This is a genomic window from Streptomyces mutabilis, assembly GCF_014649815.1.
Taxonomy (GTDB): Bacteria; Actinomycetota; Actinomycetes; order Streptomycetales; family Streptomycetaceae; genus Streptomyces; species Streptomyces mutabilis.
This window is the reverse complement of record NZ_BMTT01000006.1, coordinates 1-55,530: the sequence shown is the minus strand read 5'-3', so window position 1 is coordinate 55,530 and position 55,530 is coordinate 1. Positions and strand designations below refer to the sequence as shown.

Sequence of the window (55,530 nt, the reverse complement as noted above, 5' to 3'; positions counted from 1 at the left end):
GGCTCCACGTCCAACGTCGCGCGGACCCGTCAGGCGCTGCTGGAACTTGCGGTGCGCCGCCTGGCCGACCGGGAGGCACGGGTGCTGGCGCTGCACGAGATGCCGGACCCGCGGGCCGGGCTCGACGCCCTGGTGGACGCGCTGGCGCTGGCCACGCACCGGGCGCTGACCCGGAACCGCGAGCTGACCCTGGCGCGCTACGAACTGGCACTGGAGGCCACACGCCGCCCGGAGCTGCGGGCCCACTTCGACGCGGCGGGCGCCCGCTTCCGGGAACAACTGGGCACCCTGGTCACCGGCATGGGCTCGGCCCACCCCGCCCGGCACGTGCTGTCGCTGGTCGCCTGGGCGGACGGACTGATGTTCAGCTGTGTGGCCGGGTCCTTCCACGCCGAGGTTCCGGATCTGACGGAGGTGCGGGCCGGGCTGCGCGAGGTGCTGGACGGGCTGCTGGGCGGATGAAACCCGCTGGAGGGCGCGGCACCGGGTGAGCGAGGATGCCGCCATGACGACCGATCGCCGCGAACCCGCCCCCGAATCCGACGAACGCACCATGCTGGAGGGTTGGCTTGAGTACCACCGGCAGACCCTCGCGTGGAAGTGCGAGGGCCTCACCGACGCCCAGCTCAGGACCGCCGCCGTCGCACCCTCCACGTTGTCCCTGATGGGGCTGGTGCGGCACATGGCAGAGGTGGAGCGCAGCTGGTACCGCAGGGTACTGGCGGACGAGGAGGCCGACCCGCTCTTCTACACGGACGAGGACCCGGACGGCGACTTCCGGGTGACCGAGTCGGACACTTTCGCGGAGGTCCACGCCACCTGGCAGGCCGAGATCGAGGCGGCCCGGCGCAACGCGGCCGGCGCCCCTCTCGACGAACCGACCCGGGGCAGGCACCGGCACACCGGTGCGCGCTACACCCTGCGCTGGATCCACACCCACATGATCGAGGAGTACGCGCGCCACAACGGGCACGCGGACCTGCTCCGCGAACGCCTCGACGGCGTCACCGGCGACTGACGTCACCCCCGGGCGGGCCACGGGCCTCCGTACGGGGCGGGAGATCACCCGTGCGGGGCAACCTGTGGCTGTCCGGCATCGCGGGGGCGGCCCGAACCGCCACAGTGGCGCGGTGCATCGAACGACGACCACCGCAGCTCTCCTGGTGTCCGTGGCCGCGGCCCTGACCGGCTGTACGACGGTTCAGGGCCCGCCCACGGCCGACCCGCCGACGGCCGGAGCCCGCTCGTCCGCGCCGCGTCCGGACGGTCCGACCGACCCACGGGTCGTGCAGGCGCCGGCCCGTGAGGCACTGGAGATGATCGGCCCCTCCCGGGCCCCCGACCACGCGACCGACGAGCCGCGGCGCACGACGTCCCCGGCGGCCCCGCCGGCGCACCAGCCGTCGGCCCCGGCCCGCCCCGGACAACAGCCGCCGGCCCGCCCCGAGGCGCCGAAGCGAACCCACGCGCCCGAGCGGCCTCGTGCCGAGGTTCCCGGCCTTACGCGGTCACCCGGCGCGGGCGGCGGCGGGAGAGCGGACGTCTGCTCCCTCGGCACGAAGTACGGCGGCTGGCGTCCGGGCAGCCCCGAGGTGGTCATCTGCGACCAGGCGTACGGACGTTAGCCCGGGGCGAGCCCCGCGACCGCGGCCGGGCTACGGCCGCTGCCGTGGTCGCCCCCACCACCCGTCGGGGCGGTCGGGACCGTCCGTGGGGGGATCGGCGTCGCCGGTCGGCCCGGCGTCCGCCAGGCGCCGGGCCAGCCGGTCGATCGCCGCGCGCACCCCCTGGCCGTATCGGTCGCGGGCCAGTGACCCGGCCGCGCCGCGGGCTCGCCGCAGGTGCAGGCGGGCCGCCTCCCGGTGCCCGAGCCGGTCGTAGTCGGCGGCCAGGTTCAGGTGCAGCGAGGGGTAGAGGGCCCGCGCGGCGAGTTCGCCGTCGCCCCCGTCCGGGCCTGCGGATCCACCCTGAGCCAGCTCCTCGGCGGCCGACAAGGCCCGCAGGTCCCACGCCAGTTCGTCCCCCGGGTCGTCCTGGGTGTCGGCCAGGTAGTGGGCCAGGGTGCAGCGGTGCAACGGGTCGCCGTGCTCCCCGACCTCCGCCCACAGGCTCAGGAACCGGTGCCTGGCCTCCTCACGGTCGCCCGCGTGATGCAACATGGCGACCTGCCCGATCCGCGTCAGGACGGCGTCCGGCACCGCCTGCTCCTGTCCCTTGGCCACCGCGTCCTCCGTGCCCGTCGTACGGCTGTCCCCGACGACGCTAACGGCACATACCGGTAATCCCGGTCAGGCGGCCCGTGACGCGCGCGGGCCGGTCGGTGGCCGACCGGCCCGCGCGTCGGGTCAGCCGAGGTTCGGCAGGGTCCAGTCGATCGCCTCGTGGCCCTGCTTCGCGACCGCCTCGTTGATCTGCGTGAACGGGCGGGAACCGAAGAACTTCTTCGCCGACAGCGGCGAAGGGTGCGCGCCCTTCACCACGACGTGCCGCGCCTCGTCGATCAGTGGCAGCTTCTTCTGCGCGTAGTTGCCCCACAGGACGAACACCGCCGGATCGGGCCGGTTCGCCACCGCGCGGATCACCGCGTCGGTGAACAGCTCCCAGCCGCGGCCCTTGTGCGAGTTCGCCTCGCCGGCCCGCACCGTGAGCACCGCGTTGAGGAGCAGGACGCCCTGCTCCGCCCACGGCATCAGAAAGCCGTTGTCCGGGATCGGGGTGCCCAGCTCCGCGTGCATCTCCTTGTAGATGTTCCGCAGGGACGGCGGGACCTTCACTCCCGGCCGGACCGAGAAGCACAGCCCGTGGCCCTGGCCCTCGCCGTGGTACGGGTCCTGCCCGAGGACCAGCACCTTCACCCGGTCGTACGGCGTGGCCTCCAGCGCGGCGAAGACCTCCTCGCGCGGGGGATAGACGGGGCCGTTCGCCCGCTCCTCCTCCACGAACTCCACCAGCTCCTTGAAGTAGGGCTGCTGCAGCTCGCCCCCCAGCACGTCGCGCCAGGACTCGGGCAGGATGGCGATGTCGGTCACGTCAACTTCCTTACGCTGTGCGGTCGCTTCCGGTACGCAAAACCTACCGGCGACCACTGACAATCGCCCCCGCCACCCGTGCCTACCAGCTGGTCTTGCGGTACAGCTGCCACAGCATCATGATCGTCGAAGGGTCCATGGCCCGCTCCGCGCCCGAGATGTCCGTGCTGGTCGCCACGTACTGCTTGCCCTGCCACAGCGGCAGCAGCCGTGCGTCGTTCACGAGGATCTGCTGCGCCCTCTCGAAGTCCTTCTCCACGTTGGCGCGGTCGCTCTCCCGGCGTGAGCGCGGCAGCAGCTCGCCGGTGATCTCGGGTGCCGGGTAGGGCGTGCCGAGCGCGTTCTGCTCGCCGACGAAGGGCGCGATGAAGTTCTCCGCGTCCGGGAAGTCGGGGGACCAGCCACGCCCGAACACCGGGTACTCGCCCTTCTGGTAGCCGGTGACGTACGTCTTCCAGGGACGGCTCTCGAGTGTGACCGCGAACAGGCCCGAGGCGTCGAGCTGGCGCTTGATCTCCTTGAACTCCTGCGCGGTCTCGGAGCCGTAGCGGTCGCTCGTGTACCAGAGGGTGAGTGGGACGGGCTCGGTGATGCCGGCGTCGGTGAGGATCTCGCGGGCCTTGCCGACATCGGGGTCGCCGTAGTCGTCGAAGAAGCCCGTGGTGTGACCGGTCAGGCCCTTGGGGACCATCGAGTACAGCGGGTCGACGGTGTCCTGGTAGATCTTGTGGGCGATCGCGTTCCGGTCGATCACCTGGGCGACGGCCTGGCGCACTTCCTTGCGGCCCGCCCACGGGTCCTCGGGGTTGAAGACGAGGTAGCGGATCTCCGTGCCGCTGCCCTCGACCAGCTGCAGGTCCTCGTCCTTGCTGGTCGCGCCCTGCAACGCGATGATGTCGTCGGCCGCGAGACCGCGGTAGGTGACCTGGATCTCCCCGCCCCGCAGCGCCTTCACCACGCCGGCGGAGTCCTTGAAGTACCTGATGGTCACCGCCTCGTTGTGGCGGTCGGCGAAGCCCTTGTAGCGGCCGTTGCGGACGAGTTCGGCCCGTTCCCCGTCCTCGTACGACTGGAGCGTGTACGGGCCGGAGCCGACGATCTCGCCGTCCTCGCGCAGGGCGTCGGCCGGGTAGCTGTCCGGTTCGACGATCGACATGGCGGGCGTGGCGAGCACGAACGGGAAGGTGGCGTCGGGCTTGTCGAGGTGGAAGACCACCTCCCGCTCGCTCGGTGCCTGAACCCGTTCGAGGGTGCCCAGCAGGCCGGCGGGACCGCCGTTGACGTCGATCTTCTTGATCCGGTCGATCGAGTGCTTGACCGCCTGGGCGTCCAGCGGTTTGCCGTTGGAGAAGGTGAGCCCCTTGCGCAGCTCACAGCGGTACACCTGGTTCGTGGAGTCGGTGAACGCGCAGTTTTCGGCGGCGTCCGGCTCGGGCGCGGTCGCACCGTTGGGGTAGCTGAGGAGCGTCTGGTAGACATTGCGGAACAACTCCCAGGAGCCGTCCCAGGAGGCCGCCGGGTCGAGGGTGCTGGGCGCGCTGGTCGTGCCCACCACGATCGGCCCCTCGTCGTCCGAGCTGTCGGACGACAGGAAGCCGCATCCGGTGACCAGCGTCGATATGGACACGATGGCCGCGATCCGCCGCAAGCCTCGGTTCCGGTTGAACACGCGCACGCTCCTCGATCTGCCGTACCAAGGGTCGGCAGACCATACCGCAGCCCCACGCCACCTGAGCCCCCTTCTGAACAGGGGTTTTGATCATTCGGCGATGACTACGTTGTCATGACCCCAGTGGTCTCGAAACGCGGACACGGGCGCCGTCGTCGTCGACGGCGCCCGTGTCCGGTACGCGTGCCCGTGGGCAGGTGGTGGGCGAGATCAGGCCACGCCGGCGTTGAGGAAGATCCCGCCGTCGACCACGAGCGTCTGACCGGTGACCCAGGCGGACTGCTCCGAGGTGAGGAACGCGGCGGCGCCGCCGATGTCGGAGGGCACGCCGAGCCGGCCGAGCGGGTAGCCCGCGGCGGCCTCCTCCTCGCGGCCCTCGTAGAGGGCGGCGGCGAACTTCGTCTTCACCACGGCCGGGGCGATCGCGTTGACCCGCACCCCGGGCGCGAACTCGTGCGCGAGCTGGGCGGTGAGGTTGATCAGCGCGGCCTTGCTGACGCCGTAGGCGGCGATGAAGGGCGAGGGCGACAGGCCCGCGACGGAGGCGATGTTGACGATCGCGCCGCCGTTGTCCTTCTGCCAGGCGTGCCAGGTGCGCTGGGCGAAGCCGAGTGCCGAGATCACGTTGGTCTCGAAGACCTTGCGCGCGACGTTCAGGTCGAGGTCGGCGATCGGCCCGAACACCGGGTTCGTTCCGGCGTTGTTGACCAGGAAGTCGACGCGGCCGAAGGCCTCCATCGTGCGCTCGACGGCGACGGCCTGGTGGGCCTCGTCGTGCGCCTTCCCGGCGACGCCGATGACTCGGTCGGCACCCAGCTTGTCGACGGCCTCCTTGAGGGTGTCCTCGGTGCGGCCGGTGATGCAGACGCGGTCACCGCGCGCGACCAGCGCCTCGGCGACGCCGTAGCCGATGCCGCGGCTGGCGCCCGTGACGAGGGCGACCTTGCCGGAGAGTGCGGGGAGTTCAGTCATGTCAGTTGGTTACCTAGTCTCCGTGTCCCTGGTCTCCGTGCGCCCTAGTCGAGCGGTCCACCGGCGACGTACAGCACCTGGCCGGAGACGAATCCGGCCGCCTCGCCGGTGAAGAAGGCGATGGCGTTGGCGATGTCGTCGGGTTCGCCGACGCGCGCCACCGGGATCTGGGTGGCGGCCGCGGCCTTGAAGTCGTCGAAGCCCATGCCGACGCGGTCGGCGGTGGCCTTGGTCATCTCGGTGGCGATGAAGCCGGGGGCGACGGCGTTGGCGGTGACGCCGAACTTGCCGAGCTCCTTGGCGAGGGTCTTGGTGAAGCCCTGCAGACCGGCCTTGGCGGCGGAGTAGTTGACCTGGCCGCGGTTGCCGAGCGCGGAGGAGGAGGACAGGTTGACGATGCGGCCGAAGCCGGCGTCCACCATGTGTTTCTGGCACGCCTTCGACATGAGGAAGGCACCGCGCAGGTGCACGTTCATGACGGTGTCCCAGTCGGAGACGCTCATCTTGAACAGGAGGTTGTCGCGCAGCACGCCCGCGTTGTTGACGAGGATGGTCGGCGCGCCCAGTTCCTCGGCGATCCGCGCGACGGCCGACTCCACCTGCGCCTCGTCGGAGACGTCGCAGCCGACCGCGATGGCCTTGCCGCCGGCCGCGGTGATCTTCTCCACGGTGCCCTTGCAGGCGGCCTCGTCGAGGTCGATGACTGCGACGGCGCGGCCTTCGGCGGCCAGTCGTACGGCCGTGGCGGCGCCGATACCGCGCGCGGCTCCGGTGACGACGGCGACCCGCTGCTCATTGGTGGACATTGCTGCTTCTCCTCGTCCTGGGAATGCGGCCCGTGCGGGATCCACGGCCTGCCACCTTGGGTGAGCGACCGCTTAGTACCTTCCGCAGACGTGACGCTAGAAGCCCTGGCACCCGGTGTCAACGGGACACCGCTCCGGTGTGATCCATTACCTGGCCCGCCACCCCGGCACCACGTCGGCCCAACCCGATCGGACCAGCGCCGCGGGCCCCCGCACCGCCGTGGCCCTAGCGTCGGAGGCCGAGCCCCTCGTGGCCGGAAAGGAGGCGTCCATGCGCCGTCGTACCGGTGCCGCAGGCATAGCCGTCGCGATCGCCGCGATCGTGCCGCTGGCCGACCCCGCACACGCCCAGGAGCCGGATTCCTGGACCCACATCCACCGGAAGGCGGCCCCGTCCGTCTCCGACGACGACCCGGGCGACGCGGCCGCGTTCGCTCCTGACCCGTACGCGCCCGACGCGCTCTCGCCGGACGCACTCGGCGACGGCTGGTCCGGCGAGGGACCGGCCGACGGAGCCGGAGCCGGCACGGGCCGGCAGGACGAGGGCGGACTCGAGGAGTACGACCCCGACGAGAACGGACTCGACGAGCACCGCCCGGACCAGGGCGGAAACGGCCAAGCCGGGGACGGCCAAGACGGAAACGGCCAGGGCGGAAACGGCCAGAACGGATTCGGCCAGGGCGGACTCGACGAGGGCCGACCCGCCGACGGAGGGCCCGCCCAGCTCCGGCCCGAGGAGGGCCGGCTCGACCAGGGCCGGCTCGACCAGGGCGGCCGGATCGATCAGGTCGGGTTCGACGCCGCCCGGGAGGCGGTCGGTGGCGCGGCCGACGGCGCACCGCCGCGGCGGGACTCGTCTCCGACGATCTCCGCGACCTCCAAGCCACGCCCTACACCGACCACGGCCGTGCCGGGTCCCACCACCTCTCCGACCGTCACGCCGACGCTCGGTACCCAGGGCGGACTGGGCGGGGCCTCGGGGATCGGGCCGAGCGGCCGGGACGTCGGCATCGGCCTGACCTGCGTGGCGAGCGCCGCGATCGCCGCCGCCTACGTATTCCGGCGCCGCCGGCGCGCCTGACCCGGGCAGGCGGGGCCACCTACCGCACCAGCAGGTCGAGGAGCCGTTCCGTCTCCCCCGCCGGGTCGGCCGTGAGGCCGGTGTGGACGGGGCCCGGCTGGACGATCGTGGAGCGGGGCGCGATCAGCCAGCGGAAGCGGCGGCCCGGGTCGTCGCCGGCCGCCTGTCCCGCCGCGTCCCCGCCGGCACACACGCCCTCGACGGCACGCAGTGCGGCGCGGACGCCGGGCAGGTCCGCGTGCGGGTCGAGGGCGAGCAGCCGGTTCTCGTCGAGGTGGGTACGGACCCCGACGAAGGACTTGGCCCGGCAGTACACGAGCACTCCGGCGTTGACGCACTCCCCGCGCTCGACGCGGGGCACGACGCGCAGCAGGGCGTACTCGTAGACGTGGCGGTCGCTCACCGGTCCCCCTGGGTCGTGATGCGTTCGTGGATGGTGGCGGCCCGCTCGCGCAGGGGCCGCGCATAGGCGCGGCGCAGGTCGTCGGGGGTCGCGAAGCCGGGTTCGTCCAGCAGCCAGACGTCCGGGATCCGAGCGGTGACCTCGGCGAGGAGTTCCTCGGTGACCAGGGGGGCGAGCGCGGCGGCGGCCGAGCGGATGTCCGGGGCGAAGCGCGCGAGGGCGTGGCCCGAGGCGTCGTAGGGCCGTGCCGCGGAGGTCGCGGCGCCGGGCCAGTTGTGGTGCCAGATCATGGTCGCCCCGTGGTCGACTAGCCACACCTCGCCCTGCCACCGCAGCAGATTGGGGTTGCGCCAGGACCGGTCGACGTTGTTGACCAGCGCGTCGAACCACACGATCCGCCCGGCCTCCTCGGAGCTCACGTCGAAGGCGAGCGGGTCGAAGCCGAGGGCGCCGGAGAGGAAGTCCATGCCGAGATTGGTGCCGCCGCTCGACTTGAGCAGTTCCTGCACCTGCTGCTCGGGTTCGCCGAGCCCGAGCACCGGATCGAGGTCGACCGTCACCAGCCGCGGCACCCGGAAGCCCAGCCTGCGGGCGAGTTCCCCGCAGACCACCTCGGCGACGAGCGTCTTGCGCCCCTGCCCGGCGCCGGTGAACTTCAGGACGTAGGTGCCGAGGTCGTCGGCCTCGATCAGCCCGGGCAGCGAGCCGCCTTCACGCAGGGGGGTGATGTAGCGGGTGGCGGTGACGTTTCTCAGCATTCCCGAAGCCAACCTGTCTTAGTGGCCTTGCTTTCCATGGCCGCCTCCTGGGGTGTCCGCCGGACGGAATCGCACGGATGAGCCGCGTGCATAGTAACCGAGGGTGATCGTCTACGAGGAACGCCCCGACCCACCGGGCCCGGTGACCACGGACTCCACACTCGGCCGACTGCATCGTAATGACATCCATTTTCATGTACTGTCTGCCTCGCTCACCGTTCGCACCGGAGGTCCCCATGGCCGTACCCAAACGCAAGATGTCGCGCAGCAACACCCGGCACCGCCGTGCCCAATGGAAAGCGGAGACACCGCAATTGGTGACCGTCACGGTGGACGGGGCCCCGCACCGCGTCCCCCAGCGGCTGGCCAAGGCGTACGAGCGCGGCCTGCTCCGGCCCGAGGGCTGACCCTCAACCGAGACTCCGGGCCGGGTGGTGGTCGCAGCCACGGCACCGTCCGGCCCGGCGAGACCGTCACCGCGATCGACTACGACTTCGCACGCTTCGACGGTCTTGCGAGCCTCACCGGCGCGATGCTGCGCACCGTGCTCTTCGACCGGTGGGTGGCGGGCTTCCTGACCGCACATCCCGACGGGACCGTGGTCGAGATCGGCGGCGGTGATCGGGGGGAAGAGTGCGGCAAAGGCGTCCCACGGGGTCCGGCACCCGGCCGCAGAACTGCCGGTCACCCTGGAGACGAACCGACCAAGGGCAACGCCGTGCACGCGGGGAAGTCGGCGTAGAGCCGGCCCGCGGGCAGCTCCCGGACCGACGCCCGCACGCCGATCTCCTTCAGGTCCCGAGAGCGCTGAGCGAGTGCAGGACGTCGGCGGAGGTCAGCTGGGAGCCGTCGGTGAAGCGGACGCCGGGACGCACGTGCAGCGTGCAGGCCGACAGGTCGTCGGAGATGCCGATCCCCTTGAGCACGCCTCAGCGCACCCCGTCGGGACCGCTGGGGTCGAGGTCGCCCAGGGTCCCGTGCCACGCCCGGGCACGCACGAGGTCCGGTGCGGAAGGGCCGTTGAAGAAGTCGAGGGTTTCGCAGCCACCGCCGCCGACGAAGGCGGCCCGCGGCGTGCCGCCCGAGCGGGGCGAAACACGGATCCCGTTTTCCTGTCGGAGCCGACTCGTCGCGGTGGAGCACGCCGCCAGCAGGCCGGGTCCCACAGACCGCGTCCTGGTCGAACACGGCCGGCACGGCGAGACACTGGCCCGCCCCGACGCACCGGTCCCGATCGGCGCCGACTCCCCAGCGCTGCGAAAGCTCTGTCTGCCGAGGTCATGAGGGCCCCTCCCCCTGCAGCCGCACACGCGGTCGACAATGCGGCAGTCGCAGACACCCGCGGTGAGCCCTCCTTGAAGGTTGCATGGAAATGATTACCATGTGCGTCATCTCGCCAAGTGAGGCAACCGGCCCACGAGATGACGGTCCGCCGGCCGGTGACGGAGACCTTCGGCCGGCGCCCGACACGCAGCCAACCGGCCCCCACTCCACGGGAGGTGGGCGTCCTGCGCGACGCACCGACAACACAGTCACCAGCGCCATGGCGTCCGACGCGACAACGGAAGGCGGTGCTGAGCGCCCTGCACGACCGCGCCGGCTTCACCTCGGCCCAGGAACTGCACGAGGCGCTCGAGGCCGACGACGTCACCATCGGCCTGACCACGGTGTACCGGACCCTGCACACACTGGACCGCCTGGGACAGGTCGACGTCGTACGGGAGAGGACCGGGGAACGGCTGACCGACCCCGCCCCAGGGACGGACACCGCCACTACCTGGTCTGCCGCGACTGCGGCCTCAGCGCCGCCGTCGAGGCGGACGCGATGGAACGCTGGGCGGAAGACGTGGCCCGCAGCACGGGATTCGCCGAGGTCGAGCACACCGTGGAGCTGACCGGCGTCTGCCACCACTGCCGCGTCACCACCTGAGCGCCCCCGGTCGCACGGCCTGCGCGACGACCAGGGCAGAGCGGTGAAAATGATTGTCATCGTGCTACGGTCGTCCCACGCTCAACCATTGACCGGCCCTTTACCCGGAGTGACCCGTGCGCGTCCCTGCCCGTCTCCTGCATCTCCCCGCGGCACTCGCCGCCTCCGCCCTGCTCAGCGGCTGCTTCGCGACCACAGAGGCCACCGGCGCCGACGCGGGCGAGCGCATCCGTGTGGCGATGATGCAGCCGCCGCGTTCGGGTCTGTCCCCGCTCTCCGACGACGCCTTCAAGCTGTCGCGTTGGTCGACGGCGGAGACGCTCGTGAAGCTGGACGCGGACGGCGACGCCGAGCCCGCGCTCGCCACCGGGTGGAAGCAGTCCGGCCGGAGCTGGACCTTCACCCTCCGCGAAGGTGTCACCTTCCACGACGGCACCGAGCTGACCGCCGAGGCCGTGGTCCGTTCCCTCACCCGGGCAGCGGGCGCCTCCCCCAAGCCCCGCATCCTCGACGGCGTCGAGCTGACCGTGAAGGCGGGCCAGACCGGCACCGTGGTCGTCACCACCGCCGAGGAGGACCCCCTGGTACCGCAGCGGCTCAGCTCCCCGCAGCTGTCGATCCTCGCGGCGAAGGCGTACCGGGGGAAGACGGTGAACCCGGTCGGCGCCGGCACCGGCCCCTTCGAGCTGACCGAGGTCAACGGCACGTCCTCCGCCGCCCTCGACCGCTACGACGACTACTGGGGCGGCACGGCCAAGGCGCCCGGCATCGACGTGACGTTCGTGCCGGACGGCACCGCCCGCGCCGCCGCCCTGCGCAGCGGCGAGGCCGACATAGTGGAGGCGGTGCCCGTCTCGCAGGCCGCGCTGCTGGACGAGGAACTGATCACCGAAGTCCCGATGCCGCGCACCAACACCCTGTACCTCAACACGGAGAAGGGCGCCTTCAAGGACCCGGCGCTGCGGGCCGCGGCCCGGGAGGCGATCGACGCCGAGTCGATCGTGAAGGGCGTGTACGAGGGCAGAGCGGACGTGGCCGAGGGGCTGCTCGGGCCCGCGCTGCCGTGGGCGGCCGGCCTGCGCGAGCCGGTGCGGCGCGCGGAGGCGGGCGATCCGGCGGGCCGGGCCATCACCATCGGCACGTTCACCGACCGGGCCGAGCTGCCCGAGGTTGCCGCCGCGCTGCAACAGCAGCTGAGGAAGGCCGGATTCCAGGTGAAGCTGGAGGTCCGCGAATACGCCAACATCGAGTCCGACGCCCTGGCGGGCGCGTTCGACGCGTTCATCCTCTCCCGGGCCACCGTCCTGGACTCCGGCGACCCGGCCGCGTACCTCTACAGCGACTTCGCCTCCGACGGCTCCTTCAACATCTCCCGGCTCGCCGACCCGGCTGTGGACAAGGCCCTGCACAAGGCGGGCGCCACGCCGACGGGTGACGCCCGCCGACGGGCGGTCGTCGAGGCCGAGGCCGCCGTGCTCGCCACCGACGCGGCCGTGCCGATGCTCCACGAGCGCGTGATCCAGGGCGACGCCGCCGACGTCGTCGGCGCGGCCCACGACCCGCGCGAGCGGGAGCTGGTCACGCTCGACACGCACGTCAAGTGAGGCGGTTCTCAGCGGGGTCGACCCGTGCCGTCTCCCTGCTCGCCGTGCTGGCCGCCGTCGGCCTGCTGCCCTGGCTCTCCGGCCGGGACCCGGCCCTGACCGTGCTGCGCGCCCGGTCCGCCGAGCAGGAGCCGACGGAGGAGGCGCTGTCCGCGATCCGCCGGGACCTGGGACTGGACGCCGGTCCGCTCTCCCTGCTCGGCGACTGGGCGGCCGGGCTGGTCCGTGGCGACCTCGGCACCTCGTGGGTGTCGGGGACGGACATCCTGCCGTCGGTCGTCTCCGGTCTCCAGGTGTCGCTGGGCCTGATGGCCGCCGCGCTGACCGTGGCGGTGCTGCTCGCCGTGGCGCTGGTGACACCCGTACTGGTGCGGGGGCGGGAGTCGGCCGGGGCTTTCGCCGCCATGGCCGCCGCCGTGCCCGAGTTCCTCCTGGCCACCGTGGCGCTGCTGGTGTGCGGAGTGTGGCTGGGGTGGCTGCCGACGTCCGGCTGGCAGGGGCCCGAGTACATGGTCCTGCCGGCCCTCGCGCTCGGCGTCCCGGCGGGCGGCCTGCTCGGCCGGCTCGTCGCGGACGCGCTGCCCGCCGTGCTGGACGAACGGTGGGTGGAACTGTGGTGTGGCGCGGGAGTGAGCCGTGCCCGGATCTCGGCTGCCGCGCTGCGCCGCGTGCTGCCGCCGCTGGTCCCGCAGTTCGGGATGGTCGCCGTCGGCCTGACGGGCGGAGCGGTCGCGGTGGAGGCGGTGTTCGCGGTGCCCGGCATCGGGCGTACCGCCCTGGGCGCGGCCAAGTCGCAGGACCTGCCGCTGCTCCAGGGTTCGGTCCTCGCCCTCCTCGCCCTGGGCCTGGTCACCGGCGCGCTGGCCGCCCTCGTACGGCGCCGGCTCCTGGGCCCCGCCCTGCGCGACGCCGGGCTCGCGCTGCCCCCGGCCCGTCCGGTGCGGGCGCACCCGGTGATCCCGGCCCTCCTGGCCGCCGTACTGCTGACGGCGATCGGCTGGGGCCTGCTGCGCGACCCGTACGCGGTGGACACCACGGCCCGGCTGGCGTCGCCCTCGTGGGCGTATCCGCTGGGCACCGACGGGCTCGGCCGTGACGTACTGGCCCGGCTCGGGCACGGGGCCGCCTCCACGGTCGGCACGGCGGCGGGCGTCTGCCTGCTGAGCCTGCTGGTCGGGCTGGCGCTCGGCTTCCTGCCCGGCGTCGCGGCGGGCGCGGCGGACATCGCCAACGCGCTGCCGCCCGTGATCGTCGGCATCCTGGTCGCGGCGGCGGCCGGCCCCGGAACCGGCGGCGCCGCCCTCGCCGTCGCGCTGATCTCCTGGCCGCCCCTTGCGGCGCACGCGGCGGCGCTGGTGCAGGAGGTGCGGGCGTCGGCGTTCCTGACCGCCCAACGCGCCATCGGGGCACCGCCGTCGTGGATTCTCACCCGGCACGTCCTGCCGTCCGTCGCGGCCCCGGTCGCACGCCATGCCCTGCTGCGCCTGCCCGGCATCGCCCTCGCCCTCGCCTCCCTGGGCTTCCTGGGCCTGGGCGCCCAGCCGCCCACCCCCGAGTGGGGGCTGCTCCTCGACGAATCCCGCGCCTACATCGAACGCGCCCCCTGGGCCGCCCTCGCCCCGGCCGTGGCACTGGCCCTGCTGGCAGGTCTTGCCGTGTCGGGGGCGGCGTACGCGCGGGGCCGGGGAGCCCGGCGCGCGACCGGCCGCACTGTACGGAAGGAGACCGCCCATGTCGTCCGAGGCGCTGCTGTCGGTGCGTGACCTGCGGGTCGCGTTCGGCCCCGTCGAGGCGGTCCGCGGACTGTCCTTCGACGTCCGGGCACGCGAAGTGTTCGCCCTCGTCGGGGAGTCGGGCGCGGGCAAGTCCCTCACCGCACGGGCGCTGCTCGGCATGGTGCCGCGAGGCGCGACGACCGGTGGCCGCGTACGGCTGCGGGGTTCCGCCGATCTCGCGGCCGAACGCGGGCGCAGGATCACCCTCGTTCCGCAGGACGCCCTGTCCGCCCTCTCCCCCGTCCACCCGGTGGGCGACCAGCTCGCCGCCGCCGTACGGTCGGTGCGGCGCCTGTCCCGCGGTCAGGCGCGCGCCCGAGCCGTGGCGGCGCTGGACCGGGTCGGCATCCCGGACGCCGCTCGCCGGGCGCGGGCCTACCCGCACGAGTACTCGGGCGGCATGCGGCAGCGCGCGGTGATCGCCATGGCGACGGTCAACGAGCCCGACGTCGTCGTCGCCGACGAACCGACCACCGCGCTGGACGAGGAGCGCCGCGAGCAGGTGCTTCGGGTGCTCGCGGAGCAGCGGGAGGCGGTCGGCGCCGCGCTGGTGCTGGTCACCCATGACCTGGAGGTCGTACGGGAACACGCGGACCGCGTCCTGGTGATGTACGCGGGCCGGGCGGCCGAAGTCGGCCCGTCCGGACATGTCCTCGGTCGCCCGCGTGCCCCCTACACGGCGGGCCTGCTGGCCTCGCTCCCGCAGGACGGCCCCCGCCGGCACCGGCTGCCGGCGCTCCCCGGTACCCCGCCCGCGCCGGACGCCCTCGGGCCGGGCTGCGCCTTCGCACCGCGCTGCCCCCTGGCGACGGCCCCGTGCCGCGACCACGAACCCGAGGCGCGGACCGTGGACGGACGCCTGGTCGCCTGCCATCACGCCGATGACCTGTCCGACCCTCTCCGGGAGTTCGTGTGAACAGCCCCCTGCTGGACGTCCGCGACCTCGTCGTCCGCTACGGCCCGGTGACCGCCGTGGACCGTCTCTCGTTCACGCTGGACGCCGGTGAGACCCTCGCCCTCAACGGCCCCTCGGGCTGCGGCAAGTCCTCCACGGCCCTCGCGGTGCTCCGACTGCGCCGGCCCGATGGCGGGAAGGTCCGTTTCGAGGGCCGGGAGCTGACGAACCTGACGGAACGTGAACTGCGCCCGCTGCGCCCGCGCATGCAGCCGGTCTTCCAGGACCCCTACGGCTCCCTGAGTCCCCGCCATCGCATCCGCGACGCGGTGGCCGAGCCGCTCAAGGTCCAGGGCACCTGGAACCGCACCGACGGCCCCGCCCGCGTGGCCGAACTGCTCGACCGGGTCGGCCTCGACCCGTCGTACGGGGACCGGCGCCCGCACGAACTCTCCGGAGGCCAGTGCCAACGGGCCGGAATCGCCCGCGCCCTGGCCTCCCGGCCGCAACTGCTCGTCCTCGACGAGCCGGTGTCGGCGCTCGACGCGTCCGTGCGGGCCGGCGTGCTGAACCTGCTCTCCGACCTCCAGGACGACCTGGGCCTCGGCTACCTGTTCATCTGTCACGACCGGGCGGTGGTACGGCACTTCGCGGACCGGGTGGTCGAGATGCGGGACGGACGCGCCGTCCCCGCCTGACGTCCGGCAGGAGACCCGTTCAGACCCGCGCCGGAACCGAGGCTGATGACGGAGGCGTTGCCGGTCTTCTTCAGCTCCGGCAGTGCGGTCAGCATGAAGTTGCGGGTCGCGTACGGGCCGGTGTCCATCGCGAGGGCCCAGTCGTCGTCCGTCCGCTCCTCGAGCGGCTTCTGCCGCGACACGCTCGCGTTGTTCACCACGTCCAGGGAGCCGAACCGCTCGACGGCGGTGGCCACGGCGGTGTCGGCGACCGTCCGGTCGGCCACGTCGCCGCGCAGGAAGACGACGGCGTCGCCCAGCTCCTCGGCGATCGCCTGCCCGGCCCCCTCCTAAGGTCGACGACGGCCCGGGCGCCAAAGTGGGGTGGGCTGCCGAACGGACCCAGCAGTTCCTCACCCTGATGATCGACTTCAACCACGGCATCGAGCAGTTGGAGGCGCGCGTGGGCCCGCGCCGGCGGGACGGACACCCGTCCGTCGCGCGACGGCGCATCGCAGTGATCACGAGCGTCGCCGGCGCCTGGCGGGCATGACCCGACCACGGCCGGGAAAGGACCGACAGCAAAACGACAGCCGTGATTCACGCCCGTCCGACCGCCGGCGCGGCAGCATCTCGGCACGGCCTGAACAGCATGCGTCCCTGGGCCGTACCTCTCGGCAGATCGTCACGCATCCACCCCCGGAAGGAACCCCAGCATGACCAGCGCACCGTTTCACCCCGTGGGACCGGCCCGTCGTACCGTCGTGGCGGCGGCCGGAGCGGCAGGGCTCGCCGTCGCGCTGACCGCGTGCTCGGGCTCGGCGGACGACGCGTCGGACGACACCGGCGCCGCCGGCTCGCCGCCCGCCTCCCAGGACGCGGGCGGTGGAGAGTCGGGCGGCGGCGAGGAGGCCGGGGCCGCGCTCGCGGCGACCGCCGACATCCCCGAGGGCGGCGGGAAGGTTTTCGCCGACCGGAAGGTGGTGGTCACCCAGCCGACGGCGGGCGAGTTCAAGGCGTTCTCCGCCACCTGCACGCACCAGGGGTGCGCCGTGAAGAGCGTGGCCGACGGCGTCATCAACTGCCCTTGTCACAACAGCAACTTCTCTATCACCGACGGCAGCGTGCAGGGCGGTCCGGCGACCGAGCCGCTGGCCGCCGTGCGGATCACGGTCAGCGGGGACTCGATCCGGCTGACCGGATGACCGACTCCCAGCGCCGGGGCCGGAAGATCATGATGACGCCCGGTGAGCTGGACGCCTTCCTCACCACCCAGCGCACCTGCCGCGTCGCCACGGCCTCGGCCGACGGCACCCCGCTCGTGAGCACGCTCTGGTTCGCCCGGGACGGCTCCTCCATGTGGCTGTACTCGGTCGTGCGCAGCCGGGCGCTGGGCGGACCTGCGCCGCGACCCCGGGTGGCGATCGTGGTCGACCCCGGCGAGGAGTACGACGAGCTGCGGGGCGCGGAGCTGTCCGGCCGGGTGCAGTTCGTGGGCGGGGCACCGGGCAGGGGCGAGCTGTGCACCGAACTCGACTTCCCGAAGACGCTGTTCGCCCGCAAGAACTTCCGTCTGGAGGAGGTGTCGCACGACGGCCGTCACGCCTGCTGCGGCTGACGCCGGAGCAGGTCGTCTCCTGGGACTTGCGCGAACTGGCGGCGCGGTAGGACCCGTCAGGCCCTGCGCGGCGTCCCTCAGCCGAGCCCTTCCGCCACCGTCCGCAGCGCCTGAACCGCCGCCCGGATCGACGGGCGGCGGTCGGCGTCCGCGCGCCAGACGACGTACACGTGCCGGCGCACCCGCTGCCTGAGCGGCACGGTCAGTACTCCCTCGGGCATCGGGTGGCGGCCGAGCAGCGGGGCGATGCACACGCCTAGCCCCGCGGCGACCAGGCCGAGCTGCGTGTGGGTCTCGGCGGCCCGGTGGCCGATGATCGGCTCGATGCCCTTCGAGCGCAGGGTGAACATGAGCCACTCGTGGCAGAACTCGCCCTCTCCCCACGTGATCCACTCGTCCTCGGCGAACTCGGCGAGGTCCACCTCGTCCCGGCCCGCGAGCGGGTGGCCGACGGGCATGGCCACGTCGGCGGGGTCGTCCAGAAGCGGTGCCTTGACCAGGCCTTCGGGCAGCGGCATCGGCTTGTTGTACCAGTCGAGCACGACGGCCAGGTCGAGGTCGCCGCGCACCACGCCGTTGACCCCTCGTTCCGGTTCCAGCTCGCACGAGCGGATGCGCAGCGCGGCGTGCTCGGCCCGCAGGGCGGCCAGCGCCGTCGGGAACAGTCCGCGGGCGGCCGTGGGGAACGCCGACAGCCTCAGCTCGCCCGCCACCTGGCCCCGCTGCGCCTCCAGGTCGGCCTGGGCCAGTTCGACCTGGGAGAGGATGCGGGCCGCGTGCTCGGCGAGCAGCCGGCCCGCGTCCGTGAGCCGTACGCCGCGCCCGTTCTTGGCGAGCAGCCGCTGCCCGGCCTCGCGCTCCAGTTTGGCCATCTGCTGGGAGACGGCGGAGGTGGTGACGTGCAGTCCCGCGGCGGCGCCGCTGACCGATCCGTGCCGGGCCAGGGCATCGAGGGTGCGCAGGCGCTCCAGGTTGAACATGTAAGCGATGCTACGAGATATCCGGAGCGAAATCTCGATTGTGCTACGAGGACGGCTGCACCATCGTTGGCCGCATGAGCAGCGGTGTCACCTCCTCCCCCGCGGTCCGGCGCGCCGTCGACTGGCGGCTGCGTTTCGGGCTCCTCTCCCTCGTCTGGGGCTTCAGCTTCCTCCTCATGAAGGTGGGGACCGAGGCGTTCGCCCCGTTCCAGGTCACGCTGGGGCGACTGGTGTCCGGTACGGCGGTGGTGGCCGTGGCGATGGCGGTGAGGCGGGAGCGACTGCCGCGCGGGGTGTGGACCTGGGTGCATCTGGCGGTCGCCGGGTTCCTGTTGAACGCACTGCCGTTCTCCCTGTTCGCCTTCTCCGAGCTGACCATTCCGTCGTCCCTCGCGGGCATCTGCAACGCGACGTCGCCGCTGTGGGGCATGGCCCTCTCGCTGGTCGCCCTGTCGGAGGACCGGCCGACCCGGCGGCGGGTGGCGGGCCTGGGCATCGGCTTCCTCGGCGTCCTCACGGTGCTGGGTGTCTGGCAGGGCTTCCACGGCCTGGACGTCACGGGCACGGCGCTGGCGCTGCTGGCCTCGCTCAGCTATCCGGTCGGCTGGATCTACGTGCGCCGCACGCTGGCTGACTCCAGCCACTCCCACCTCTCCCTGACCGGCGCCCAACTGGGGCTCGCCACGCTTCAACTGGCGGTCGTGACGCCGCTGTTCACCTCGATGCCGGCCCGCTTCCCGGTCATGCCCCTGCTGGCGGTCGCGGCGCTGGGCACCCTGGGCACCGGGCTCGCCTTCCTGATCCAGTACGAGTTGGTCGCCGAGATCGGCCCGACGACGGCCCAAATGGTCACGTACTTCACGCCCGTCATCGCCACGGCCGCGGGCGTCGTGCTCCTCGGTGAGTCCCTTTCCTGGTCGACGCCTGTCGGCGCGGTGATCGTCCTGGCGGGCGCCGCGCTGACCCAGGCACGGCCGAGGCGGGCGACGGACACCGGGGAGCGGGCCGGGCGGACGCGAGAGCGCCGGAAGGCGCTGACGTAGGCGGGTCGGGCACGGCGACCGGCCCGGGACGGAACAAGCGGCCCAAGCGTCAGGCCCGGCTGTGCAGCCACCCCGCGCCCGGTCCCACCGCCGACGCGACCGCGTCCGCCAGCGGCTCGACGTCCGCCTCCCCGAGCGTCGATACGGTGATCCGGACAGCGGGCGGCGCGCTCACGCGGAAGCGCGCGCCGGGGGCGACGGCCCAGCCGGCCTGCAACAGCCGGGCGACGGTGCCGGTCTCGTCCGGCACCGGGATCCACACGTTCATGCCGCTGCGCCCGTACGCGGCGATGTCCCGGTCGGCGAGCGCGCCGAGCAGCGCGTCCCGCCGTCGTCCGTACGCCGCCGCCACGGCGGGCGTGTCAACCGAGCCGTCGGCCCACAGCCGGGCCACGGCTCGCTGGGTGATACGGCTGACCCAGCCGGGGCCAAGGCGCTGCCGCCCGCGCACCCGGTCGAGCGTGACGGCGTCCCCGGTGAGCACGGCGAGGCGCAGGTCGGGTCCGTAGGCCTTGGCGGCGGAGCGGACGAGGGCCCAGTGGTGCGTCGCACCGGCGAGGGGGTGCAGGGGCAGGTCGACGATGCGGTGGCCGTGGTCGTCCTCGATCAGCAGGGTCCGCGGGTGCTCGCGCAGCACGGCACGCAGGGCGCGGGCGCGGGTGGCGCTCACCGCGGCGCCGGTCGGGTTCTGCGCGCGGTCCGTGACGACCAGGGCGCGGGCGCCGGCCGTCAGGGCCCGGTGCACGTCGTCGGTCAGCGGCCCCTCGTCGTCGACGCCGACGGCGACCGTGCGCAGGCCGAGCGCGGGGACGAGGTCGAGGAGGCTGCCCCAGCCCGGGTCCTCGACGGCGACGGCGTCGCCCGGCCTCAGGTGGGCCGCCAGGACCCGCTCCATGGCGTCCAGCGACCCGGACGTGACGGCCACGGGCCCGTCCGGCACCCCGTCGGCGTCGAGTTCCGCGCGCGCGAGGCGCACCAGGTCCGCCTCCACGGGCGCGCCCCCGTACAGCACCGGCTCCCGGTCGCCCTGCTCGGCCGCCGCGACGAACGCCGGGCCCAGCGCGGGCAGCAGTGCCGGGTCCGGGTTGCCGTCGGAGACGTCCCGCACGCCCTCCGGCACGTCGACCCGGATGAACTCGCGTCCGGTGGTGGCCGGCTTCGCGCGCACCCTGCTGCCCCGGCGGCCGGCCGTCTCGATGACCCCGCGCTCGCGCAGGGTGCGGTAGGCGGCGGCGACGGTGTTCGGGTTCACGCCCAGCCGCTCGGCCAACTCCCGCATCGGCGGCAGTGGATGCCCCGGCTCCAGCTCCCCGGAGCCCACCGCACGCTCGACGCTCGCGGAAATCTCCGCTGCGCCCCGCCCTGTGATCCGATACTCTCCTAGCACAAAGCCAATTATGCACTAGTGCAATGGAGAGCGCCATGCAGGGGACCACGGAGACGCACCCGCCGACGCAGCCCGGCACCACCTACCGGCCCACCGACCGCACCGTCCCCACCCGCTCCGCCGAGCGGGCCTCGTACGACAAGGAGCTGGTGCACTCGATACTCGACGAGGGCTACGTCTGCCATCTCGGCTTCGTCCGCGACGGCGCGCCGGTGGTGCTGCCGACGCTGTACGGCCGGGTCGGCGAGCGGCTCTACGTGCACGGTTCGACGGGATCGCGCCCGCTGCGCATGACGGCCGCCGACCCGGGGCTGCCGGTCTGCCTGACGGTGACGCATGTGGACGCGCTGGTGCTGGCCCGCTCGGCCTTCCACCACTCGATCAACTACCGGTCGGTGGTGGTGCACGGCACCGCGTACGACGTGACGGACCCTCAGGAGAAGCGCACGGCCCTGGACGCCCTGGTCGACCACGTCGTGCCCGGCCGTTCCCGGGACTCCCGGCCGGCCGACAAGAAGGAGCTGGCCGCCACCGCCGTGATCCGCCTCGATCTGAACGAGGTCTCCGCCAAGCTCCGCACCGGCGGTGTCAACGACGAACCCGAGGACCTCGCCCTCCCGCACTGGGCCGGCCTCCTGCCGCTGCGCAAGGGCTACGACGCCCCGGTCGCCGACCCCGGCCTGGACGCCGGCACCGAGCTGCCCGGCTATCTGACGGCAACGGCCGGATAAGGGGGAGGCCTCCCGGACGGGAGGCCTCCGACGTCACGCCGCGGCCGGCCGCGCCCTCGCCTCCCGGGTCTCCCCCACCGCGAGCCCCGCCACCGAGCCGAGCATCAGCAGCGTGCCGGCCAGAGTCGCCGCGGTGAGGTGCTCTCCGAGCAGCAGGACTGCGAGCACCGCCGCGCTGACCGGCTCGAGGAGCATGATCACCGAGACGGTGGCGGACCGGACGACGGCCGCGCCGGCGAAGTAGAGCCCGTAGGCGAGGGCGGTCGGCACGGCCGCGACGTACGCCAGGAGCCACAGGAGCCGGACCGGGTCCGCGGTGTGCGGCACCAGCCCCTCCGCCAGGGCGAGCGGCAGCAGGCACAGGCTCGTCACGGCGAACGCCCCGACGGACGTACTGGCCGCGTCCGCCCCGCCGTCGCGCCCCCACCAGCGGGTGAGCAGGGTCATCACCGAGTACCCGGCCGCGGACAGCAGCGCGAGGAGCACCCCGGACAGGCGCACGGTGGTGCTTCCCCCGCCGAGGACGAGCACCGTCAGCCCGGCGAGGGCCCCAGCCACGGCCGCCGCTCCGCCCCGTCCCAGTCGCTCCCCGAGGGCGAGGCGCGCGCCGAGCGCGATCAGCACCGGGCCGGCGCCGAGCGTGACGACGGTGGCCACGGCGAGGCCGGTGGACTGCACCGCGGCGAAGTAGGCGGTCTGGAACACCGCCAGGCCGAGCCCGGTGACCAGGGCCCGCAGCCCCTTGCGGGCGAACGGCTCGCGCACGGCGGTGCGTGCGCGGCGGGCGCTCGGCAGGCGGACGGCGAGCAGCAGCACGAGCCCGATGGCGCAGCGCCAGAACGACAGGGCGACGGGCCCCATGTCGCTGGCCCGGTAGACCAGCGAGGCGGCGGCACCGGCGGTGCCCCAGGCGACACCGGCGACGATCAGGTAGAGGAGGCCACGCCCGACGGGCAGGCCGGTAACGGCATTCGACACGAGTTCTCTCCGCAGACGCGCACAGGGCGCGGGAGTTCTGAGCGGCCCCGGAACGACCGGGGGCGCGGGGACTGCGTCTGCGGGCAGCACCGTCCGGCCCGGCGACAGCGCGCCGGGCTGATCACAGGGCCCGCCTCAGGCGGCCGGAGGCGGCAGGACGAGTGCGTCGGAATGCATGATCCGCACCTTAGGCCGACCGGCCCCGGCCGGACAATTCCCGCTCCGGTCCGCCGCTCGCCACCGGGTCGGGGGAGCCCTGGGCAGGCGTGGACGACTGGGCGATGAAGGCGCCCACCAGCACCACGACTCCGCCGACGAGCTGCGGGGCGGAGAGGTGCTCGCCGAGCAGCACCCAGGCCAGGACGGTCGCGACGACCGCTTCCAGGCAGGCCACGACTCCGGCGATCTGCGGCGACAGCCGGCGCACGGCGACCACACCGGTGACGTAGGCGAGGACCGTGGCGATGAGCACGATCCAGGCCAGCAGCAGGGCGGCGGCGACGGGGGTGCCGTCCATCGGGGCGTCGTGCGCGAGAACGGACCAGTCCATCGACCAGGGGCGGGCGACGACGGTGAGCACGGCGGCCCCGACGAGCAGGCCGTAGGCGATGACACCGAGCGGGTCGGGGGCCTCGTCGCCGGCGTCGCTGCCCTGGTCCGACAGGACGAAGTAGCCGACCTGGCAGCAGGCGGCACCGAGCGCGAGCAGCAGACCGAGGGCGTCGAACCCCAGCCCCGCCCAGACCTCCACCACACAGGCGAGCCCGCCGACCGCGAGGACCACCCCGAGCGCCGCGGCCCGCGTCACCGGCCGCCGCTGCACGAACCGCACCCAGCCCAGCACCAGGGCCGGTGCCAGGTACTCGACGAGCAGCGCGACACCCACGGGGATGCGGGAGATCGCCGCGAAGTAGCAAGCCTGGACCCCGGCCACGGCGAAGAGCCCGAACCCGGCGAGCAGCGCGGGCCGGCGGCGCAGCAGAGCACGGTGGCGCACGGCGAGCGGCAGCATCACCAGGGCCGCGCCGGCCACGCGCAGCCAGACCACGTGAAGCGGGTCGAGTCCGGCCTCGATCAGCGGCTTGGCCGCGACCCCGGACCCGCCGAAGGCGACCGCGGACGCGAGCGCCAGGCCGAGCCCGGCACCCTTCCCGCTGCTGCCGCGGGCGCTGTCAGACGTAAGCACCGGCACATGATGACAGGGGACGACATGAGCGTCACCCCCGATGACACCTGTCTCACCGACTGGACGTGCCCAGGTGGTCCGCGACCCGGGCCCGCACCGCGCGCGGTTCGACGGCGGCCCGGCCGAGCACCTCGACGGCGCGCGCCTGTGGGTCGGTGATTAGGGCGGCGAGCAGATCGACGCCGCAGGCCCGGGTCAGCCCGCGCCGAACTGCGCGCGCACGCGCCTCTTCCACGGCCGCGGCGGCCAGTGGCGAGAAGCCGGCGCCCCGGGTCACCACGGGTACGGCGCCGGAATCCTCCACGGTGCTCTGCCAGCGCAGGCCGTAGCCGATACTGCGCTGCACGAGGTAGCCGAGCAGCCGGGCGATCTGCGGACCGTCGCCGAGGAGGGCACGGGCCTCTGGGTCGTACTCCAGGAGGGAGTGCAGCAGGTGGGCGGTGTCGATCTGCCGGTCGCCGTCCCGCACCGCTCTGCGGCGGGCGCCCGAGACCACCGAGGCGAGTTCCGGGCTGAACCGGGCATCGGCATCGGTACCGTCCGAGGGCCGGACGCCTTGCTCGCCGGCCGACTGCCGGGGGATACGGGGTTGCACATCCCCCAGCTCATCAGCTTCAGCGGACCGGGTCATCCCCGAAAGGAAGCATTTCGCGTCCCACGCAGAGTGGACCCGCCCGGCCGGAATCTCCTCCTTACGGATGAGATCAGGCTGTTTCGCCCGCCGGGCGCGCGCCGCTTTGCCGCGCGCCCTCGTGGGCGACCGAAGGGTATCGTCGCGGGTCCAACCGGGGCATGAGGAGCAGCCGGTGGCCCGTGGCCCTGCCCGCCGTCGACGGGCGGCAGTACGTGTACCGGGTGTACGCCCCCGAGGAGGCACTGCACGCCGACCTGTTCTGGGAGGCGTGGCACTGCCACGACGAGAGCGTCCTCCCGCACGCGCGGGACGTCTTCGACACGGCGGTGATACGGCGGGTCGACTGAACCGCCCGCACAGGTCGACCGAACCGCCCGCGCAAAAGGGTGCCCCGCGGATCGCTCCGCGGGGCACGGGATCTCGGCGGTCAGTCCTCGTCGGCGAGGATCAGGTACAGCTTCTTGCGGGCGTCACCGATGACGGCGAGGGCCTTCTCCCGCTGCTCCTTGCTGCCGGTCTTCCAAACCTGGCCGATGGCTTCCATGAGACCGAAACCGGCCTGCCGGATCTCGCTCAGGGCCTCCCAGTCGACGCCCCGCGAAGCCTCCTCCCAGGGCGCCTCGGGGCCCTCCTCCGCGGTGGCTCGGCCGGCCTCGGTGAGCGCGAAGAGCTTCTTGCCGCCCTCGCTCTCGCTGGCGATCAGGCCCTCGTCCTCCAGCAACTGGAGGGTCGGGTACACCGAGCCGGGGCTGGGCTTCCACGCCCCGCCGCTGCGCTCGGCGATCTCCTGGATCATCTCGTAGCCGTGCATCGGCCGGTCCTTCAGCAGGGCCAGGATCGACGCTCGTACGTCTCCGCGCCGGGCCCTGCCCCTGGGGCCGCCGCGCCCTCGGCTGCCCCAGGGGCCGCCGTGGCCGAACCCGGGCCCGAAGGGCCCGCCGGGACCGCCGCCGGGACCGCCCGGTCCGAAGGGGCCGAAGGCGGCACGCCGTCCGTCGAAACCCTCGAAGCCACCGAAATCGCCGCGGCCGGGCCGGCCGGGGAAACCACCCTGTGCGCCGCCGTGCCCACGCTCATGTCCGTGAGTGCGCATCACGATCACTCCCATTCAGTCGTTGATCTGCCGCGAACTATTGGCGATACTTCAACGATATATCGGAAAGAATCGACCGGCAAGCCTCCGGTCCAGAACCCCCGGATTGGCCTTGGTGCGCCGTGTCGGCCAGCGTTTAGCGTCGGGGCATGCGCATCCGAATCGTCGACGCCTTCACCGACCGGCCCTTCGCCGGCAACCCCGCCGGAGTCCTGCTCCTCGACGCCTTCCCGGACGACGACCGGCTCCAGAAGATCGCTCTGGAGGTCAACCACGCCGAGACCGCGTTCGCCCACCGGCTGCCCGAGGGCGGTGACGCCGACTGGGCGCTGCGCTGGTTCACACCGGCCACCGAAGTCGCGCTGTGCGGCCACGCGACGCTCGCCACGGCCCACGTCCTGCGCACCTCCGGCGCCCACGAGGGACGGGTGCGGTTCGCGACCCGAAGCGGCGTCCTGGTCGCGTCACCGGGCGAGGACGGCTCGATCATCCTGGACTTCCCGACCGCACCGCTCACGCCGGTCGAGCCCCCGGCGGGGGTCGCCGAGGCCCTGGGCGCAAAGCCCCGCACGGTCCTCGACACCGGGCCGGACCTCGGGGACCTGCTGGTCGAGGTCGCCGACGAGAGAACCGTCCGCGGTCTGACCCCGGACCACAAGGCCCTGGCCGCGCACTCCGAGCGGGGCATCATCGCCACCGCCCGTGCGGAGGACCCCGCCCGTGGCTACGACTACGTCTCGCGCTGCTTCTTCCCGAACGTCGGCATCGACGAGGACCCGGTCACCGGCAGCGCCCACACGGCCCTAGCCCCCTACTGGTCCGAACGCCTCGGCCGCCAGGACCTCACCGGGCTCCAGGCCTCACCCCGCTCCGGCCGTGTCCGCACGGAGCTGCGCGGCGAGCGCACGCTGCTGAGCGGCCGCGCGGTGACGGTGATCGAGGGTGAGCTGCTGGCGTGACCGGGTGGAGGGGGGCGCGGCGACGGGCGCCCGCGCCCCCCTTGCCGGGGGAGGGAAGCGGCGACCCTCACCCCCCCATAACCGGGTGGAACGGAACGGCGACCCGCGCCCTTCAGGCCGTGGGCAGCCAGTCCACCTTCCCGGCCAGTAGCGCGTAGCCCACGAAGGCCCCGATGTCGAGCAGCGAGTGCGCCACCACCAGCGGCCCCACGCGCCCCCACCGCCGGTACAGGTACACGAACACCACGCCCATCACCATGTTGCCGATGAAGCCGCCGATGCCCTGGTAGAGGTGGTACGACCCGCGCAGCACCGAACTGGCCGCCAATGACGCGCCCGGACTCCAGCCGAGCTGGTCGAGCCGGCGCAGCAGGTAGCCGACGACGATGACCTCCTCCAGTACGGAGTTCTGCACCGCCGAGAGGATCAGTACGGGGAACTTCCACCAGACGTCCGGCAGTGCCTCTGGGACCACCGTGAGGTTGAAACCGAGGCTCCGGGCGGCCAGGTAGAAGGCGATGCCGGTGCTGCCGATGACGGCGGCGATCGCGGCCCCGCGGCCCAGGTCCGGCCACGGACGGGTGCGGTCGAAGCCCAGGGTGCGCAGACCGCGCCCCTCGCGCAGCAGGAAGTGCGCGACGAGGGCGACCGGGACGAGCGCGGTGGTGATCCCGAAGAGCTGCCAGGCCAGATCCAGCCACGGACGGCCGGGCGCGGCGGAGGCGTTGAGGGTGGCCGCCTGGTCCCTGAGCCCGCCGGGGCGGGTGACCGACCCGACGAAGCTGATCAGGGCGGACACCCCGCTGGCGCCCAGGGAGAGCGCCAGGACGAGCAGCGTCTCGTCACGCAATGTGCGTCGCGAGAGCCCCTCCTGAGGAGCGGGCTCCCCCGGAACTGGCTTCTGAGGGATCGAATCGTCCACCGGGCCCGCCTCCGCCATGCACACCTGCCTCCAGCTGGGACGTCACAGCTTGCCCGATCAGTATGAGGCGGCGCGCGGCGGGGGTGCGGGCCCGCGCCCCGCGTCCCCGGGGCTCTGCGCGGCGAGGTGAGGGGCGGCTGCGTCAGCCCGTGGGCGCCGGCTCCGGCAGCCCCACCGGCCACAGGTGCACGGGATCGCCCTCGCGCATCAGCTCGACGTAGCGGCGGGTCGTGGCGGCCAGTGCCGCCTCCCGTGACAGGCCCGCCTCCAGGGCACCGTGGAAGGTTGCCGCCTGCCAGGACGCGCCGTTGACCCGGCGCCGGCACCGCTCGTCGATGACGCCGAGGTAGTAGTCGCGGTCGGCGGGCTCCACGCCCCACGCGTCCAGACCGGCTTCGGCGAGCGGCAGCAGTTCGTCGCGGACGAGGACGGCGGCGTCGACCTCGGTGGTGCCGCCCAGCCGGCCGCGCCGGGGCCACTCGAAGCGGGCGTCGATGCCGTGCCGGCACGCGGCCTCGAAGTTGGCGGCGGCGGCCTCGAACGGCAGCCGGTGCCACAGCGGGCGGGGCTCCTCGGCGAGCGCGCGCACGACACCGTAGTAGAAGGCCGCGTTGGCGATGACGTCGGTGACGGTGGGGCCCGCGGGCAGGACGCGGTTCTCCACGCGCAGGTGCGGGACGCCGTCGGCGATGTCGTAGACGGGGCGGTTCCAGCGGTAGACGGTGCCGTTGTGCAGGACCAGTTCGGAGAGGGAGGGCACACCGCCCGCGTCCAGGACCTCCAGCGGGTCCTCGTCGTCGCAGATCGGCAGCAGGGCCGGGAAGTAGCGCCGGTTCTCCTCGAACAGGTCGTACGCCGAGGTCACCCACCGCTCCCCGAACCAGGTGCGCGGGCGGACGCCCTGGGCCTGGAGCTCGGGCGGGCGGGTGTCCGTGGACTGCTGGAACAGCGGGGGCCGCGACTCGCGCCACAACTCGCGGCCGAAGAGGAAGGGTGCGTTGGCACCGAGGGCGATCTGCGCGGCGGTGACCGCCTGAGCGGCGTTCCACACGGCCGCAAAGCGGTCCGGGGTGACCTGCAGGTGCAGCTGCACCGAGGTGCAGGCGGCCTCGGGGGCGATGGACTTGGACGTGCAGGTCAGGCGCTCCACGCCTTCGATGTCGAGGGTGAAGTCCTCGCCGCGGGCGGCCACGATCTGCTCGTTGAGCAGGGCGTAGCGGTCGACGGCGGAGAGATTCGACGAGACCAGGTCGTCACGGTCCAACGTCGGCAGGATACCGATCATCGCGATTCCCGCGTCAACCTCGCCCGCCTTGCGGTCCGCATATGCCAGGGACGTACGGATCTCCTCGGCGAGACGGTCGAATACCCGGCCGCCCAGCCGGTGTGGCGCGATGTTGACTTCCAGGTTGAACATGGCGAGTTCTGTTTGGAAGTCCCGGCTGGCGATGCGTTCCAGGACTTGCGCATTCAACATTTTCGGCATCCCGTCGGTACCGACGAGATTCAATTCGATCTCCAGCCCCATCAGGTTCTTCGGGCGGTCGAACCGCTTCTCCGCCAGGAGTCGCTCCAGGCCGGTCAGGCACCGCTGGAGCTTCTCGCGGTAGCGCTGGCGATCGGACAGGTCGAACTGACCTGCCACGACCTTCTCCCCCATGGAAGCGTCCCTTCTCGGAGCGGTGCGTCGAAGATCCGGCCGCCGGTGGCCGGTCAGGTGGGATGATGCCCAGCCGAAGCGATCGATAACGTCCCCGCGCCGCCCCGGCACCCGCTACGCTGTCCCGATGTGACCGCTGGCACATTCATCGGGCATGACGATCGAGCAGTTTCTCCGGGGCGGCAAGTCGTGAAAAACGCCGACGACAATTGGCCGACCGCTCGGCGAACATTCCCTGAGGTCACCGCCTTACACCCGGTTCGAAATGCGGAGGATTCCAGCATATCGACGGCCTAATGCGGTCTTGCGCGGGTTACCGGAATCGGCTAGTTGAAACACAGTCTGAACACGTGTCGTATAAACTTCGCGGACAAGGCAGATGACCGGCGCCCACGGTCGATGGATCCTGCCGCCGAGCTGAGGCGCGGCAGGTCCCACCCACTTCTCCCTTCCCGGACCCCGGCCCCTGCCTCCCAGCCCCGCGAGCCGACAGCGTCGTCCGCCCCGCCCTCGCGCCACCGTGCCTTCGAATGAGAGGCGAACCGTCATGCCCCTGCATGTCTCCCCGGCCCCCGCGCCCGCTCTGCGTTCCGTTCTCACCGCCCTCTCCTCTCCCACCGCGGTCCGTGAGGCCCGGACTCCCTCCCTGCTCGGCGCGCAGGGACCCACCACACCCGAACTGCCGTTGCCCGTGCACGTCCTGGACCGGATCACCACGGAGGACGTAACGGCGACGCGGCTGACCGGGTGGCGGTTCCTCATCCGCTGCGGCGACCGGGCGGTGGCGGCCGCGGAGACCATGCTGACGCCCGACGGCTGGGCGTTCTCGCACTTCTTCGAAGGGCCCTACGTCACCTCGACCGAGCGCGCACTGCGCCAGGCCGAGTCGGTGCCCCAGGCCTACCAGCCGCGCCTGCTGTCGCTTCCCCGGCTCTACATGCTGACCCTGTGGCTGCACGGCGACACGGCGGCGGACGCCGCCGCCGGGCATCCCGCGGCCACCGACCTGCTGGTGCCGCTGGCGCCGGCGCCTCCCGGCATCGCGGCCCACCGGCCGCACCGGGTCGCCGACCTCCTGCCGGTCCTCTCGCACCGGGTGACGCCGACGCGGCTGCTGCGCTCCCCCGCCTGACCCGACCGCCCCCCACCCGCGTGGACTAGCCCCATTCGGCCATGTCGAACCACCCGAAGGGACAGTGGAGTTGAGATGAACCGTCCGCGCGGGTGACGCGTCATCAACCTGTGAGAAGCGGTACCGCGAAATCCCTGCGGTTCGACGCCCGCGGGGCAACACTGGGTTCGGACCGACCGAAACAACGGGGGGCGGCCATGAACGACGTTTCACGCCGCGGGACAGACCAGACAGCGTACTCACCCATCACGACAGACCGAGAGACCCCACCCATGTGTCAGCACCAGCCACCGTGCCCGTCAGCCGACTCCGCCGACCGGGAATCCGCCCGCCTCGTGGCGCACCACCCGGAGCAGGGTTGGAGCCTGCTGTGCAACGGCGTCGTCCTCTTCGAGGACACCGGTGAGCTCCTGCCGGACGGCCGGGCCATCGCCCCGCACCGCCCCGTCGGTGCGGGACTGATGACCGCCGCCTGAGCACCCTGCCGGGCGGTAGGCACCGCGCCGCCCGGTGACCACGGGGCCGGCCGGCGGGCGCTCGTCCGCAGGCCGGCCCCGACGTGTGTTCGGGGCTGGTCACTCCACGTAGTCTTCTGCATGCCGTCGGCGAATACCGCGGCCTTCCGGTGCGGTGTGCCGTTCCCCGGGCGCCGGGTTTCCCGAGGACTCCTGGAGCTTCCACGGTCCGCGTCGACGGAGGTGGGGGAGGTGGCAGCAGACGAGGCCGCGCCCGAGACGGCTGACGGCCGTTGCGGCAGGGTCACGAGTCACGGACGCCGCCCGGCGCGCGGGCGTCTCGGTGCCCACCGTGTCCCGGGTCCTGAACGGCAGGACGGACGTGTCCCCGGGCACCCGGGCCCGGGTGGAGGAGCTGCTGCGCCGGCACGGCTACCGCAAGCGCGGAGCCCCCGGCCGTCATGCGGCCCTGATCGACCTGGGCTTCGACGACCTCGACAGCCCCTGGGTCGTGGAGACCATCCGCGGGGTGGAGGAGGTCGCCCACGCGACCGGCGTCGGCACCGTGCTGTCGGCGGTCCACGGGCGCTCCGGCGACGCCCGGGAGTGGATGCGCAACCTGCGGTCCCGGGCCTCGGACGGAGTCGTCCTCGTCACCTCCGCCCTTGAGCCCATGCTCCACGCGGAGTTGCGGGTCCTCGGCGTCCCCTTGGTGGTGGTCGACCCGGCGGGCTCCCCCGCCCTGGACGCGCCGACCGTCGGGCGCCGCCAATCGGTCAGGCGGCATGACGGCCACCCAGCACCTGCTGCCCTCGGGCACTGGCGGATCGGTCTGATCGCGGGCCCGCCCAGGCTGCTGTGCCCACGCGCCCGCCTCGACGGGTACCGCACCGCTCTGGAGAGGGCGGGCATCACCGTGGACGAGTCCCTGATCGTGCCCGGCCGACTTCCGTCACGCGGCTTCGCGGGCTGCGGCGCCCTGCTGGACCTGCCCGGGCCGCCGACCGCGGTGTTCGCGACCAGCATCCAGATGGCGCTCGGCGCGATCGAGACCCTGCGCCGACGTGGTCTGCGCGTGCCCGAGGACATGAGCGTCGTCGGCTTCGACGATCTGCCGGCCGATGGTCGGCCCCGCCCCTGACGACCGTGCGCCAGCCGCTCACCGCCGTGGGCAGGCTGGCGGCCCGTACGGGCCTTCGGCTCACCCACGACGAGCGGCCGGACTCACACAGGGTGGGGCTGGCAACGGCACTGGTGCTCCGCACCGGCACCGCTCACCCGCCGAAGTGAGCCGACCGCCCCGTTGCCTCAGCTCTTCGTGGTCAGCCCCTCGAGGGCGACGTTCAGCTCCAGGACGTTGACCCGCGGCTCGCCGACGAAACCGAGGGTCCGGCCCTCGGTGTGCTCGTCGACCAGTTCCTCGACCCGGTCGACGGGCAGGCCGTTGTTCCGGGCGACCCGGGGAACCTGCAGTTCGGCGTAGCTCGGGGAGATGTCCGGGTCCAGTCCGGAGCCGGAGGAGGTCACCGCGTCGGCGGGTATGTCAGACCGCTCGACGGTGTGGCCCGGCACCGAGTTGTCCTCGATGACGGCGGCCTGCGCGGCTCTGACCTGCTCGACGAGTTCCGGGTTGTCGGCGGCCAGGTTGGTGGCGCCGGAGAGGATCAGCCGATATTGGGTGTTGAGGGTGTTCTCCCCGAGCCCGTTGGCCGGCCGGCCCTGGAACCACTTCAGGTCCGGTTGCGGGGTCTCCTGGCCTGACTGCATCGGCAGGTTGTACGACTGTCCGATCAGCGAGGAGCCGACGACGCGGCCGTCCGCCTCGACCTGGGAGCCGTTGGCCTTGTCGTGGAACAGGGTCTGGGCGACGCCCGTGACGGCCAGCGGATAGAGGACGCCCGTCACCACGGTCAGCCCGAGCAAGGCGCGCAGGCCGGCGCCGAGCAGCCGGGCGGTGTTCGATACCGAGTTGTTCATGGCGGTCAACCGATTCCGGGGATGAAGGACAGGAGCATGTCGATGATCTTGATACCGATGAAGGGGGCGACCAGCCCGCCGAGGCCGTAGACCGCGAGATTGCGCCGCAGCATCCGGTCCGCGCTCATCGGCCGGTAGCGCACCCCGCGCAGGGCCAGCGGCACCAGCACCACGATGATCAGCGCGTTGAAGATCACCGCCGACAGGATCGCCGAGTCCGGCGAGGACAGGCGCATGACGTTGAGCTTGTCCAGGCCCGGGTAGACGGCCGCGAACAGCGCCGGAATGATCGCGAAGTACTTGGCGACGTCGTTGGCGATGGAGAACGTGGTGAGCGCGCCCCGGGTGATGAGGAGCTGCTTGCCGATCTCGACGATCTCGATGAGTTTCGTCGGGTCGGAGTCGAGGTCGACCATGTTGCCGGCCTCCTTGGCGGCCGACGTGCCTGTGTTCATGGCCACGCCCACGTCGGCCTGCGCGAGGGCGGGCGCGTCGTTGGTGCCGTCGCCGGTCATCGCGACCAGCTTGCCGCCCGCCTGCTCGCGTGTGATCAGGGCCATCTTGTCCTCGGGCGTGGCCTCCGCGAGGAAGTCGTCGACGCCCGCCTCATCGGCGATCGCCTCGGCCGTCAGCGGGTTGTCGCCCGTGATCATGACGGTCTTGATGCCCATCCGCCGCAGCTCCTCGAACCGCTCCCGCATGCCGTGCTTGACGACGTCCTTGAGATGGATGACCCCGAGCACACGCGCCCCGTCGCCGTCCTCCACGGCGACCAGCAGCGGCGTGCCGCCCGCCTCGGAGATGCCGTCGGCCAGCCGCTCCGTGTCCTCGGCGACCTCGCCGCCGCGCTCGCGCACCCAGGCGGTCACCGAACCGGCGGCGCCCTTGCGGATGCTCCGGCCGTCGACGTCCACGCCTGACATGCGGGTCTGGGCGGTGAAGGAGATCCACTCGGCGGCGACCAACTCGCCCTGGTGCCGCTCGCGCAGCCCGTATTTCTCCTTGGCGAGTACGACGACCGAGCGTCCCTCGGGCGTCTCGTCGGCCAGCGAGGAGAGCTGGGCCGCGTCCGCCACCTCGGCCTCGGTGGCGCCGCGCACCGGCACGAACGCCGCCGCCTGGCGGTTGCCGAGCGTGATGGTGCCGGTCTTGTCCAGCAGCAGCGTGGAGACGTCACCGGCGGCCTCGACCGCGCGTCCCGACATGGCCAGCACGTTGCGCTGGACCAGGCGGTCCATGCCCGCGATGCCGATCGCGGAGAGCAGGGCGCCGATCGTGGTCGGGATCAGGCACACCAGCAGCGCCACCAGCACCACCAGCGTCAGACGGGTCCCCGCGTAGTCGGCGAAGGGCGGCAGGGTGGCGCAGGCCAGCAGGAAGACGACGGTCAGCGAGGCCAGCAGGACGTTCAGCGCGACTTCGTTCGGCGTCTTCTGCCGTGCCGCGCCCTCGACCAGATTGATCATCCGGTCGATGAAGGTCTCGCCCGGCTTCGTGGTGATCCGGACGACGATGCGGTCGGAGAGCACCTTGGTCCCACCGGTGACGGCGCTGCGGTCGCCACCCGACTCCCGGATGACCGGGGCCGACTCACCGGTGATCGCCGACTCGTCGACCGAGGCGACACCCTCGACGACGTCGCCGTCACCGGGGATGACGTCCCCCGCCTCGCAGACCACCAGATCACCGACGCCGAGCTCCGTGCCGGGGACGGTGGTCCCGTCGGCCCGACGGGCGACCGTGTCGGTCTTGGCCTTGCGCAGCGTGTCGGCCTGCGCCTTGCCCCGACCCTCGGCGACGGCCTCCGCCAGGTTGGCGAAGAGCACGGTCAGCCAGAGCCAGACGCTGATGGTCCAGCCGAACCGGTCCCCGGGGTCCGTGACGGAGAAGACGGTGGTCAGCACCGAGCCGATCCACACCACGAACATCACGGGCGACTTGGCCATCACCCTGGGGTCGAGCTTGCGGAAGGCCTCGGGCAGCGACGCGATCAGCTGCGCGGGACTGAACAGCCCGGCGCCGCCCCGGCCCTCGGTGGACGGACGGCCCGCGGGCAAGTCGCTGTGCGGCGCCCGCGACTCGGGGGGTGTGGACGTGGCTGCGGACATGGAGTCCTCGTGCTTCTGGATACGGGGTCGCTGTGTGCGGGGTTGCTGCGTCCGGGGCTTCCGTATGCGGGTGGCCATCACGCCAGCCCTTCGGCCAGCGGGCCCAGGGCCAGCGCGGGGAAGTAGGTGAGACCGACGATGATCGCAATCGCGCCCACCAGCAGTCCGGTGAACACAGGCGTCTCGGTGCGCAGGGTGCCCGCGGTGGCCGGCACCGGCTGCTGTGCCGCCAGCGAACCGGCCAGGGCCAGGACGAGCACCATGGGCAGGAAGCGGCCGAGCAGCATCACGAGCCCCGTAGCGGTGTTGAACCAGCCGGTGTCGGCGTTCAGACCGGCGAAGGCCGAACCGTTGTTGTTCGCGGCGGATGTGAACGCGTACAGGACCTCGGAGAAGCCGTGTGCCCCGGGGTTGAGCATCGAGTCGGGCGGCGTCGGCAGGGCCAGGGCCAGCGAGGTGAAGACGAGCACCAGGGTCGGGGTGATCAGGATGTAGACGGCCGCCAGCTTGATCTCGCGGGGACCGATCTTCTTGCCCAGGTACTCCGGCGTGCGCCCGACCATGAGCCCCGCGATGAAGACCGCGACGATCGCCATGATCAGCATGCCGTAGAGCCCGGAACCGACGCCGCCGGGCGCGATCTCGCCCAGCATCATGCCCAGCATCGCGATGCCCCCGCCGAAGCCGGTGTACGACGAGTGGGAGGAGTCGACGGCACCGGTGGAGGTGAGCGTCGTGGTCACCGCGAAGATCGACGAGCCGCCGATCCCGAAGCGCAGCTCCTTGCCCTCCATGGCGCCGCCCGCGATCCGCAGCGCGCCCTCGTGGTGGGCGAACTCGGTCCACATCATCAGCGCGACGAAGCCGACCCAGATGGTGGCCATGGTCGCGAGGATCGCGTAGCCCTGGCGCACCGAGCCGACCATGAGGCCGAAGGTGCGGGTCAGGGAGACCGGGATCATCAGGATCAGGAAGATTTCGAGCAGGTTCGTGAACGGCGTCGGGTTCTCGAAGGGGTGGGCGCTGTTGGCGTTGAAGTAGCCGCCGCCGTTGGTGCCCAGCTCCTTGATGACCTCCTGGGAGGCGACCGCGCCGCCGTTCCACTGCTGCGAGCCGCCCGTGAACTGCCCGACCTCGTGGATGCCGGAGAAGTTCTGGATCACCCCGCAGGCGACCAGCACGAGCGCACCGACGACGGCCAGCGGAACCAGCACCCGGGTGACCCCGCGCACCAGGTCGGACCAGAAGTTGCCCAGCTCGCCGGTGCGGGCGCGCGCGAAGCCCCGGACGAGGGCGACGGCGACCGCCATGCCGACGGCCGCGGAGACGAAGTTCTGCACGGCCAGACCGGCGGTCTGCACGACGTGCCCCATCGTCTGCTCGCCGTGGTACGACTGCCAGTTGGTGTTGGCCACGAAGGACGCGGCCGTGTTGAAGGCCTGCGCCGGCTCCACCGGATCGAAGCCGAGGGCGCCCGGCAGGATGCCCTGAACGCGCTGGAGCAGGTAGAGGAAGAGGACGCCGGCGAAGGAGAAGGCGAGCACGCCGCGCAGGTACGCGGTCCAGAGCATCTCCGCGTCAGGGTCGACACCGATGCCCTTGTAGAGCCACTTCTCGACGCGCAGGTGCCGGGAGGAGGAGTAGACCCGGGCCATGTGGTTGCCCAGGGGGACGTGCACGATCGCCAGTGCGCCGATGAGGGCGAGCGCCTGGAGCACGCCCGCGGTTACGGGACCCATGTCAGTTCTCAGAACCTCTCCGGGAAGAGCAGGGCGAGGACGAGATAACCCAGCAGGGCGACGGCCACGACCAGGCCGACGACGTTATCGGCGGTCACAGCTTCGTCACCCCCTTGGCGACGAGAGCCACCAGCGCGAACACCGCGATCGTGGCGACGACGAAGGCCAGATCGGCCATCGTGAGCTCCTGGAGTGAAGTTCGGTTGCGACTAGGACGCTTCGAGCAGAACCTCGGAACCGACCGGTTGCGCCCGCTGTTGACGGGTCCCATACGGTGGCCTGTACGCCTTTGACGGATCTCTTACGGCGTCTGGAGCCGGCGTCCGGCGCCGGCCTAGCACGTCCGACGTGCGGGCGCACGGGCGCGCGGGCGCGCGGATTCGCGGATTCGCGGATTCGCGGATTCGCTGCCGGAGACGCCAGGAACGACGGCGTGCACATCGGGCTCACTGCTGTGTGAGGCGGCGGGGCCGCGCCGCCTTTCGACCGCGTCGACCGCGAGAGCGCGCCGGCGGCTCTCGGGGCCGGAGGGAAGGTCCCGGTGCCTCGGTGCCGTACCCCTCCTCCTTCGAACCGGCGACGCGGCGCACGCATCACGACCTGCCCGCAACTGATCTCGCCCGTGATCTCCACCCGCAGCACGACGGGCGTCCCGGCGTCGACGGCCCGCCCCACCTTCACCTCGGCGTAGCTCGCCGCCGCCAGGGCGTCGGTGTCCACCACGATCCCGGGCCGGGTCACCAGCTTGAGCGCCCCGGCCCGCATGTCGAGGTCGATGTGGAGGGTGTCGTGGGTGATGACGGCACGGGTGAGGTCGAGTGACACCTCGCCCCGGGCCGGCCTGATCTCCACCCGCCGCGGCACCACCCAGCCGTCACCCCGCAGGGTGGACGCGCCTTCCTGCTCGATGCGGACGACGTCCTCGGCCGCCACGGCCGCGGTCGTGTCCGGCAGCGCCGGGAGGTCCGCCGTGACGCCCGGACGTCCGGGCGAACGCCCTCACATCCCACCGAAGACTGACGCGATTTCGCATTACCCCCAACCGACCAACCCCGCGTCCACCGTTCCCCGGCCGCGCCCTATCGTGACCGGCATGCAGTCCTACACGATCGGCCAGGCGGCGCGGCTGCTCGGCGTCAGCCCGGACACCGCACGCCGCTGGGCCGACGCGGGCCGGATCACCACCCACCGCGACGAGGGCGGGCGGCGACTCGTCGACGGACGGGACCTGGCCGCCTTCTCGGTCGAACTCGCCCGCTCCGACGGCGTCGACGAGGAGCCCCCGCACACCTCGGTCCGGAACGCCTTCCCGGGCATCGTGACGGCGATCAAGCTCGGGGACGTCGCCGCGCAGGTCGAGATCCAGGCCGGTCCCCACCGTCTGGTCTCCCTGCTGACCCGCGAGGCGGTGGAGGAACTCGGCCTGGAGGTCGGTATGGAGGCCACCGCCCGTGTGAAGTCGACGAACGTACATGTAGACAGGGTCTGACTCGCCACCCTGCACCACGTACGAGCGCACATACCAGCCTTCCAGCGGATCCAGCTCGCTCATGCGATGTGACAGCAGACGTATGGCTGGCAGATGCGGAAGTATGATCGGCGCAACGGGGAGTCCGCGGTGCGCCCGGTCACCGGGGCTGCCGGACTCCTGGCAGAGGACGCAGAGGGAGTGGCCCGTGATGACCCGTTCCGTGTGCAGAACCCGCCGCATCCGCCGGAGCCTGCGGGCGAGCGGCGCGGGGGCCGCCGTGCTGCTGGCCCTGAGCGCCTGCTCCTCCTCCACCGGCTCGCAGGTGGGCTCGGACTCGGCCGGTTCCGCGGAGGTCTCCGGCCAGGTCACCGTCTTCGCCGCCGCGTCGCTCAAGGAGAGCTTCACGACGCTCGGCGAGACGTTCGAGAAGCAGCACCCGGGCACCGTGGTCACCTTCAACTTCGGCGGCAGCGACGCCCTCGCCGCGGGCATCACCAGCGGCGCCCCGGCGGACGTCTTCGCTTCCGCCAGCCCCAAGACGATGGCCACCGTCACCGACGCCGGCGCGACGGCCGGCGAGCCATCCACCTTCGTCCGCAACCAGTTGGAGATCGCCACCCTGCCGGGCAACCCCGAGGGGATCTCCACCCTGAAAGACCTCATCGCCTCCGGCCTCAAGGTCGTGCTGTGCGACAAGGCCGTGCCGTGTGGCGCCGCGGCACAGAAGGCACTGGAGGCCGGCGGAGTCGAACTCACCCCGGCCTCCTACGAGCAGGACGTCAAGGCGGCCCTGACGAAGGTCGAGCTGAAGGAGGCCGACGCCGCCGTCGTCTACCGGACCGACGTGAAGGCGGCCGGTGACAAGGTGACGGGCGTGGACTTCCCCGAGGCGGCCGAGGCCGTCAACGACTACCCGATCGCCGTCCTCGAGGACGCCCCGAACGCCGGCGCGGCGAAGGCCTTCGTCGAACTCGTGAAGTCCGGCGACGGGCAGCGGGTGCTGACGGATGCCGGGTTCAGCACGCCATGAGGAAGTCCGACGCCCCGAGGACCGGCGCCCGCACGGTGCCGGTCCCCTTGCTGGTACCCGCCCTGGTCGGCCTGGCGTTCCTGCTGCTGCCGCTGATCGCCCTGCTGGTGCGGGCCCCGTGGAGCGGCCTGCCCGACCAGCTGACCAGCCCGGAGGTGTGGCAGGCACTGCGGCTGTCGCTGCTGTGCGCCACGTCGGCGACCTTGCTGAGCCTGGTCGTGGGCGTGCCCCTGGCCTGGCTGCTGGCCCGCACGGAGTTTCCCGGCCGCGGCTTCGTGCGGGCACTGGTGACGCTGCCGCTGGTGCTTCCCCCGGTGGTGGGCGGCGTGGCGCTCCTGCTGGCGTTCGGCCGCAACGGCGTCGTCGGGCAGTGGCTGGACGCCTGGTTCGGGATCACGCTCCCGTTCACGACGACGGGCGTGATCCTCGCGGAGACGTTCGTGGCCATGCCGTTCCTCGTCATCAGCGTGGAGGGCACCCTGCGCGCCGCCGACCCACGCTTCGAGGAGGCGGCCACGACCCTGGGCGCGTCCCGCTTCACCGCGTTCCGCAGGGTCACGCTGCCGCTGATCGCGCCGGGCATCGCGGCGGGTGCCGTCCTGGCCTGGGCACGGGCGCTGGGCGAGTTCGGGGCGACGATCACGTTCGCCGGCAACTTCCCGGGGCGCACCCAGACCATGCCGCTCGCGGTCTACCTCGCCCTGCAGAACGACCCCGCGGCGGCGATCGCCCTCAGCCTGGTCCTGCTGGCCGTCTCCATCGCCGTGCTCGCCGGTCTGCGGGACCGCTGGATGAGGGCGACATGACGGGTCGGACGAAGTCCTCCGGTGGACCGGCCGAGGGCGACATGGCAGCCCGTACAGAACACTCCAGCGGATCGGACGAGGACAACATGGCAGCCCGGAAGAAGTCCCCCGGCGCACCGGACGAGGACGACATGACCGACCCCTGCGCACCGACCACCACCGCGGAACCCACCGCCGCCCACGCCACCGGCAGCGGCCTCGACGCCCGGCTCGTCGTGGACCGCGGCACCTTCCGCCTGGACGTCACGCTGACCGCCGCACCGGGCGACGTGGTCGCTCTGCTCGGCCCCAACGGCGCCGGCAAGACCACCGCCCTGCGCGCACTCGCGGGCCTGGCCCCGCTCACCGACGGCCACCTGCGCCTCGACGGGACCGCGCTGGACCGCGTGCCGCCCGAGTCCCGGCCCGTCGGCGTGGTCTTCCAGGACTACCTGCTCTTCCCGCACCTGTCCGCACTCGACAACGTCGCGTTCGGGCCGCGCTGCCGGGGCGCGAACAAGGCGCAGGCCCGTGCACGGGCCGCCGCCTGGCTGGAACGGATGGGCCTGGCCGACCACGCGGGCGCCAAGCCGCGCCGCCTCTCCGGCGGCCAGGCCCAGCGCGTCGCCCTCGCCCGTGCCCTCGCCACCAACCCCCGGCTGCTCCTCCTCGACGAGCCCCTCGCGGCACTGGACGCCCGTACCCGGCTGGAGGTGCGGGCCCAGCTCCGCCGCCACCTGGCCGAGTTCGAGGCCGTCGCCGTGCTGGTCACCCACGACCCGCTGGACGCCATGGTGCTGGCCGACCGGCTGGTCGTGGTCGAAGAGGGCCGGGTCGTGCAGGAAGGCGGCCCCGCCGACATCGCCCGCAGGCCGCGCACCGACTACATCGCGCAGCTGGTCGGCCTGAACCTGTACGGCGGGCAGGCCGACGGCCACACGGTCCGGCTGGACGCCGGTCCGGCCATCACCACCACCGAGGACCTCTCCGGTCCGGTCTTCGTGGCCTTCCCGCCGAGCGCCGTGACCCTGTACGGGGAACGCCCCGGGGGCTCCAGCGCCCGCAACCTGTGGCGCTGCGAGGTCGCGGGATTGGAGACCCACGGCGACCAGATCCGCGTGGACCTCACCGGCGCACTCCCGCTCGCCGCCGACCTCACCACGGTCGCCGCGGCAGAACTCGGCCTCCACCCGGGAGCGCCGGTGTGGGCGACGGTCAAGGCGACGCAGACACACGCATACCCGGCATAGCACCTTCACCGGGCTACCGTGCCCTCCATGAGCCTGAGCATCCGCAACCAGCTCCCCGGCACCGTCACCTCCGTCACCCCGGGCGGGGCCATGGCGACGGTCGGGATCCGCCTCTCGGGCGGCCAGGACGTCACCGCGGCGATCACGCGGGAAGCCGCCGACGACCTCGCGCTGGCCACCGGGACCCCCGTCCACGCCCTCGTGAAGTCGACGGAAATCTCCCTGGCCACCGGCCGCGTCGAGGGCCTGTCCATCCGCAACCGGCTCCCGGGCACGGTCACCGCCCTCAGCACCGGCGCGGCGATGACGTCCGTCCACGTCACCGTCGAGGGCGCCGAACTCACTGCGGCGATCACCACGGAAGCCGCCGACGACCTCGGCCTCACCGTCGGCACTCCCGTCGTCGCGCTGGTCAAATCGACGGAGGTGTCCCTGGCGACGGTGTGACCGTACGAGGGGAAGGGCCCCGCCCGGTCCCCCAGCGGGGGCCGGGCGGGGCCTGTGCCTCTCGGCTCAGTCCTCGTACGCGTCCAGCGGCGGGCAGGAGCAGACGAGGTTGCGGTCACCGAAGGCCTGGTCGATGCGGCGCACCGGCGGCCAGTACTTGTCGGCGGCGGACACCCCGGCCGGGAAGACGGCCTCCTCGCGCGTGTACGCGTGGTCCCAGTCGCCGCCCAGCGCGCCGGCGGTGTGAGGTGCGCCCCGAAGCGGGTTGTCGTCGGCGGACCAGGTGCCGGAGCCGACCTTCTCGATCTCCGCGCGGATGGCGATCATCGCGTCGCAGAAACGGTCCAGCTCGGCCAGGTCCTCGGACTCGGTCGGCTCGATCATCAACGTGCCGGCCACCGGGAAGGACATCGTCGGCGCGTGGAAGCCGTAGTCGATCAGGCGCTTGGCGACGTCGTCGACGCTCACTCCGGTCGCCTTGGTCAGCGGGCGCAGGTCGATGATGCACTCGTGCGCCACCAGCCCGCCCGGACCGGTGTACAGCACCGGGAAGTGCGGCTCCAGTCGCTTGGCGATGTAGTTGGCGGACAGCACGGCCACCTGCGTGGCCCGCTTGAGCCCCTCGCCACCCATCAGCCGCACGTACGACCACGAGATCGGCAGGATGCCCGCCGAGCCCCACGGCGCCGCCGAGATCGGACCGACGCCCGTCTGCGGACCGGCAGCGGGCTGCAGCGGGTGGTTGGGCAGGTACGGCGCCAGGTGCGACCGTACGGCCACGGGGCCGACGCCGGGACCGCCGCCGCCGTGCGGGATGCAGAACGTCTTGTGCAGGTTCAGGTGGGAGACGTCGCCGCCGAAATGACCGGGCTTGGCGAGGCCGACCAGGGCGTTGAGGTTGGCGCCGTCCACGTAGACCTGGCCGCCGGCGTCGTGCACCTGGGCGCAGATGTCGGCGACGTGCTCCTCGAACACACCGTGCGTGGAGGGGTACGTGATCATCAGCACCGCCAGCTCGTCGCGGTGCTTCTCGATCTTGGCGCGCAGGTCCTCGACGTCGATCTCGCCGTCCTCGGCGGTCCTGACGACGACGACCTTCATGCCGGCCATCACGGCGCTGGCGGCGTTGGTGCCGTGCGCGGAGGACGGGATGAGGCACACGGTGCGCTGGTCGTCGCCGTTGGCCCGGTGGTAGCCGCGCACGGCGAGCAGGCCCGCGAACTCGCCCTGGGACCCGGCGTTGGGCTGGAGCGAGACCTTGTCGTACCCGGTGACCTCGGCGAGCCGCTCCTCCAGCTCACGGATGAGGGTGAGGTAGCCCTGCGCCTGCTCGGCCGGCGCGAAGGGGTGCAGCGCGCCGAACTCGGACCAGGTGACCGGCTCCATCTCGGTGGTCGCGTTGAGCTTCATGGTGCAGGAACCCAGCGGGATCATGCCGCGGTCCAGCGCGTAGTCCCGGTCGGCCAGGCGGCGCAGGTAACGCAGCATCGCCGTCTCGGAGCGGTGCTGGTGGAAGACCGGGTGGGTGAGGAAGTCGTCGGTGCGCAGCAGCGCCTCGGGCAGCGTCTCTTCGGTGGCGGCGTCCAGCGCCTCGATGTCGCCCTCGACGCCGAACGCGTTCCACACGCCGCCGACCTGGGCGCGCGTGGTGGTCTCGTCGCAGGCGAACGACACGTGGTCGGCGTCGACGAGGCGCAGATTGACGCCGTTCCCGCGGGCGGCGTGGACGATCGCGTCGGCCCGGCCGGGCACCCGCGCGGTCACCGTGTCGAAGTACGCGCCGTGCACGATCTCGACGCCGCCGGCCGCGAGGCCCGCGGCGATGATGGAGGCGTACCGGTGGGTGCGGCGCGCGATGGCCCGCAGACCCTCGGGGCCGTGGTAGACGGCGTACATGCCGGCCATGACGGCGAGCAGCACCTGGGCGGTGCAGATGTTACTGGTGGCCTTCTCGCGGCGGATGTGCTGCTCGCGGGTCTGGAGGGCCAGGCGGTAGGCCTTGTTGCCGTCGGCGTCCACGGAGACGCCGACCAGGCGGCCCGGCAGGCTGCGGGCGAACTTCTCGTGCACCGCCATGTATCCGGCGTGCGGCCCGCCGAAGCCCATCGGCACACCGAAGCGCTGCGTCGTGCCGACCGCGATGTCCGCGCCCAGCTCGCCGGGCGAGGTGAGCAGCGTGAGGGCGAGCAGGTCGGCGGCGACGGTGACGAGGGCGCCGAGCTCGTGCGCCCGGTCGATCACCGGCTTGATGTCGCGGACGGCACCGGAGGCGCCCGGGTACTGGATCAGTACGCCGTTGATCTCCCGCTCGGCGACCTCGGCGGGGATGCCCTCGCCCAGGTCGGCGACGACGACCTCGACGCCGGTCGGCTCGGCACGGGTCTGAACGACGGCGATGGTCTGCGGCAGCGCGTCCGCGTCGACCAGGAAGAGGCCCTTCTTGTTCTTGCCCATGCGCCGGGACAGCGCCATCGCCTCGGCGGCGGCGGTGCCCTCGTCCAGCAGCGAGGCGCCGGAGGTCGGCAGGCCGGTGAGCTCGGCGACCATCGTCTGGAAGTTCAGCAGGGCCTCCAGGCGACCCTGGGAGATCTCCGGCTGGTACGGCGTGTACGCCGTGTACCAGGCCGGGTTCTCCATGACGTTGCGCAGGATGACGGGCGGGGTGAAGGTGCCGTAGTAACCGAGGCCGATCATGGAGTCGAGGACCTGGTTGCGGTCGGCCAGCGAGCGCAGCTCGGCCAGCACCTCGGCCTCGGAGCGCGCACCGGGCAGGTCCAGCGCGTCGGCGTTCTTGATCACATCCGGCACCGCGGCGGCCGTCAGCTCGTCGAGCGAACCGTAACCGACCTGCGCGAGCATCTTGGCCCGGGCCTCGTGGTCGGGGCCGATGTGGCGCTGCTCGAACGGCATGGCCTGTTCGAGTTCGGTGAGCGGGGTGCGATGGGCGGTCATTGCGGAGGCCTCCTGGTCTGACGACCTGCGAGGGGCACCACGGCGCGGGTACCCGGACGGCCTCCCCCTCTGTCATCTCGACCTGAGAGCTTCACCGGGCGACCCGAGGGCGCTCCCGGCTTTCACCGTCGGTGAGAGCGGACGCCGTCGACACCCGCCCTGCTTTCCAGAGTGACCTCGTCCGTGCGGTACGTGGGCCTGAGAGATTCCGGGGAGGATTTGCTCCTTCGGCGCCTCCGGTGGTGTCCGGAGGACTCTCCCGCACGGGGTCAGCAGCCGTTGCCAGCGTACCAGCGAGGTCGCCGCACGGACCTTCGAGTGGCCGACCGGCTCTATGTGCTCTTTTGTAATACTACGGATGATTTCGGCGGCTGACGGGTCGGCTGGTGCACGGCCCCCATGCGACCAAGTGGAGGGCCCGTGCGTACCGAGATAGACCCGCGCAACCTGATCGGCCGCAAGGCGTTCGACCGCAACGGCACCCGGATCGGCACCGTCGACGAGGTCTACCTCGACGACGCCACCGGCGTCCCCGAATGGGCGGCCATCCGCACCGGACTGTTCAGCAGGGACGCCTTCGTTCCTCTGGAGCCGAGCGAGCTGGTGGACGGCACGCTGCGCGTGCCCTTCGACCGCGCTCTGATCAAGGAAGCCCCCGACTTCGGCGTCGGCCGCCACCTCTCCCCGGAGCAGGAACTCCAGCTCTACCACCACTACGGCCTCGACGTGGCCGCCCCTCCCCCGCCGCCCGACCATGACTTCGGCAAGCTGGCCGGCCAGGGCAAGGAGGATGCCTGACGGTCCCGCCTGTCCCACCGTCCTGCGGCACCCGCGGTCAACCGGGGGCCAGATGCGTCGGGCCCGCCGGGCCGGTCTTGGCGTCGGGCCCCCGGCGGACGACATCGGCGTCACGGCTCAGCGCGGTTTCGCCGAGATCCGGGCCGGTCTCCGCGTCCCGACGCGTGGCCGTACCCGCGTCGGGAGTCGTCGGGCCAGTCCCCGCGTCTCGGCTCAGGATCCGCTCAGCGTCCAGACCCGGTCGAGCGGCCGCGTCGGACACCGGGCCGGCATCGGCGTCCATGTGCCCCGACCCCGCCGTCCCGGGTCTTCGCGCGACCGGCTCGACCGGCGGGACCAGCGGCAGCGGATCCGCCGGTGCCAGATCCGGATCGTCCACCGGGAAGGTCCGCACCCGGCCGGTCTCCGAGTACGGCGTCTCGAAGCGCACGGTGACCCGCCCCAGTCCGCTGCCCTGTACCCAGCCGTGCCCGTACTCCGTGTGCCGCACGTCATGCCCCGCCGGCCACCGGCGCTCACCGGGCGCGGGACGGTGCTCCTCGGCGGGCTCGGCCTCGGGCTCCTCCACGTCCTCGTCCGCCCGGTCCCCCGCCGCCTGGGCGAAGAGGTCCTCCTGTGTGTAGTCGGCGAGCCCGCTCACGCCGACCCCGAGCAGCCGCACACCGCCCGTGGTGTCCACCGGGTCCAGCAGCCGCGCCGCCGCCTCCCGCACCACCGCCGGGTCGTCCGTCGGCCCGCGCAGGGTCTCGGAGCGCGTCAGGGTGGAGAAGTCGTACCTGCGCACCTTGAGCACGATGGTCCGCCCCGACAGCCCCGAGCCGCGCAGCCGGCGCACACACCGGTCCGCCAGCCGCTGCACCTCCATAGCGACCCGCGTCCGGTCGTGGATGTCGACGTCGTAGGTGTCCTCGACCGACACCGACTTGGTCTCCCGCTCGGCCACCACGGGCCGCTCGTCCCGGGCCAGGGCCATGGCGTACAGGGCGTGCCCGTGCGCCTTGCCCAGCAGCCGTACGAGCTCGTCCTCGCCGGCCTCGGCGAGTTCGCCGACGGTGGTGATCCCGGCCCGCCGCAGATGGTCGCCGGTCGCCGGGCCCACGCCGGGCAGCGTCCGCACGGACATCGGCTCCAGCATGGCCCGCTCCGTGCCCGGCGGGATCAGCACCAGCCCGTCGGGCTTGGCCTCCTCGGAGGCGATCTTGGCGAGCATCTTCGATGCGGCCAGCCCCACTGACCCGGTGAGACCGGTGACGCTGCGAATGTCCGCGCGCAGCTTCGCCCCCGCCAGCCGGGCCGAATCCGCGTCCCAGGCCGTGCCACCGGCCTCCAGGTCCACGAACGCCTCGTCCAGGCTCAGCGGCTCCACCAACGGCGACAGCGCCCTCAGCAGCCGCATCACCTGCTCGCTGATCGTCCGGTACAGCTCGAAGCGCGGGACGAGGTAGGCGGCGTTGGGGGCCAGGCGCCGGGCCTGTCCCATGGGCATGGCCGAGTGGACGCCGAAGACCCGGGCCTCGTATGACGCGGTGGCCACCACCCCGCGCGGACCCAGGCCGCCCACGACCACGGCCTTCCCACGCAGACTCGGCTTGGACGCCTGCTCCACCGAGGCGAAGAAAGCGTCCATGTCGAGGTGCAGGATCGTGGGCGCGGTTCTCACATGTCCGATGTTGCCCTACGCCACTGACAATGCGTCGCCCGCGTGCCGCGGTTCTCAGACCGCCCGGTTGCGCCGCCGCGCCAGCTCGTCGGCGGGATTGTGCCCGACCAGGGTCTCGCCGGTGTCGATCCGCTCGCCGTGCAACTGGGACAGCGCGCTCTCCACGTCCCGCCACACCACGCCGACGGCGATTCCGAAGACGCCCTGACCGCCCTGGAGCAGGGCGTGCACCTCGTCGGGCGAGGTGCACTCGTAGACGGTGGCGCCGTCGCTCATCAGCGTCATCCGCTCCAGATCCCGGAAGCCGCGCTCTCCGAGGTGCTGGACGGCGGTGCGGATGTTCTGCAGGGACACGCCGGTGTCGAGGAAGCGCTTGACGATCTTCAGCACGACCACGTCGCGGAAGCTGTACAGGCGCTGCGTCCCGGAGCCGTGCGCGGGTCGCACGCTGGGCTCGACGAGGCCGGTGCGGGCCCAGTAGTCGAGCTGCCGGTAGGTGATACCGGCGGCCGCGCAGGCCGTCGGCCCGCGGTAGCCGATCTGGTCGGACGCCATGGACGTCGCCCCTCCGCTGCTCGGCACGGCAGCCGGTCGCTGCTGAGCCGGGTCGGCCGCGCCACCGTGTTGCGGGTAGCCCCCGCCCGCACGGAGCCGAGAGCCCGGGGGAGGGTACGGACCGCTTGCCCCGAGGCTGCGCCCGGAGCCACCCCCAGCCGTACCGTCGCCGCTGATTCTCACGCCGACCTCCGTCCTTGACCTGCCTCCTCGACGGTAGGCAGTCACCAAGGGTGCGTCAACGATCGCCACACTCGGCACGCCGAGTGATAATCACCTTACGAGTGGTTTCCCGTGCCCCATCGCGGGGAAAGGCTAGCCGAATGTGCCCGAAGAGGGCCGTTTTCGCCGCGCCTCGGGGAGCGCCTCGTCCGCGGTTCACTGATTGCTGCTTCCGAAGTCCTCCGGCGAGATCTGGTCGAGGAACTCGCGGAACTTCTCCACCTCGTCCTCCTGCTCGTCCGGAATGGCGATGCCGGCGTCGTCGAGGACCGTGTCGCTGCCGTAGATCGGCGTTCCGGTGCGCAGTGCCAGCGCTATGGCGTCGGACGGCCTGGCGCTGACCTCGACTCCGCTCGCGAAGACCAGCTCGGCGTAGAAGACCCCGTCCCGCAGGTCTGTGATGCGCACTTCCGTGAGCTCCTGGCCGACGGCTTCCAGCACGTCCTTGAACAGGTCGTGGGTCAGCGGGCGTGCCGGGGCCATGCCCTGCTGGGCGAAGGCGATCGCCGTCGCCTCCCCCGGCCCGATCCAGATGGGGAGGAAGCGGTCGCCTCCCACCTCGCGCAGCAGCACGATCGGTTGGTTGGAGGGCATCTCGACCCGGACACCTACGACATCGAGCTCGTTCACACAGCAACCCTAGGCGGTGCCCGGGACATTTGGGTAGTCGGGCCGGGGTCGGGTGGGCGATCCGGGTGCAGGACCGGGTTCTCGGACACCCCTCGGACGGGCTGCCGCCAGGGCTCGGCCGGGCAGCCCCCGGCCTAGGTCAGGGCAGCCGTACGCCCAGGGCGGTCTGCACCAGCGCGGCGTGCAGCTTCACCGCCAGCCCGGCCAGCTCCTTGGTGCGGGCCTCGGCGTGGGCCCTGGTCTGTGGGTTGCGGTGGCGCTTCAGCGGCGCCACCACCTGGTCCACGAGACCGGCCTCCCGGTCGGCGGCGGCCTTCATCACCCGCAGGTGCCTCGGCTCGATGCCGAACCGGCCCAGCTGGACCACCAGCGACGCCACCGTCACCGCCTCGGCGTCGTACGCGCCGTCGGAGAGCGGAGTGACCAGTCCGTACGACTCCCACTCCTTCAGTTCCTGCTCGTCGATGCCGGCCGCGGCAAGCAGCTCCTCCCGCCCGATCCGGGCCGCCGCGGGCCCCTCGGCCGGCTCCGGCGCGGGCTCTCCGTCCCGCTGCCGGCCCAGCGTCGGCAGCGGCACGGCCTCGCCGCGCTCCATGGCGTCCAGATGCTCGCGGATCACCTTCAGAGGCAGGTAGTGGTCCCGCTGCATGCGCAGCACCTGGCCGAGCCGCTCGACGTCGTGCGCGCTGAACTTGCGGTACCCGGCCGGGGTCCGCCGCGGTTCGACGAGCCCTTCCGACTCCAGGAAACGGATCTTGGAGATGGTGATGTCGGGGAACTCGTCGCGCAGTGTGTTCAGTACCGCGCCGATGCTCATCAGCCCACTGTCCGCGGCGGCGGTGCCGTGTCCGGCACCGCCGCTCGGTGTTTGAAGCATGGACCTTCCCTGGAGGTTCCCCGGGCGGCTGCCCGGGGGCGGTCAGTAACCCCGCTGGCTCGCGTAGAAGACCAGCCGGTACTTGCCGATCTGCACCTCGTCACCGTTCGACAGGGCGACCTGGTCGATGCGCTCGCGGTTGACGTACGTGCCGTTCAGGCTGCCGACGTCGGCGACCGTGAACGAGCCGTCGTGGCTGCGCCGGAACTCCACGTGCCGGCGCGAGACCGTCACGTCGTCCAGGAAGATGTCGCTCTGCGGGTGACGTCCGGCAGTGGTCAGCTCGCTGTCCAGCAGGAAGCGGCTGCCCGAGTTCGGGCCACGGCGCACGACCAGGAGCGCGGACCCGAGCGGCAGCGCGTCCACCGCGGCCTGGGCCTCGGGCGAGAGCGCCGGCATCGCGGTCTGGCCGGTCACCTCGGCGTCGTAGGCCTCCAGGCCCGAGATGGAGATCGTGGAGGTCGTCTCGGACGCCCGCTCCGGAACGGCCCCCGGCCGCAGCGGCGCTCCGCAGTTGGAGCAGAAGCGGCTGTTCTCCGCGTTGCGGTTACCGCACCTCGTACACACCAGGGCCGACATGGACGGTTCCTCCTGCCGCGGCTGCCCCTCCGGGGCGTTCGACGCGTACGGAGCGGCGGCGAACCCACCCGTACCTGAGGCTGACGGTTGGCCGAAACCTATGCCGCCGGACTGCGCAGGGTCAACGGACGACGCGCCCTGACCACCGGAAATGTCACCGCCCGGACCAGCCACCTGGTCCCGGAACATCGGGCGCCCGCCCTCCGCGTCAGGCTGTGCCCGATGGCGAGCGGTCGCGTTCTCGCGACCCTCTCGCGCGCTCTTGCCGAACAACTTCGCAAACAACTTCACGGGCGATTCCCCTTGACCGAAACAGACCCGCCCGTGGGGCAGGACGAACCCTGACTGAACGTACTGGCCGACCCGGACACCTTCACAACGTCCGTCTCCACCAGACAGTTTCCACCACGCACCACCCAATCGGTGCGCCGACCCCCCGCAACCTCATGCCCTCGCCGGACGCCCCCCATGCACCGCCGGTTCACTGGGAGGACGACCGAGCGTAGTCAGGCCGCTTCGCCGCTCGCAAGGCGTCCACGACGATCTTGCTCGACCGCTCAACAGTAACGGTGGCCTGTTCCTTCTCCAGAGTCTGCACCACGCCTCCAGGAATGTTGAGAGCCGGTTCGAGGTCCTGCGGCTTGCCGATGACCTTGAAACGATAGGGCGCGTTGATCTTGTTCCCGTCGACACTCACAGACTTGTCGGAATCCGTCAGGTACGTGTCTGCGACGACCCGGACACCGTTCACCTGGATCGCTTCCGCCCCCGCCGCGCGCAGCTCCTGGATCGCGTCGAGCAGCATGTTCGCCTCGACCGCACCGTTCGCGTCCTCGACCGTCACTGTGATCCCGGGTCCCTGCGCGGCCACGGTGCCCGCGAGGACGCCGAGTTGCCGCTCCTTCTCGAGCGTCTGCTTCCGGGCCTCCTCCGCCTGGTCGGAACTGTTCTCCAGCTCGTCGCGCTGCTTCTCGAGACCCTGCTTCTCGTCTTCTAGACGCTGAGTACGGTCGTCCAGTTCATCGAGAATGCGGACCAGATCCTCCTGGCGCGCGCCACGCAGTGCGCTGTCGCCCTCACTGTTCGAGGCCACCTGGACCGCGAGGCCGAATCCGAGGCCGGACAGGAGGAGCGCAACGATGAGTTGGGCCCGGGTCAGACGCGGTGGCCACAGGCCCTTGACGAGCCGCTGCCTGCCGGTCAGTCCGGGCTGCGGCTCCGGTTGACCGGCCTCCGGGGCACCGCCGGACGCGGCCTCGCCGACCGGGGACCGCGACGGCGGCACCTCGTCGGGCAGCTCCTTGCGCAGGCTGTTCGCGCTCTGCTCGTCCTGGTCACTCATCGGCCTCACGCCCGGAACACGTGGCGACGGATCGCCGCGGCGTTGGAGAAGATGCGGATGCCGAGGACGACCACGACACCGGTGGACAGCTGGGCTCCGACGCCCAGCTTGTCGCCCAGGAACACGATCAGCGCGGCGACGACCACGTTCGACAGGAACGACACCACGAAGACCTTGTCGTCGAAGATGCCGTCGAGCATGGCCCGCAGACCACCGAAGACGGCGTCGAGCGCCGCCACGACGGCGATCGGCAGATACGGCTCGACGGCCGCCGGGACCTCCGGCCGGACCAACAGTCCGGCCACGACTCCCACGACGAGGCCCAGTACGGCGATCACGATGTTTCCTTCTCGGTTATCGGCTGTGCTGTACGTACGATCACACTAGGTGCGGCCGGCAGCTTGAGGTCGTCCGCGACGGAGATGGCGGTCCGGATGCCGTAGTTCTCCTGCAGGGCATGCAGGTAGAACCCGTCGGCACTGTCCTGGAACCGGCTGCTGAGCCCTTCGCCGTCCCCCACCGCGAGCACCGTGTACGGCGGTACCAGCGGTCTGTTGTCGACCAGGATCGCGTCACCGGCGGCCCTGATCGCCGACAGCGCCGTCAGACGCTGCCCGTTGATGGAGATCGCCTCGGCCCCCGACTCCCAGAGCCCGTTCACCACGCGCTGCATGTCCCGGTCGCGCACCCGGCCCGTGTCGGAGAACCCGGAGGTGCCGCGCGGCTGCCCGTCACCGCCCGTGCCGGCGTCCTTCGCGTCGTCCACCACGAGCTTCACACCGGGACCGTGCACCTCGACCGCGCCCGACAGGACGCCGACCAGGTCGGACCGGTCGCTGTCACCGTTCTTCTCGAGCGCCTCGCGCTGCCGGGCGCTCACGTCGCCGCGCAACTTCTCGATGCTCTCCTCAAGCTTGTCGGCCGCGGAGGTCTCCTCCTCGATGCGGTCGATCAGCTCTTCGCGCTCCTTGGCGACGGCGGGAGCGGCGACCCTGGCCTGGGCCGCGCCGACCGTCACGACCAGCGCCGCCAGCACGAGGCCTGCGGCGAGGCCGAGCTTGGCCCGGAGGGTCTTGGGCAGTCCGCCACCGCCCTCGGCCTTCTTCCGCTCGGCGGCCTCGGCGTATCCGGCGTCGAGGCTGTGGTCCATGACGTTGGTGAGCAAGGACATGGACGCGTCCGGACGCGCGGGCCGCGTGGATGTGCTCCGAACGGGGGGTTGCTGCGGCATGCCGCACATCGTCGCACGCCCCGGCCACTACCTCCGAACGGCCCCACCGGCGTGCCGGACAGGCCCCCTTGGGGACACTTGTCCGGCACGCACGCGTGCGGCGTGTCTCAGCGGCCCGCGCTGTCCACCACGGCGGACCACTCGTCGAGCAACGCCTGCGCGGAGGCGTCGTCGGGGCCCTCGGCCCACAGGTGGGTGACCGCCTCGGCCGGGTCGGGCAGCACCATCACCCAGCGTCCGTCCGACTCCACCACGCGCACACCGTCGGTGGTGTCCACGAAGCGGTCTCCGGCCGCCTCGACGACCCGGCGCATCACCAGTCCCTTGACGGCCCACGGGGTCGCCAGGTCGCGCTTGAGGACGTGTGCCCGCGGGATCCGCGCGTCGATCTGGCTCAGCGTCAGCTGCGTCCGCGCCACCAGCCCGATCAGCCGCACGAAGGCCGCCGTACCGTCGTAGACGCTGCTGAACTCCGGGACGATGAAGCCGCCCTTGCCGTCACCGCCGAAGATCGCTCCCTCCTCGCCCCCGACCCGCGTCAGGTCGTCGGGAGAGGTGGTCGTCCACTCGACCTGGGTGCCGTGGTAGGCAGCCACCTGCTCGGCGATCCTGGTGGTCGTCACCGGCAGCGCCACGCGCCCGCTGCGCCGCTCGGCGGCGATCAGGTCGAGCATCACCAGCAGCGCCCGGTCGTCCTCGATGATGCGGCCCTTCTCGTCGACGAGCGAGAGCCGCTCACCGACCGGGTCGAACCGCACGCCGAACGCCGCCCGCGAGGACGCCACGATCTCTCCGAGACGCACCAGCCCCGAGCGCCGCATGTCGGCGGACTCCGTGGGCCGGGACTCGTCGAGCCCGGGGTTGATGGTCAGTGAGTCGACGCCCAGTTTCCCGAGCAGACTGGGCAGGACGAGCCCCGCACTGCCGTTGGAGGCGTCGACGACCACCTTGAGCCCGGAATCGGCGATCCCGGTGATGTCGACGTTGCGCAGCAGCGACCCGGTGTACGAGTCGAAGACGCTGGACGGGAAGTGCAGGTCACCGATCTCGCCTGGGAACGCCCGCCGGTACTCCTGCCGCGCGAACACCCGGTCCAGCTTCCGCTGGCTGCCCTGCGACAGGTCGGCACCCTGCCCGTCGAAGAACATGATGTCCACGGAGTCCGGTACCCCGGGCGTGGTCCGGATCATGATGCCGCCCGCACTGCCCCGCGCGGTCTGCTGCCTCGCGACGGGCAGCGGTACGTTCTCCAGGTCCCGTACGTCGATGGCGCTGGCCTGGAGCGCGGAGATCACCGCCCGCTTCAGTGCTCGTGCACCGCGTGAGTGGTCGCGGGCCGTAGTGACGGTGGAACCCTTCTTGAGGGTCGTCGCGTAGGCGCCTGCCAGCCGCACGGCCAACTCCGGTGTGATCTCCACGTTCAGGATGCCGGAGACTCCGCGAGCCCCGAAGAGATGCGCCTGTCCCCGCGACTCCCAGATGACCGACGTGTTGACGAAGGCACCGGCCTCGATGGTCTTGAACGGGTACACCCGCACGTTGCCCTGGATGATCGATTCTTCACCGACCAGGCACTCGTCTCCGATGACCGCGCCGTCCTCGATCCGCGCGGCGCGCATGATGTCGGTGTTCTTGCCGACGACGCAGCCCCGCAGATTGCTGTGCGGGCCGACATACACGTTGTCGTGCACGACGGCCTTGTGCAGGAAGGCACCGCTCTTGACGACGACGTTCGAGCCGACGACGGTGTGCTCCCGGATTTCCGCGCCGGCCTCCACCTTGGCGTAGTCGCCGATGTAGAGGGGCCCTCGGAGCACGGCGTCGGGGTGCACCTCCGCGCCTTCGGCCACCCATACTCCGGGCGAGATCTCGAAGCCGTCGATATCGACGTCGACCTTGCGCTCGAGAACGTCGGCCTGGGCCTTCACATAGCTCTCGTGCGTGCCGACGTCCTCCCAGTAGCCCTCGGCGACATAGCCGTAGACGGGCTTGCCCTCCTTCATCAGCTGCGGGAAGACGTCACCGGACCAGTCCACGGGCACGTCGGGGTCGACGTAGTCGAACACCTCCGGCTCCATGACGTAGATGCCGGTGTTCACGGTGTCCGAGAAGACCTGGCCCCAGGTCGGCTTCTCGAGGAACCGTTCGACCTTGCCCTCGTCATCGACGATGGTGATACCGAATTCCAGCGGGTTGGGCACGCGTGTCAGACACACGGTGACCAGCGCGCCCTTTTCCTTGTGGAAATTGATCAGGTCGGTGAGGTCGAAGTCAGTCAGGGCATCGCCGGAAATTACGAGGAAAGCATCGTCTTTCAACGCCTCTTCGGCGTTCTTGACGCTTCCGGCGGTACCGAGTGGCTTCTCCTCATTGGCATAGGTGAGCTCCATTCCGAGCTCCTCGCCGTCCCCGAAGTAGTTCTTGACCAGTGAGGCCAGGAACTGCACGGTAACGACGGTCTCGTTGAGCCCATGCCTTTTGAGCAACCGCAGGACGTGCTCCATGATCGGCCGGTTGGCCACCGGCAGGAGCGGCTTGGGCATGCTCGAGGTCATTGGGCGAAGGCGCGTGCCTTCGCCTCCGGCCATCACGACGGCCTTCATGTCGGAAGCGTCCTCCTCTAAGAGACGACGGATTGACCGACTTCACCCGTCCAGGGTCCCGCACTTTTCCAGCGCGGGCCATCCGGCGTCAGTGCCGCACAATCGGCGAACGAGTTCAATCGGCCGTGGCGTCCGCACGGACCAGGCGGCGGACCTGCACCACGTAAAGAACACCTGCCCACCAGTACAGGGTTGTACCCCATCCGGCGAACGCCCATCCGAAAACAGCAGCGAGTGACGCGATCCACCCGCTTCCGTCACTGAGCAGAAGCAGGGGGAAGGCGTACATGAGGTTGAAGGTGGCGGCCTTGCCCAGGAAGTTCACCTGCGGCGGCGGATAGCCGTGCCGCCGCAGGATGCCCACCATGGCGAGCAGGACCGCTTCGCGGGCCAGCAGTACGAGGGTCAACCAAAGCGGAAGGATCTCCCGCCAGGTAAGGCCCACCAGGGTCGACAGAATGTAGAGCCGGTCGGCCGCGGGGTCCAGGAGCCGGCCGAGACTGCTGATCTGGTTCCAGCGCCGGGCGAGCTTGCCGTCCAGGTAGTCGCTGACGCCGCTCAGGGCCAGCACCAACAGAGCCCAGCCGTCGCTCTGCGGGCCCCCGAACTCGGGCCGAAGGATCAGCCACAGGAACAGCGGCACGCCGGCGAGACGCGCCATGCTGAGGATGTTCGGGATGGTGAGGACCCGGTCGGTCTGCACGCGGGTCTCCTGGACCTCCACGCGGGGGCCTCCTGGGTTGGAACGAGCCAATGATGCTCCCTGACCTTACCTCAACGCAAAAAAGCTCTGGCTCTCGGGCTGTGTGCCCAAGAGCCAGAGCTCTAAGAGGAGTTCGGCGGCGTCCTACTCTCCCACAGGGTCCCCCCTGCAGTACCATCGGCGCTGTAAGGCTT

General features: G+C 71.9%; 59 protein-coding genes, 2 pseudogenes and 1 riboswitch (1 of these 62 only partly in view). Of the genes and pseudogenes, 28 read left to right on the top strand and 33 right to left on the bottom strand.

The genetic code is table 11. From position 1 onward, the window contains the following. The 3 genes from IE142_RS15070 to IE142_RS15060 form a co-directional block, all read left to right on the top strand. Window positions 1–462, top strand: the 3' portion of a protein-coding gene (locus tag IE142_RS15070; protein ID WP_043377260.1) for a TetR/AcrR family transcriptional regulator. Its footprint begins 147 nt before the window's first position; the window shows 462 of its 609 coding nt (coding positions 148–609); its start codon lies beyond the left edge, outside the window; it ends in the stop codon at window positions 460–462. Window positions 463–505: 43 nt separating this feature from the next. Further along, window positions 506–1,018 (top strand): DinB family protein, encoded by a 513-nt coding sequence (locus IE142_RS15065; protein ID WP_191886241.1) that lies wholly within the window; start codon window positions 506–508, stop codon window positions 1,016–1,018. Between the two features lie 112 nt (window positions 1,019–1,130). Continuing rightward, window positions 1,131–1,625, top strand: coding sequence for a hypothetical protein (locus tag IE142_RS15060; RefSeq protein ID WP_191886240.1), 495 nt, complete (start codon window positions 1,131–1,133; stop codon window positions 1,623–1,625). A gap of 30 nt (window positions 1,626–1,655) precedes the next feature. Here IE142_RS15060 and IE142_RS15055 read toward each other — a convergent pair whose 3' ends face one another. From IE142_RS15055 to fabG, 5 genes are all read right to left on the bottom strand, one after another. Next, on the bottom strand, window positions 1,656–2,222 hold the full coding sequence (locus IE142_RS15055) for a hypothetical protein (protein WP_191886239.1): 567 nt from the start codon (window positions 2,220–2,222) through the stop codon (window positions 1,656–1,658). Between the two features lie 123 nt (window positions 2,223–2,345). Next, window positions 2,346–3,029, bottom strand: coding sequence for a uracil-DNA glycosylase (gene ung, locus IE142_RS15050; protein ID WP_191886238.1), 684 nt, complete (start codon window positions 3,027–3,029; stop codon window positions 2,346–2,348). An 82-nt stretch (window positions 3,030–3,111) separates the two neighbouring features. Further along, window positions 3,112–4,698, bottom strand: a complete 1,587-nt coding sequence (locus tag IE142_RS15045; protein WP_191886237.1) for an ABC transporter substrate-binding protein — start codon at window positions 4,696–4,698, stop codon at window positions 3,112–3,114. A 210-nt stretch (window positions 4,699–4,908) separates the two neighbouring features. Then, window positions 4,909–5,670 carry an SDR family oxidoreductase gene (locus IE142_RS15040; protein WP_043375403.1) on the bottom strand — a complete coding sequence of 254 codons (762 nt, stop codon included), beginning with the start codon at window positions 5,668–5,670 and terminating at the stop codon, window positions 4,909–4,911. Window positions 5,671–5,714: 44 nt separating this feature from the next. Then, entirely contained in the window at window positions 5,715–6,476 is a 762-nt protein-coding gene (gene fabG / locus IE142_RS15035; protein WP_191886236.1) for a 3-oxoacyl-ACP reductase FabG, read from the bottom strand. A gap of 271 nt (window positions 6,477–6,747) precedes the next feature. Here fabG and IE142_RS15030 point away from each other — a divergent pair, with 271 nt between their 5' ends. After that, window positions 6,748–7,557 (top strand): hypothetical protein, encoded by an 810-nt coding sequence (locus IE142_RS15030; RefSeq protein ID WP_191886235.1) that lies wholly within the window; start codon window positions 6,748–6,750, stop codon window positions 7,555–7,557. A 19-nt stretch (window positions 7,558–7,576) separates the two neighbouring features. On the opposite strand, the gene IE142_RS15025 is transcribed toward IE142_RS15030, so the two are convergent. Together IE142_RS15025 and IE142_RS15020 are read right to left on the bottom strand one after the other, a co-directional pair. After that, complete coding sequence (locus IE142_RS15025; RefSeq protein WP_043375395.1) at window positions 7,577–7,960, bottom strand: DUF3037 domain-containing protein; 384 nt, start codon at window positions 7,958–7,960, stop codon at window positions 7,577–7,579. Continuing rightward, window positions 7,957–8,718: a HipA family kinase gene (locus tag IE142_RS15020; protein WP_191886234.1), complete on the bottom strand. Its 762-nt coding sequence runs from the start codon at window positions 8,716–8,718 to the stop codon at window positions 7,957–7,959. The genes IE142_RS15025 and IE142_RS15020 overlap by 4 nt, the downstream gene beginning before the upstream one ends. 236 nt (window positions 8,719–8,954) lie before the next feature. Between IE142_RS15020 and rpmF the strand changes: the two genes are divergently transcribed. Further along, complete coding sequence (rpmF, locus tag IE142_RS15015; RefSeq protein ID WP_191886233.1) at window positions 8,955–9,125, top strand: 50S ribosomal protein L32; 171 nt, start codon at window positions 8,955–8,957, stop codon at window positions 9,123–9,125. 393 nt (window positions 9,126–9,518) lie between these two features. Here rpmF and IE142_RS37515 read toward each other — a convergent pair. Further along, window positions 9,519–9,884: pseudogene (locus IE142_RS37515) on the bottom strand (ABC transporter substrate-binding protein); the annotation flags it as partial. A 255-nt stretch (window positions 9,885–10,139) separates the two neighbouring features. Between IE142_RS37515 and IE142_RS38745 the strand changes: the two are divergent. The 5 genes and pseudogenes from IE142_RS38745 to IE142_RS14985 all read left to right on the top strand — a co-directional run. Beyond that, window positions 10,140–10,394, top strand: a pseudogene (locus IE142_RS38745) (transcriptional repressor); the annotation flags it as partial. A 370-nt stretch (window positions 10,395–10,764) separates the two neighbouring features. Continuing rightward, a complete protein-coding gene (locus IE142_RS15000; RefSeq protein WP_191886232.1) occupies window positions 10,765–12,252 on the top strand; it encodes an ABC transporter substrate-binding protein in 1,488 nt (495 codons plus the stop codon). Next, complete coding sequence (locus tag IE142_RS14995; protein WP_191886231.1) at window positions 12,249–14,015, top strand: ABC transporter permease subunit; 1,767 nt, start codon at window positions 12,249–12,251, stop codon at window positions 14,013–14,015. Before IE142_RS15000 ends, IE142_RS14995 begins: the two co-directional genes overlap by 4 nt. Next, entirely contained in the window at window positions 13,984–14,943 is a 960-nt protein-coding gene (locus tag IE142_RS14990) for an ABC transporter ATP-binding protein (RefSeq protein ID WP_191886230.1), read from the top strand. Before IE142_RS14995 ends, IE142_RS14990 begins: the two co-directional genes overlap by 32 nt. Then, the gene (locus IE142_RS14985; RefSeq protein ID WP_191886229.1) at window positions 14,940–15,620 is read left to right on the top strand and encodes an ATP-binding cassette domain-containing protein; all 681 of its coding nucleotides are present in this window, start codon (window positions 14,940–14,942) and stop codon (window positions 15,618–15,620) included. Before IE142_RS14990 ends, IE142_RS14985 begins: the two co-directional genes overlap by 4 nt. Here the strand turns inward: IE142_RS14985 and IE142_RS14980 are convergent. After that, entirely contained in the window at window positions 15,545–15,931 is a 387-nt protein-coding gene (locus tag IE142_RS14980) for an SDR family NAD(P)-dependent oxidoreductase (protein WP_268252963.1), read from the bottom strand. The two genes, IE142_RS14985 and IE142_RS14980, sit on opposite strands and share 76 nt — an antisense overlap. A gap of 47 nt (window positions 15,932–15,978) precedes the next feature. On the opposite strand from IE142_RS14980, the gene IE142_RS14975 reads away from it, so the two are divergent. From IE142_RS14975 to IE142_RS14965, 3 genes are all read left to right on the top strand, one after another. Further along, window positions 15,979–16,152, top strand: coding sequence for a hypothetical protein (locus IE142_RS14975; protein ID WP_191886228.1), 174 nt, complete (start codon window positions 15,979–15,981; stop codon window positions 16,150–16,152). A gap of 163 nt (window positions 16,153–16,315) precedes the next feature. Continuing rightward, window positions 16,316–16,804 carry a Rieske (2Fe-2S) protein gene (locus IE142_RS14970; protein ID WP_191886227.1) on the top strand — a complete coding sequence of 163 codons (489 nt, stop codon included), beginning with the start codon at window positions 16,316–16,318 and terminating at the stop codon, window positions 16,802–16,804. Beyond that, window positions 16,801–17,217 carry a pyridoxamine 5'-phosphate oxidase family protein gene (locus IE142_RS14965; RefSeq protein ID WP_370466353.1) on the top strand — a complete coding sequence of 139 codons (417 nt, stop codon included), beginning with the start codon at window positions 16,801–16,803 and terminating at the stop codon, window positions 17,215–17,217. The genes IE142_RS14970 and IE142_RS14965 overlap by 4 nt, the downstream gene beginning before the upstream one ends. Before the next feature lie 77 nt (window positions 17,218–17,294). On the opposite strand, the gene IE142_RS14960 is transcribed toward IE142_RS14965, so the two are convergent. Then, window positions 17,295–18,197 (bottom strand): LysR family transcriptional regulator, encoded by a 903-nt coding sequence (locus IE142_RS14960; protein ID WP_191886226.1) that lies wholly within the window; start codon window positions 18,195–18,197, stop codon window positions 17,295–17,297. Window positions 18,198–18,271: 74 nt separating this feature from the next. Here IE142_RS14960 and IE142_RS14955 point away from each other — a divergent pair, with 74 nt between their 5' ends. Next, a complete protein-coding gene (locus IE142_RS14955) occupies window positions 18,272–19,240 on the top strand; it encodes a DMT family transporter (RefSeq protein ID WP_191886225.1) in 969 nt (322 codons plus the stop codon). A 49-nt stretch (window positions 19,241–19,289) separates the two neighbouring features. Here IE142_RS14955 and IE142_RS14950 read toward each other — a convergent pair whose 3' ends face one another. Continuing rightward, a complete protein-coding gene (locus IE142_RS14950) occupies window positions 19,290–20,627 on the bottom strand; it encodes an aminotransferase class I/II-fold pyridoxal phosphate-dependent enzyme (protein WP_191886224.1) in 1,338 nt (445 codons plus the stop codon). A gap of 35 nt (window positions 20,628–20,662) precedes the next feature. On the opposite strand from IE142_RS14950, the gene IE142_RS14945 reads away from it, so the two are divergent. Next, the gene (locus IE142_RS14945) at window positions 20,663–21,358 is read left to right on the top strand and encodes a pyridoxamine 5'-phosphate oxidase family protein (protein WP_191886223.1); all 696 of its coding nucleotides are present in this window, start codon (window positions 20,663–20,665) and stop codon (window positions 21,356–21,358) included. A gap of 33 nt (window positions 21,359–21,391) precedes the next feature. Here IE142_RS14945 and IE142_RS14940 read toward each other — a convergent pair whose 3' ends face one another. The 3 genes from IE142_RS14940 to IE142_RS14930 form a co-directional block, all read right to left on the bottom strand. Continuing rightward, window positions 21,392–22,336, bottom strand: a complete 945-nt coding sequence (locus IE142_RS14940; protein WP_191886222.1) for a DMT family transporter — start codon at window positions 22,334–22,336, stop codon at window positions 21,392–21,394. A 187-nt stretch (window positions 22,337–22,523) separates the two neighbouring features. Then, window positions 22,524–23,528, bottom strand: coding sequence for an EamA family transporter (locus tag IE142_RS14935; RefSeq protein WP_191886221.1), 1,005 nt, complete (start codon window positions 23,526–23,528; stop codon window positions 22,524–22,526). A 46-nt stretch (window positions 23,529–23,574) separates the two neighbouring features. Continuing rightward, a complete protein-coding gene (locus tag IE142_RS14930; protein ID WP_191886220.1) occupies window positions 23,575–24,117 on the bottom strand; it encodes a Clp protease N-terminal domain-containing protein in 543 nt (180 codons plus the stop codon). Between the two features lie 197 nt (window positions 24,118–24,314). Here IE142_RS14930 and IE142_RS14925 point away from each other — a divergent pair, with 197 nt between their 5' ends. Further along, window positions 24,315–24,503, top strand: a complete 189-nt coding sequence (locus IE142_RS14925) for a hypothetical protein (RefSeq protein WP_191886492.1) — start codon at window positions 24,315–24,317, stop codon at window positions 24,501–24,503. 80 nt (window positions 24,504–24,583) lie between these two features. On the opposite strand, the gene IE142_RS14920 is transcribed toward IE142_RS14925, so the two are convergent. Continuing rightward, window positions 24,584–25,249 (bottom strand): PadR family transcriptional regulator, encoded by a 666-nt coding sequence (locus tag IE142_RS14920; protein ID WP_191886471.1) that lies wholly within the window; start codon window positions 25,247–25,249, stop codon window positions 24,584–24,586. A gap of 149 nt (window positions 25,250–25,398) precedes the next feature. On the opposite strand from IE142_RS14920, the gene IE142_RS14915 reads away from it, so the two are divergent. Next, complete coding sequence (locus tag IE142_RS14915; protein ID WP_191886219.1) at window positions 25,399–26,208, top strand: PhzF family phenazine biosynthesis protein; 810 nt, start codon at window positions 25,399–25,401, stop codon at window positions 26,206–26,208. A gap of 112 nt (window positions 26,209–26,320) precedes the next feature. On the opposite strand, the gene IE142_RS14910 is transcribed toward IE142_RS14915, so the two are convergent. After that, window positions 26,321–27,148, bottom strand: coding sequence for a CPBP family intramembrane glutamic endopeptidase (locus IE142_RS14910; RefSeq protein WP_229830524.1), 828 nt, complete (start codon window positions 27,146–27,148; stop codon window positions 26,321–26,323). Window positions 27,149–27,272: 124 nt separating this feature from the next. Next, on the bottom strand, window positions 27,273–28,790 hold the full coding sequence (locus IE142_RS14905; protein WP_043375368.1) for a glutamate-cysteine ligase family protein: 1,518 nt from the start codon (window positions 28,788–28,790) through the stop codon (window positions 27,273–27,275). Window positions 28,791–29,337: 547 nt separating this feature from the next. On the opposite strand from IE142_RS14905, the gene IE142_RS14900 reads away from it, so the two are divergent. The 4 genes from IE142_RS14900 to IE142_RS37660 all read left to right on the top strand — a co-directional run bounded on the left by IE142_RS14900 (window position 29,338) and on the right by IE142_RS37660 (window position 31,667). Then, window positions 29,338–29,922 (top strand): hypothetical protein, encoded by a 585-nt coding sequence (locus tag IE142_RS14900; protein ID WP_191886218.1) that lies wholly within the window; start codon window positions 29,338–29,340, stop codon window positions 29,920–29,922. A gap of 272 nt (window positions 29,923–30,194) precedes the next feature. Beyond that, window positions 30,195–30,398 carry a DUF5999 family protein gene (locus tag IE142_RS14895; protein ID WP_100044467.1) on the top strand — a complete coding sequence of 68 codons (204 nt, stop codon included), beginning with the start codon at window positions 30,195–30,197 and terminating at the stop codon, window positions 30,396–30,398. Between the two features lie 331 nt (window positions 30,399–30,729). After that, window positions 30,730–31,518: a LacI family DNA-binding transcriptional regulator gene (locus IE142_RS14890; protein ID WP_368857232.1), complete on the top strand. Its 789-nt coding sequence runs from the start codon at window positions 30,730–30,732 to the stop codon at window positions 31,516–31,518. A gap of 5 nt (window positions 31,519–31,523) precedes the next feature. Beyond that, entirely contained in the window at window positions 31,524–31,667 is a 144-nt protein-coding gene (locus tag IE142_RS37660; protein ID WP_368857231.1) for a hypothetical protein, read from the top strand. A gap of 18 nt (window positions 31,668–31,685) precedes the next feature. Here the strand turns inward: IE142_RS37660 and IE142_RS14885 are convergent, their stop codons facing one another. From IE142_RS14885 to IE142_RS14865, 5 genes are all read right to left on the bottom strand, one after another. Beyond that, a complete protein-coding gene (locus IE142_RS14885) occupies window positions 31,686–32,354 on the bottom strand; it encodes a potassium-transporting ATPase subunit C (protein WP_191886217.1) in 669 nt (222 codons plus the stop codon). Window positions 32,355–32,359: 5 nt separating this feature from the next. Then, window positions 32,360–34,462: a potassium-transporting ATPase subunit KdpB gene (kdpB, locus tag IE142_RS14880; protein ID WP_191886216.1), complete on the bottom strand. Its 2,103-nt coding sequence runs from the start codon at window positions 34,460–34,462 to the stop codon at window positions 32,360–32,362. 77 nt (window positions 34,463–34,539) lie between these two features. After that, window positions 34,540–36,201, bottom strand: a complete 1,662-nt coding sequence (gene kdpA, locus IE142_RS14875; protein ID WP_191886215.1) for a potassium-transporting ATPase subunit KdpA — start codon at window positions 36,199–36,201, stop codon at window positions 34,540–34,542. Between the two features lie 8 nt (window positions 36,202–36,209). Next, entirely contained in the window at window positions 36,210–36,299 is a 90-nt protein-coding gene (kdpF, locus tag IE142_RS14870; RefSeq protein WP_191886214.1) for a K(+)-transporting ATPase subunit F, read from the bottom strand. Beyond that, a complete protein-coding gene (locus IE142_RS14865) occupies window positions 36,296–36,472 on the bottom strand; it encodes a hypothetical protein (protein ID WP_191886491.1) in 177 nt (58 codons plus the stop codon). The genes kdpF and IE142_RS14865 overlap by 4 nt, the downstream gene beginning before the upstream one ends. A gap of 278 nt (window positions 36,473–36,750) precedes the next feature. Here IE142_RS14865 and IE142_RS14860 point away from each other — a divergent pair, with 278 nt between their 5' ends. From IE142_RS14860 to IE142_RS14835, 6 genes are all read left to right on the top strand, one after another. Continuing rightward, entirely contained in the window at window positions 36,751–37,023 is a 273-nt protein-coding gene (locus IE142_RS14860; protein ID WP_191886213.1) for a hypothetical protein, read from the top strand. A gap of 271 nt (window positions 37,024–37,294) precedes the next feature. Next, window positions 37,295–37,690, top strand: a complete 396-nt coding sequence (locus IE142_RS14855) for a TOBE domain-containing protein (RefSeq protein ID WP_191886212.1) — start codon at window positions 37,295–37,297, stop codon at window positions 37,688–37,690. A 190-nt stretch (window positions 37,691–37,880) separates the two neighbouring features. Further along, window positions 37,881–38,702 (top strand): molybdate ABC transporter substrate-binding protein, encoded by an 822-nt coding sequence (gene modA / locus IE142_RS14850; protein WP_191886469.1) that lies wholly within the window; start codon window positions 37,881–37,883, stop codon window positions 38,700–38,702. After that, window positions 38,699–39,508 (top strand): ABC transporter permease, encoded by an 810-nt coding sequence (locus IE142_RS14845; protein ID WP_191886211.1) that lies wholly within the window; start codon window positions 38,699–38,701, stop codon window positions 39,506–39,508. The genes modA and IE142_RS14845 overlap by 4 nt, the downstream gene beginning before the upstream one ends. Window positions 39,509–39,639: 131 nt before the next feature. Further along, the gene (locus tag IE142_RS14840) at window positions 39,640–40,737 is read left to right on the top strand and encodes an ABC transporter ATP-binding protein (protein WP_370466358.1); all 1,098 of its coding nucleotides are present in this window, start codon (window positions 39,640–39,642) and stop codon (window positions 40,735–40,737) included. Between the two features lie 27 nt (window positions 40,738–40,764). Further along, a complete protein-coding gene (locus IE142_RS14835) occupies window positions 40,765–41,184 on the top strand; it encodes a TOBE domain-containing protein (RefSeq protein ID WP_191886210.1) in 420 nt (139 codons plus the stop codon). A gap of 66 nt (window positions 41,185–41,250) precedes the next feature. Here IE142_RS14835 and gcvP read toward each other — a convergent pair whose 3' ends face one another. Continuing rightward, a complete protein-coding gene (gene gcvP / locus IE142_RS14830) occupies window positions 41,251–44,136 on the bottom strand; it encodes an aminomethyl-transferring glycine dehydrogenase (RefSeq protein ID WP_191886209.1) in 2,886 nt (961 codons plus the stop codon). A gap of 176 nt (window positions 44,137–44,312) precedes the next feature. Continuing rightward, a riboswitch (glycine riboswitch) is annotated at window positions 44,313–44,408 on the bottom strand. A gap of 148 nt (window positions 44,409–44,556) precedes the next feature. On the opposite strand from gcvP, the gene IE142_RS14825 reads away from it, so the two are divergent. Continuing rightward, entirely contained in the window at window positions 44,557–44,934 is a 378-nt protein-coding gene (locus IE142_RS14825; protein WP_043375338.1) for a PRC-barrel domain-containing protein, read from the top strand. Window positions 44,935–44,971: 37 nt separating this feature from the next. On the opposite strand, the gene IE142_RS14820 is transcribed toward IE142_RS14825, so the two are convergent. The 10 genes from IE142_RS14820 to clsA all read right to left on the bottom strand — a co-directional run bounded on the left by IE142_RS14820 (window position 44,972) and on the right by clsA (window position 55,357). Next, entirely contained in the window at window positions 44,972–46,594 is a 1,623-nt protein-coding gene (locus IE142_RS14820) for a DNA polymerase IV (RefSeq protein WP_370466351.1), read from the bottom strand. Between the two features lie 54 nt (window positions 46,595–46,648). Next, window positions 46,649–47,332, bottom strand: coding sequence for a MerR family transcriptional regulator (locus tag IE142_RS14815; RefSeq protein ID WP_078949031.1), 684 nt, complete (start codon window positions 47,330–47,332; stop codon window positions 46,649–46,651). A 195-nt stretch (window positions 47,333–47,527) separates the two neighbouring features. Further along, window positions 47,528–48,001 (bottom strand): bifunctional nuclease family protein, encoded by a 474-nt coding sequence (locus IE142_RS14810; RefSeq protein ID WP_191886208.1) that lies wholly within the window; start codon window positions 47,999–48,001, stop codon window positions 47,528–47,530. Between the two features lie 139 nt (window positions 48,002–48,140). Beyond that, window positions 48,141–48,878, bottom strand: a complete 738-nt coding sequence (ftsR, locus tag IE142_RS14805; protein WP_191886207.1) for a transcriptional regulator FtsR — start codon at window positions 48,876–48,878, stop codon at window positions 48,141–48,143. Between the two features lie 42 nt (window positions 48,879–48,920). Continuing rightward, window positions 48,921–49,877: a zinc-ribbon and FHA domain-containing protein gene (locus IE142_RS14800; protein ID WP_191886206.1), complete on the bottom strand. Its 957-nt coding sequence runs from the start codon at window positions 49,875–49,877 to the stop codon at window positions 48,921–48,923. 61 nt (window positions 49,878–49,938) lie between these two features. Continuing rightward, a complete protein-coding gene (locus IE142_RS14795; RefSeq protein ID WP_191886205.1) occupies window positions 49,939–50,799 on the bottom strand; it encodes a DUF881 domain-containing protein in 861 nt (286 codons plus the stop codon). A 5-nt stretch (window positions 50,800–50,804) separates the two neighbouring features. Next, window positions 50,805–51,137: a small basic family protein gene (locus tag IE142_RS14790; protein ID WP_003977440.1), complete on the bottom strand. Its 333-nt coding sequence runs from the start codon at window positions 51,135–51,137 to the stop codon at window positions 50,805–50,807. After that, window positions 51,134–51,970, bottom strand: a complete 837-nt coding sequence (locus IE142_RS14785; protein WP_229830519.1) for a DUF881 domain-containing protein — start codon at window positions 51,968–51,970, stop codon at window positions 51,134–51,136. The genes IE142_RS14790 and IE142_RS14785 overlap by 4 nt, the downstream gene beginning before the upstream one ends. Window positions 51,971–52,137: 167 nt before the next feature. Then, window positions 52,138–54,633 carry a mannose-1-phosphate guanyltransferase gene (locus IE142_RS14780; RefSeq protein ID WP_191886203.1) on the bottom strand — a complete coding sequence of 832 codons (2,496 nt, stop codon included), beginning with the start codon at window positions 54,631–54,633 and terminating at the stop codon, window positions 52,138–52,140. Window positions 54,634–54,748: 115 nt separating this feature from the next. Beyond that, complete coding sequence (clsA, locus tag IE142_RS14775) at window positions 54,749–55,357, bottom strand: cardiolipin synthase ClsA (RefSeq protein WP_043375323.1); 609 nt, start codon at window positions 55,355–55,357, stop codon at window positions 54,749–54,751. Window positions 55,358–55,530: the final 173 nt, after the last annotated feature.

Bases quoted from the DNA above. Each gene is read 5' to 3' on its own strand.
- IE142_RS15065 (WP_191886241.1), top strand. From the start codon at position 506: ATGACGACCGATCGCCGCGAACCCGCCCCCGAATCCGACGAACGCACC.
- IE142_RS15040 (WP_043375403.1), bottom strand. From the start codon at position 5,670: ATGACTGAACTCCCCGCACTCTCCGGCAAGGTCGCCCTCGTCACGGGC.
- fabG (WP_191886236.1), bottom strand. From the start codon at position 6,476: ATGTCCACCAATGAGCAGCGGGTCGCCGTCGTCACCGGAGCCGCGCGC.
- IE142_RS15030 (WP_191886235.1), top strand. From the start codon at position 6,748: ATGCGCCGTCGTACCGGTGCCGCAGGCATAGCCGTCGCGATCGCCGCG.
- IE142_RS15020 (WP_191886234.1), bottom strand. From the start codon at position 8,718: ATGCTGAGAAACGTCACCGCCACCCGCTACATCACCCCCCTGCGTGAA.
- rpmF (WP_191886233.1), top strand. From the start codon at position 8,955: ATGGCCGTACCCAAACGCAAGATGTCGCGCAGCAACACCCGGCACCGC.
- IE142_RS14990 (WP_191886230.1), top strand. From the start codon at position 13,984: ATGTCGTCCGAGGCGCTGCTGTCGGTGCGTGACCTGCGGGTCGCGTTC.
- IE142_RS14970 (WP_191886227.1), top strand. From the start codon at position 16,316: ATGACCAGCGCACCGTTTCACCCCGTGGGACCGGCCCGTCGTACCGTC.
- IE142_RS14965 (WP_370466353.1), top strand. From the start codon at position 16,801: ATGACCGACTCCCAGCGCCGGGGCCGGAAGATCATGATGACGCCCGGT.
- IE142_RS14960 (WP_191886226.1), bottom strand. From the start codon at position 18,197: ATGTTCAACCTGGAGCGCCTGCGCACCCTCGATGCCCTGGCCCGGCAC.
- IE142_RS14955 (WP_191886225.1), top strand. From the start codon at position 18,272: ATGAGCAGCGGTGTCACCTCCTCCCCCGCGGTCCGGCGCGCCGTCGAC.
- IE142_RS14945 (WP_191886223.1), top strand. From the start codon at position 20,663: ATGCAGGGGACCACGGAGACGCACCCGCCGACGCAGCCCGGCACCACC.
- IE142_RS14925 (WP_191886492.1), top strand. From the start codon at position 24,315: ATGAGGAGCAGCCGGTGGCCCGTGGCCCTGCCCGCCGTCGACGGGCGG.
- IE142_RS14920 (WP_191886471.1), bottom strand. From the start codon at position 25,249: ATGCGCACTCACGGACATGAGCGTGGGCACGGCGGCGCACAGGGTGGT.
- IE142_RS14915 (WP_191886219.1), top strand. From the start codon at position 25,399: ATGCGCATCCGAATCGTCGACGCCTTCACCGACCGGCCCTTCGCCGGC.
- IE142_RS14910 (WP_229830524.1), bottom strand. From the start codon at position 27,148: ATGGCGGAGGCGGGCCCGGTGGACGATTCGATCCCTCAGAAGCCAGTT.
- IE142_RS14905 (WP_043375368.1), bottom strand. From the start codon at position 28,790: ATGGGGGAGAAGGTCGTGGCAGGTCAGTTCGACCTGTCCGATCGCCAG.
- IE142_RS14900 (WP_191886218.1), top strand. From the start codon at position 29,338: ATGCCCCTGCATGTCTCCCCGGCCCCCGCGCCCGCTCTGCGTTCCGTT.
- IE142_RS14895 (WP_100044467.1), top strand. From the start codon at position 30,195: ATGTGTCAGCACCAGCCACCGTGCCCGTCAGCCGACTCCGCCGACCGG.
- IE142_RS14885 (WP_191886217.1), bottom strand. From the start codon at position 32,354: ATGAACAACTCGGTATCGAACACCGCCCGGCTGCTCGGCGCCGGCCTG.
- kdpB (WP_191886216.1), bottom strand. From the start codon at position 34,462: ATGTCCGCAGCCACGTCCACACCCCCCGAGTCGCGGGCGCCGCACAGC.
- kdpA (WP_191886215.1), bottom strand. From the start codon at position 36,201: ATGGGTCCCGTAACCGCGGGCGTGCTCCAGGCGCTCGCCCTCATCGGC.
- IE142_RS14865 (WP_191886491.1), bottom strand. From the start codon at position 36,472: ATGGGACCCGTCAACAGCGGGCGCAACCGGTCGGTTCCGAGGTTCTGC.
- IE142_RS14855 (WP_191886212.1), top strand. From the start codon at position 37,295: ATGCAGTCCTACACGATCGGCCAGGCGGCGCGGCTGCTCGGCGTCAGC.
- modA (WP_191886469.1), top strand. From the start codon at position 37,881: ATGACCCGTTCCGTGTGCAGAACCCGCCGCATCCGCCGGAGCCTGCGG.
- IE142_RS14845 (WP_191886211.1), top strand. From the start codon at position 38,699: ATGAGGAAGTCCGACGCCCCGAGGACCGGCGCCCGCACGGTGCCGGTC.
- IE142_RS14840 (WP_370466358.1), top strand. From the start codon at position 39,640: ATGACCGACCCCTGCGCACCGACCACCACCGCGGAACCCACCGCCGCC.
- IE142_RS14835 (WP_191886210.1), top strand. From the start codon at position 40,765: ATGAGCCTGAGCATCCGCAACCAGCTCCCCGGCACCGTCACCTCCGTC.
- gcvP (WP_191886209.1), bottom strand. From the start codon at position 44,136: ATGACCGCCCATCGCACCCCGCTCACCGAACTCGAACAGGCCATGCCG.
- ftsR (WP_191886207.1), bottom strand. From the start codon at position 48,878: ATGCTTCAAACACCGAGCGGCGGTGCCGGACACGGCACCGCCGCCGCG.
- IE142_RS14795 (WP_191886205.1), bottom strand. From the start codon at position 50,799: ATGAGTGACCAGGACGAGCAGAGCGCGAACAGCCTGCGCAAGGAGCTG.
- IE142_RS14785 (WP_229830519.1), bottom strand. From the start codon at position 51,970: ATGTCCTTGCTCACCAACGTCATGGACCACAGCCTCGACGCCGGATAC.
- IE142_RS14780 (WP_191886203.1), bottom strand. From the start codon at position 54,633: ATGAAGGCCGTCGTGATGGCCGGAGGCGAAGGCACGCGCCTTCGCCCA.